At 59.7% G+C, this 57,671-nt stretch carries 50 protein-coding genes and 1 tRNA gene (1 of these 51 running past the window's edge); 38 read left to right on the plus strand and 13 right to left on the minus strand.

Annotated elements, in window-relative coordinates; genetic code table 11:
* Window positions 1-99 precede the first annotated feature (99 nt).
* Window positions 100-185: transfer RNA gene (locus HMPREF2562_RS00010), tRNA-Leu, on the minus strand.
* 226 nt (window positions 186-411) lie between these two features.
* Here HMPREF2562_RS00010 and HMPREF2562_RS00015 point away from each other — a divergent pair.
* Window positions 412-984: a YbhB/YbcL family Raf kinase inhibitor-like protein gene (locus HMPREF2562_RS00015; protein ID WP_049170574.1), complete on the plus strand. Its 573-nt coding sequence runs from the start codon at window positions 412-414 to the stop codon at window positions 982-984.
* 138 nt (window positions 985-1,122) lie between these two features.
* Here the strand turns inward: HMPREF2562_RS00015 and HMPREF2562_RS00020 are convergent, their stop codons facing one another.
* The 3 genes from HMPREF2562_RS00020 to HMPREF2562_RS00030 all read right to left on the minus strand — a co-directional run bounded on the left by HMPREF2562_RS00020 (window position 1,123) and on the right by HMPREF2562_RS00030 (window position 4,431).
* The gene (locus HMPREF2562_RS00020) at window positions 1,123-2,223 is read right to left on the minus strand and encodes a quinone-dependent dihydroorotate dehydrogenase (RefSeq protein ID WP_016422783.1); all 1,101 of its coding nucleotides are present in this window, start codon (window positions 2,221-2,223) and stop codon (window positions 1,123-1,125) included.
* Window positions 2,224-3,387, minus strand: a complete 1,164-nt coding sequence (locus HMPREF2562_RS00025; protein ID WP_210384444.1) for a hypothetical protein — start codon at window positions 3,385-3,387, stop codon at window positions 2,224-2,226.
* 108 nt (window positions 3,388-3,495) lie between these two features.
* Window positions 3,496-4,431 (minus strand): aldo/keto reductase, encoded by a 936-nt coding sequence (locus tag HMPREF2562_RS00030; RefSeq protein WP_070437473.1) that lies wholly within the window; start codon window positions 4,429-4,431, stop codon window positions 3,496-3,498.
* A 132-nt stretch (window positions 4,432-4,563) separates the two neighbouring features.
* Between HMPREF2562_RS00030 and HMPREF2562_RS00035 the strand changes: the two genes are divergently transcribed.
* Genes HMPREF2562_RS00035 through metH form a run of 4 tightly spaced genes read left to right on the plus strand, consistent with a single transcriptional unit; the run spans window position 4,564 to window position 10,938 of the window.
* On the plus strand, window positions 4,564-5,445 hold the full coding sequence (locus HMPREF2562_RS00035) for an undecaprenyl-diphosphate phosphatase (protein WP_040361409.1): 882 nt from the start codon (window positions 4,564-4,566) through the stop codon (window positions 5,443-5,445).
* A gap of 18 nt (window positions 5,446-5,463) precedes the next feature.
* On the plus strand, window positions 5,464-6,819 hold the full coding sequence (gene mshC, locus HMPREF2562_RS00040) for a cysteine--1-D-myo-inosityl 2-amino-2-deoxy-alpha-D-glucopyranoside ligase (protein WP_070549289.1): 1,356 nt from the start codon (window positions 5,464-5,466) through the stop codon (window positions 6,817-6,819).
* 2 nt (window positions 6,820-6,821) lie between these two features.
* Entirely contained in the window at window positions 6,822-7,229 is a 408-nt protein-coding gene (locus tag HMPREF2562_RS00045) for a hypothetical protein (protein WP_016422788.1), read from the plus strand.
* Between the two features lie 49 nt (window positions 7,230-7,278).
* The gene (gene metH, locus HMPREF2562_RS00050; RefSeq protein ID WP_049170562.1) at window positions 7,279-10,938 is read left to right on the plus strand and encodes a methionine synthase; all 3,660 of its coding nucleotides are present in this window, start codon (window positions 7,279-7,281) and stop codon (window positions 10,936-10,938) included.
* Window positions 10,939-10,945: 7 nt separating this feature from the next.
* On the opposite strand, the gene HMPREF2562_RS00055 is transcribed toward metH, so the two are convergent.
* Window positions 10,946-11,851, minus strand: a complete 906-nt coding sequence (locus tag HMPREF2562_RS00055; protein ID WP_016422790.1) for a thioesterase family protein — start codon at window positions 11,849-11,851, stop codon at window positions 10,946-10,948.
* 155 nt (window positions 11,852-12,006) lie between these two features.
* Here HMPREF2562_RS00055 and HMPREF2562_RS00060 point away from each other — a divergent pair, with 155 nt between their 5' ends.
* The 5 genes from HMPREF2562_RS00060 to HMPREF2562_RS00080 all read left to right on the plus strand — a co-directional run bounded on the left by HMPREF2562_RS00060 (window position 12,007) and on the right by HMPREF2562_RS00080 (window position 16,896).
* A complete protein-coding gene (locus tag HMPREF2562_RS00060; protein WP_080971467.1) occupies window positions 12,007-12,690 on the plus strand; it encodes an HAD family hydrolase in 684 nt (227 codons plus the stop codon).
* Window positions 12,691-12,712: 22 nt separating this feature from the next.
* Window positions 12,713-12,976 carry a phosphoribosyl-ATP diphosphatase gene (locus HMPREF2562_RS00065; protein ID WP_005510825.1) on the plus strand — a complete coding sequence of 88 codons (264 nt, stop codon included), beginning with the start codon at window positions 12,713-12,715 and terminating at the stop codon, window positions 12,974-12,976.
* Between the two features lie 14 nt (window positions 12,977-12,990).
* Window positions 12,991-13,836, plus strand: coding sequence for an ATP phosphoribosyltransferase (gene hisG / locus HMPREF2562_RS00070; protein WP_016422792.1), 846 nt, complete (start codon window positions 12,991-12,993; stop codon window positions 13,834-13,836).
* Window positions 13,837-14,094: 258 nt separating this feature from the next.
* On the plus strand, window positions 14,095-15,543 hold the full coding sequence (gene aspA / locus HMPREF2562_RS00075) for an aspartate ammonia-lyase (RefSeq protein WP_016422793.1): 1,449 nt from the start codon (window positions 14,095-14,097) through the stop codon (window positions 15,541-15,543).
* A 39-nt stretch (window positions 15,544-15,582) separates the two neighbouring features.
* Entirely contained in the window at window positions 15,583-16,896 is a 1,314-nt protein-coding gene (locus HMPREF2562_RS00080) for an anaerobic C4-dicarboxylate transporter (protein ID WP_016422794.1), read from the plus strand.
* A 178-nt stretch (window positions 16,897-17,074) separates the two neighbouring features.
* Here HMPREF2562_RS00080 and HMPREF2562_RS00085 read toward each other — a convergent pair whose 3' ends face one another.
* Complete coding sequence (locus HMPREF2562_RS00085) at window positions 17,075-17,962, minus strand: RecB family exonuclease (RefSeq protein ID WP_049170646.1); 888 nt, start codon at window positions 17,960-17,962, stop codon at window positions 17,075-17,077.
* 125 nt (window positions 17,963-18,087) lie between these two features.
* Between HMPREF2562_RS00085 and HMPREF2562_RS00090 the strand changes: the two genes are divergently transcribed.
* The 15 genes from HMPREF2562_RS00090 to HMPREF2562_RS00160 all read left to right on the plus strand — a co-directional run bounded on the left by HMPREF2562_RS00090 (window position 18,088) and on the right by HMPREF2562_RS00160 (window position 35,291).
* Entirely contained in the window at window positions 18,088-18,930 is an 843-nt protein-coding gene (locus tag HMPREF2562_RS00090; protein WP_049170556.1) for a tRNA (adenine-N1)-methyltransferase, read from the plus strand.
* A gap of 109 nt (window positions 18,931-19,039) precedes the next feature.
* Window positions 19,040-20,617, plus strand: a complete 1,578-nt coding sequence (gene arc, locus HMPREF2562_RS00095; RefSeq protein ID WP_126108030.1) for a proteasome ATPase — start codon at window positions 19,040-19,042, stop codon at window positions 20,615-20,617.
* Entirely contained in the window at window positions 20,610-22,187 is a 1,578-nt protein-coding gene (gene dop / locus HMPREF2562_RS00100) for a depupylase/deamidase Dop (protein ID WP_049170549.1), read from the plus strand. Before arc ends, dop begins: the two co-directional genes overlap by 8 nt.
* Window positions 22,188-22,248: 61 nt before the next feature.
* The gene (locus tag HMPREF2562_RS00105; RefSeq protein WP_005510795.1) at window positions 22,249-22,443 is read left to right on the plus strand and encodes a ubiquitin-like protein Pup; all 195 of its coding nucleotides are present in this window, start codon (window positions 22,249-22,251) and stop codon (window positions 22,441-22,443) included.
* A gap of 69 nt (window positions 22,444-22,512) precedes the next feature.
* Entirely contained in the window at window positions 22,513-23,973 is a 1,461-nt protein-coding gene (gene pafA, locus HMPREF2562_RS00110; protein ID WP_049189969.1) for a Pup--protein ligase, read from the plus strand.
* A 43-nt stretch (window positions 23,974-24,016) separates the two neighbouring features.
* Window positions 24,017-25,045 (plus strand): helix-turn-helix transcriptional regulator, encoded by a 1,029-nt coding sequence (locus HMPREF2562_RS00115; protein ID WP_070549290.1) that lies wholly within the window; start codon window positions 24,017-24,019, stop codon window positions 25,043-25,045.
* Entirely contained in the window at window positions 25,045-26,076 is a 1,032-nt protein-coding gene (locus HMPREF2562_RS00120; protein ID WP_070549292.1) for a helix-turn-helix transcriptional regulator, read from the plus strand. The genes HMPREF2562_RS00115 and HMPREF2562_RS00120 overlap by 1 nt, the downstream gene beginning before the upstream one ends.
* Window positions 26,077-26,150: 74 nt before the next feature.
* Window positions 26,151-26,462, plus strand: a complete 312-nt coding sequence (tatA, locus tag HMPREF2562_RS00125) for a Sec-independent protein translocase subunit TatA (protein WP_049181044.1) — start codon at window positions 26,151-26,153, stop codon at window positions 26,460-26,462.
* An 18-nt stretch (window positions 26,463-26,480) separates the two neighbouring features.
* Window positions 26,481-27,707 carry a twin-arginine translocase subunit TatC gene (tatC, locus tag HMPREF2562_RS00130; RefSeq protein WP_070429703.1) on the plus strand — a complete coding sequence of 409 codons (1,227 nt, stop codon included), beginning with the start codon at window positions 26,481-26,483 and terminating at the stop codon, window positions 27,705-27,707.
* Window positions 27,708-27,731: 24 nt separating this feature from the next.
* The gene (locus HMPREF2562_RS00135; RefSeq protein ID WP_070549294.1) at window positions 27,732-30,518 is read left to right on the plus strand and encodes a DEAD/DEAH box helicase; all 2,787 of its coding nucleotides are present in this window, start codon (window positions 27,732-27,734) and stop codon (window positions 30,516-30,518) included.
* An 89-nt stretch (window positions 30,519-30,607) separates the two neighbouring features.
* The gene (locus tag HMPREF2562_RS00140) at window positions 30,608-31,723 is read left to right on the plus strand and encodes a M24 family metallopeptidase (RefSeq protein WP_053093005.1); all 1,116 of its coding nucleotides are present in this window, start codon (window positions 30,608-30,610) and stop codon (window positions 31,721-31,723) included.
* Window positions 31,724-31,755: 32 nt separating this feature from the next.
* Window positions 31,756-32,520: an SDR family NAD(P)-dependent oxidoreductase gene (locus HMPREF2562_RS00145; protein WP_049193518.1), complete on the plus strand. Its 765-nt coding sequence runs from the start codon at window positions 31,756-31,758 to the stop codon at window positions 32,518-32,520.
* Window positions 32,517-33,743 (plus strand): bifunctional cobalt-precorrin-7 (C(5))-methyltransferase/cobalt-precorrin-6B (C(15))-methyltransferase, encoded by a 1,227-nt coding sequence (locus tag HMPREF2562_RS00150; RefSeq protein ID WP_070549296.1) that lies wholly within the window; start codon window positions 32,517-32,519, stop codon window positions 33,741-33,743. Before HMPREF2562_RS00145 ends, HMPREF2562_RS00150 begins: the two co-directional genes overlap by 4 nt.
* Window positions 33,744-33,789: 46 nt before the next feature.
* On the plus strand, window positions 33,790-34,563 hold the full coding sequence (gene cobM, locus HMPREF2562_RS00155; protein WP_070549298.1) for a precorrin-4 C(11)-methyltransferase: 774 nt from the start codon (window positions 33,790-33,792) through the stop codon (window positions 34,561-34,563).
* A complete protein-coding gene (locus HMPREF2562_RS00160) occupies window positions 34,551-35,291 on the plus strand; it encodes a cobalt-precorrin-6A reductase (protein WP_016422808.1) in 741 nt (246 codons plus the stop codon). Before cobM ends, HMPREF2562_RS00160 begins: the two co-directional genes overlap by 13 nt.
* Window positions 35,292-35,294: 3 nt before the next feature.
* Here the strand turns inward: HMPREF2562_RS00160 and cobJ are convergent, their stop codons facing one another.
* The 3 genes from cobJ to cobG are packed head-to-tail and all read right to left on the minus strand — an operon-like array spanning window position 35,295 to window position 38,746.
* Entirely contained in the window at window positions 35,295-36,905 is a 1,611-nt protein-coding gene (cobJ, locus tag HMPREF2562_RS00165; RefSeq protein ID WP_070549300.1) for a precorrin-3B C(17)-methyltransferase, read from the minus strand.
* A gap of 3 nt (window positions 36,906-36,908) precedes the next feature.
* A complete protein-coding gene (locus tag HMPREF2562_RS00170) occupies window positions 36,909-37,559 on the minus strand; it encodes a precorrin-8X methylmutase (protein WP_070549302.1) in 651 nt (216 codons plus the stop codon).
* Between the two features lie 11 nt (window positions 37,560-37,570).
* Complete coding sequence (gene cobG, locus HMPREF2562_RS00175; protein WP_070549304.1) at window positions 37,571-38,746, minus strand: precorrin-3B synthase; 1,176 nt, start codon at window positions 38,744-38,746, stop codon at window positions 37,571-37,573.
* 251 nt (window positions 38,747-38,997) lie between these two features.
* On the opposite strand from cobG, the gene HMPREF2562_RS00180 reads away from it, so the two are divergent.
* The 5 genes from HMPREF2562_RS00180 to HMPREF2562_RS00200 all read left to right on the plus strand — a co-directional run bounded on the left by HMPREF2562_RS00180 (window position 38,998) and on the right by HMPREF2562_RS00200 (window position 47,633).
* Window positions 38,998-40,560 (plus strand): lipase family protein, encoded by a 1,563-nt coding sequence (locus tag HMPREF2562_RS00180; protein ID WP_070549306.1) that lies wholly within the window; start codon window positions 38,998-39,000, stop codon window positions 40,558-40,560.
* Window positions 40,561-40,733: 173 nt separating this feature from the next.
* Window positions 40,734-44,384, plus strand: a complete 3,651-nt coding sequence (gene cobN / locus HMPREF2562_RS00185) for a cobaltochelatase subunit CobN (RefSeq protein ID WP_049170639.1) — start codon at window positions 40,734-40,736, stop codon at window positions 44,382-44,384.
* Window positions 44,385-44,460: 76 nt separating this feature from the next.
* Window positions 44,461-45,081 (plus strand): FxsA family protein, encoded by a 621-nt coding sequence (locus HMPREF2562_RS00190; protein WP_048734054.1) that lies wholly within the window; start codon window positions 44,461-44,463, stop codon window positions 45,079-45,081.
* 38 nt (window positions 45,082-45,119) lie between these two features.
* The gene (lnt, locus tag HMPREF2562_RS00195) at window positions 45,120-46,808 is read left to right on the plus strand and encodes an apolipoprotein N-acyltransferase (protein WP_070549308.1); all 1,689 of its coding nucleotides are present in this window, start codon (window positions 45,120-45,122) and stop codon (window positions 46,806-46,808) included.
* A gap of 12 nt (window positions 46,809-46,820) precedes the next feature.
* Window positions 46,821-47,633 carry a polyprenol monophosphomannose synthase gene (locus HMPREF2562_RS00200; RefSeq protein ID WP_016422816.1) on the plus strand — a complete coding sequence of 271 codons (813 nt, stop codon included), beginning with the start codon at window positions 46,821-46,823 and terminating at the stop codon, window positions 47,631-47,633.
* A gap of 284 nt (window positions 47,634-47,917) precedes the next feature.
* Here the strand turns inward: HMPREF2562_RS00200 and HMPREF2562_RS00205 are convergent, their stop codons facing one another.
* On the minus strand, window positions 47,918-48,307 hold the full coding sequence (locus HMPREF2562_RS00205) for an RNA polymerase-binding protein RbpA (RefSeq protein WP_005511311.1): 390 nt from the start codon (window positions 48,305-48,307) through the stop codon (window positions 47,918-47,920).
* An 81-nt stretch (window positions 48,308-48,388) separates the two neighbouring features.
* On the opposite strand from HMPREF2562_RS00205, the gene HMPREF2562_RS00210 reads away from it, so the two are divergent.
* From HMPREF2562_RS00210 to HMPREF2562_RS00230, 6 genes are all read left to right on the plus strand, one after another.
* Complete coding sequence (locus HMPREF2562_RS00210; RefSeq protein ID WP_224783748.1) at window positions 48,389-48,781, plus strand: hypothetical protein; 393 nt, start codon at window positions 48,389-48,391, stop codon at window positions 48,779-48,781.
* Window positions 48,782-48,798: 17 nt separating this feature from the next.
* On the plus strand, window positions 48,799-49,509 hold the full coding sequence (locus HMPREF2562_RS00215) for a YceI family protein (protein ID WP_070429697.1): 711 nt from the start codon (window positions 48,799-48,801) through the stop codon (window positions 49,507-49,509).
* 190 nt (window positions 49,510-49,699) lie between these two features.
* Window positions 49,700-49,918 carry a hypothetical protein gene (locus tag HMPREF2562_RS00220; RefSeq protein WP_049193535.1) on the plus strand — a complete coding sequence of 73 codons (219 nt, stop codon included), beginning with the start codon at window positions 49,700-49,702 and terminating at the stop codon, window positions 49,916-49,918.
* Between the two features lie 223 nt (window positions 49,919-50,141).
* On the plus strand, window positions 50,142-50,342 hold the full coding sequence (locus tag HMPREF2562_RS10840) for a hypothetical protein (protein WP_141744754.1): 201 nt from the start codon (window positions 50,142-50,144) through the stop codon (window positions 50,340-50,342).
* Window positions 50,339-51,775, plus strand: a complete 1,437-nt coding sequence (locus tag HMPREF2562_RS00225; RefSeq protein WP_070549309.1) for a hemolysin family protein — start codon at window positions 50,339-50,341, stop codon at window positions 51,773-51,775. The genes HMPREF2562_RS10840 and HMPREF2562_RS00225 overlap by 4 nt, the downstream gene beginning before the upstream one ends.
* A gap of 3 nt (window positions 51,776-51,778) precedes the next feature.
* The gene (locus HMPREF2562_RS00230; protein WP_070549311.1) at window positions 51,779-52,816 is read left to right on the plus strand and encodes a hemolysin family protein; all 1,038 of its coding nucleotides are present in this window, start codon (window positions 51,779-51,781) and stop codon (window positions 52,814-52,816) included.
* Between the two features lie 64 nt (window positions 52,817-52,880).
* Here HMPREF2562_RS00230 and tpx read toward each other — a convergent pair whose 3' ends face one another.
* The gene (tpx, locus tag HMPREF2562_RS00235; protein WP_049193539.1) at window positions 52,881-53,378 is read right to left on the minus strand and encodes a thiol peroxidase; all 498 of its coding nucleotides are present in this window, start codon (window positions 53,376-53,378) and stop codon (window positions 52,881-52,883) included.
* 174 nt (window positions 53,379-53,552) lie between these two features.
* On the opposite strand from tpx, the gene HMPREF2562_RS00240 reads away from it, so the two are divergent.
* A complete protein-coding gene (locus tag HMPREF2562_RS00240; protein WP_005511316.1) occupies window positions 53,553-53,837 on the plus strand; it encodes an Lrp/AsnC family transcriptional regulator in 285 nt (94 codons plus the stop codon).
* Window positions 53,838-53,875: 38 nt separating this feature from the next.
* Here the strand turns inward: HMPREF2562_RS00240 and HMPREF2562_RS00245 are convergent, their stop codons facing one another.
* Both HMPREF2562_RS00245 and HMPREF2562_RS00250 read right to left on the minus strand, forming a co-directional pair.
* Entirely contained in the window at window positions 53,876-55,585 is a 1,710-nt protein-coding gene (locus HMPREF2562_RS00245) for an FAD-binding dehydrogenase (protein ID WP_070546159.1), read from the minus strand.
* 117 nt (window positions 55,586-55,702) lie between these two features.
* Entirely contained in the window at window positions 55,703-57,157 is a 1,455-nt protein-coding gene (locus HMPREF2562_RS00250; protein WP_049170499.1) for a class I SAM-dependent methyltransferase, read from the minus strand.
* Between the two features lie 187 nt (window positions 57,158-57,344).
* On the opposite strand from HMPREF2562_RS00250, the gene HMPREF2562_RS00255 reads away from it, so the two are divergent.
* A protein-coding gene (locus HMPREF2562_RS00255; protein WP_070549312.1) for an NAD(P)/FAD-dependent oxidoreductase crosses the window boundary here: on the plus strand, window positions 57,345-57,671 show its 5' end (the start). The gene runs 1,095 nt beyond the window's last position; the window shows 327 of its 1,422 coding nt (coding positions 1-327); it begins with the start codon at window positions 57,345-57,347; the stop codon falls past the right edge of the window.

A 57,671-nucleotide genomic window follows, 5' to 3' on the forward strand; every position in this document is an offset into this window, starting at 1 on the left:
GGAAAAGACACACTTTTCTTTACTTAACCCCACTTTTCTTTACTTAACCCCAAAAATCCCGAGAGCTGCACTAATTGCAGTTTCTCGGGATTTATCTTGTGTCCGGAGGGGGACTTGAACCCCCACGCCCGTTAATAGGGCACTAGCACCTCAAGCTAGCGCGTCTGCCATTCCGCCACCCGGACCGGGTAGGAAGCACTTCCGTGCTGACCTGTGATACTGTATCCCGACTACATAATGAAACACAAATTGGCAGGTCAGAGGGGCATTAGCGCGCCAAACCTGGGTGTAATTACATCAGCGGTGTTAGCCCCGCATCCGCCTTGGATTCGCACTGAGAATCAGGCCCTGCAGATAGGGAGTCTTGTAAAGTCCCTGCAGCGCGCTCATAAAGTAGGCACACTGGTAGTTATGACTACGAATTCCAACGACACCGCAAACGACACTGCAAATGCTCCGGTTTTCCCGGGACCAGATCCGTACGCACCGCTGAAGGATTTGCCAACCTTCGAGCTGTCCTCGCCAGATATCAAGGACGGCGAGAAGATTGCGGATGAATTCCGCGCTCCGTCGAATGTTTCCCCACAACTGGATTGGGCAAATCTGCCGGAGGGCACTAAGTCCATTGCCGTGACCTGCTTCGATCCGGATGCTCCGACCGCTTCGGGCTTCTGGCACTGGGCTGTCTTCAACATTCCAGCGACCGAAAAGGGTCTGCCACAGGGAGCTGGCTCCGAAGACGGCTCTAAGCTGCCAGAAGGCGCTATCCAGCTTGTCGGCGACTCGGGCATGCGTGGTCACTACGGAGCTAACCCACCGGCGCAGCATGCCCCACACCGTTACATGTATGCGGTGCACGCGGTCGACGTGGAGAAGCTTGAAGTTCCGGAAGATGCGACGCCGACCGTGCTTGGCTTCAATCTGTACTTCCACTCGATTGCGCGTGCCATCATCACGCCGTGGTGGGAGAACGTCGGGGAGTAGGGATACGACGCCCACACGGGCAACTCAACCGACCGGGCACGCTACTCATACAGAAAACCCCGGGGCCAGCGCCTTCATGGCCGCTGGCCCCGGGGTCACGTGTTTATTGGGTTAGGAAGCCTCAACGGCTTTCAGCAATTAACCACGCCACGGCAGACCACAGCCGACTGCCTCCGAAATGGAGTAGAATCCCTGAGCTCGAATCTGGCGAGCCAACCCTTGGTGAATGTCACGAATCCAGTCCGGACCGCCATAAATCAACGGTGTGTAGCCCTGCAGTAGGGAAGCGCCGTTGGCAATCCGCTCCCACGCTTGCTCAGCCGTTTCTATGCCGCCGACGCTGATGAGAACTAGTTTGTCTCCGACGCGCTCGTGCAGCAGCTTCAGCACCTCTAGTGACCGAGCTGCCACAGGAGCACCCGAGACTCCACCGGCCCCCATCTCCGCGACCTCATCCGCGGGCGTACGCAGGCCCTCGCGAGAAATGGTGGTGTTGGTAGCCACAATGCCCGCCAGCCCCAGGTCAACCGCCAAGTCAGCAACTGCGATGACATCATCGTCGGAGAGATCAGGAGCAATCTTGACCAGCACCGGCGAGTCGGTCTCCTCAGTCACCGCTGCCAGAATCGGGCGCAGTGACTCCACTGCCTGAAGGTCGCGCAGACCCGGCGTATTCGGTGAGGAGACGTTGACAACAACGTAGTCCGCCAAGCCGCCGAGCTGGCTAGCCGATTCTCGATAGTCATCGACGGCCTCTTCCAGCGGAGTCACCTTGGTCTTACCAATGTTGATACCAATCACGTCGTCACTGCGACGCGCCCGCAAGTTCTCCGCTACAGCAGCGGCGCCGGGGTTGTTGAAACCCATGCGGTTCAAAATGGCGCGATCTTCCTTCAGACGGAACAGACGCGGGCGATCGTTGCCCGGCTGCGGCTTGGCAGTCACGGTTCCCAGTTCCGCGTAGCCAAAACCAATTGGCCCCCAGCAATCCGGAGCAATAGCAGCCTTGTCGAAGCCTGCGGCGAGCCCCAGCGGACGCGGGAAGTCCACGCCGAACACGGTTTGACGCAGCACAGCATCGTCAACAACGAGTAACTTGCTCACCGCCCGCTGTAGACTCTCCGACTTCTGCAGCCCCTTCAGGGTCTTCGAGATGGCCTCGTGAATCTGCTCCGGTGGGACCTGGAACATTGCCTTTAGCGCGAGTTGATAGGACTTGGCGCGAAGTTTCGAAGGCATCTACTTAGTCTCTCCCTCGGAGTCGTCTGCTCCCTTGGTGTCACCTGCACCGGTCGGTAGTTTATCGGCTGGTTCCCGAACCGACATCTCCTCACGAATCTTCTCTGCATCCTGCTTGAAATCAGCAATTGCCTTATCGACGTCCGCGGAGTCAAAAATCTGGGCCCCGTCACCGGTAGCCGAGAAGACGCCAATCTGGCCATCCTCGGTGGCAACAATCGACTGTGGATCTGCAACCGTGTTGATGTCCGCGACCTTGACTGGGGTACCCGAGCTGATGTCGTAGCCAGTCAGCTTGTTCACCTTCGTCGAAGTCACCCAGACAATTCCGCGCGATTCATCGACCGCTACCGCCCACGGAGCCTCCGGGGCCGGAGCTGCCTGGTGGAGGCGAATGACGTCAGTGGCAGTGTAAATAAGAAGCTGGTTGCCCTTGGTGTCTGCGGCAGCAATGACATGATCACCGGAAGCTACCTTGCCGACGCCGATACCCGCACGCAGCGCAGAGCCAGCGCGGGACTCATCGAGCTTGAGCTCATGCACCGAAGTCTCCGGACGGTTCACCTCTAACAGCTTGACGTCCGCGTCATTGTCCGCTCTGGGAATCTCAACGAGCTGCGAACCGTTATTGGCAGCCTTGAAGTCACTGGCCAACTCGCCATCAGCGCCGAACACATCGACGACATTGCTATCCGCATGGGCACCGATGATGCGACCGCCTTCCAGTCCAACTGCGGCGGAGTAGTTGGTGCCACGGCCGACAACGGCCGTTTCCGTAGCCTGGTCAGTAATGACGTGGATGCCATCTTCACACGGCAGCAGAGCGTTAGGGCCGCCCGGCGCGAGCTCACCACACTTCGCGTCCAGCTTCATTGATCGCTCAATTGGGTTATTCAGCGGACCGGCAAAGATCTTGTCCCCGGCCTTCAGGACGACTCGGTCGCCGACAAGCACGGCATCGGTAACGTCCTCATCAATCTTCTTGGCCCTCCCGATAGCAGTATCGGGAGCAGCGGGTGAAGCGGCCGGCACTGGCGTGGCGTTGCCCATTCCGGCATCGATGTCTCCTTCCACATCGGAGGAGCACCCTGCCAGGACCACTGCGCTAGCGGAAAGCCCCGCTAGAAGGGAGGTTATGACACGTCGACGACTGTTTTCACTCACGCTATAGAAACTACCACCCCGGCCTGATTACTTTGTGGACGCCTCCAGCCGTGGGAGGCTCTCGCATTCGTTGTGCCTTATAAGTCTTTATAAGAATGCGGTTACTGATTACAGCGTGACGTCGTCAAGCGCGTTGCAAATCTGCGGTGGCAGCGTGAGTTGTTCGGCGGTGAGGTTTTCGCGTAGCTGAGCGCGGTCTCGAGCGCCAACGAGGATCGAGGTGACGCCCGGCCGATCGCGTGCCCAGGAAATCGCTGCGACGGCAGCACTGACGCCGAGCCCCTTGGCTGCGGTGGTCAGCGCGCCTGCAACCGTGACGCCGCGCGTGTCGAGATAGTCCTGCACCTCTGCGTCGGCGTGTTCGGAAGCAGCGCGGGAGTCCTCGGGAATGATGTGCTGGTATTTGGCGGTCAAAACGCCTTGGGCCAGTGGGGCGCCACCGATAAAGCCGAGCCCCAAATGCTCACAGGCGGGCAGTAGTTCAGCCTCAGGGCTTCGCTGGAGCAGCGAGTACTCATGCTGTGCGAACACCGGAGCGATTCGATCCGCGGCGGCATGCGTCACCGCCGCCTGCCAACCGCTGTATCCACGCACTCCGGCGTAACGTACTTTCCCCGTGCGCACAGCCCATTCCAGGGTATCGGCGACCTCTTCCGGTGGGGTCAGCCCATCCCAGTAGCCGGGCGACCACAGATCAATGTGTTCGACGCCGAGGCGTGCGAGCGTATCGTCGAGGTCCTTTTGCAGTGTCTTACGCGAGCAGTCCACGCGCCTGCCGACGGGCCGCTCGGGGTGTATGCCAGATGCGACCGAGAGCACCAATTCGTCGGCGACACCGCGCTTTGCGATGACTGCACCCAGCATGTCGGCAACAGTGTCGCCGCCGTGGAGTGGGGAAGCGTCGACAAGGTTGCCTCCGGCGTCGAGGAAGTCCGTCAGGATGCGTCCGGCTTCGTCTTGCCTGGTACCCGCACCCCAGGTGGCCGTACCCAGCCCCAAGGCGGAGACGCGTAAACCGCTGTTGCCCAGAATTCGTTGTTGCACGATTTTTACTTTAGGACACCCGTGTGCGGTCGCGGGAAAAGTTCCGCGGGAGAGGTCTCGCTATCGCCGCACCGAAACCTCGCTATAGCCACAACACAAACCGGACGAGTAGCCTATACACCCGTGACTATCATGACGACACTAAGCGCCTCAGCAGATACCGCTGCCGATACCGCCGGCACCGGTATGACCTGGGCGCAGACAATCATCCTGTCCGTAGTGCAAGGTCTGACGGAATTTCTCCCGGTGAGTTCCTCGGGGCACCTTCGGATTGTCTCCGAGCTGCTGTGGGGCCAGGACGCCGGTGCATCCTTCACCGCTGTGGTGCAGCTTGGCACCGAATTGGCTGTGTTGGTGTTCTTCGCCAAGGACATCTGGCAGATCCTCACTGGCTGGTTTGCCGGTCTGTTCAATAAGGAAGCCCGCGGTTTCAACTACCGCATGGGTTGGATGGTGATTGTCGGTACGCTGCCGATTGCCATCATCGGTGTGCTGGGGAAGGACCTCATCCGCGATAACCTGCGCAATCTCTGGATTACAGCCGCTGTGTTGGTGCTTTTCTCCTTTGTCTTTATCGCCGCAGAGAAGTTCGGCCGTCGTGAGCGCAACTATGAAGAGCTGACCATGCGAGATGCCATCGTCATGGGTTTCGCGCAGTGCCTGGCGCTCATTCCGGGTGTGTCGCGCTCGGGCGGTACGGTGTCTGCCGGCCTGTTCTTGCACTTGGACCGAGAGGTTGCAACGCGCTTTTCCTTCCTGCTGGCTATCCCCGCTGTTTTCGCTGCTGGAATTTTTTCGCTTCCAGACGCGTTTGACCCTGCGGCGGGACAGGCCGCTAGTGGAGCGCAATTGGCCATCGGTACGCTGATTGCCTTCGTCGTCGGCTATGCGTCTATTGCATGGCTGCTGAAGTTCGTGTCGAACCACTCCTTCGCTTGGTTCGCCGCGTACCGCATCCCGGTCGGTTTGATTGTTATGGTGTTGCTCGGCTTCGGCACGATCAACGCTGTTTAGTGAGGTAGTGAGTATTTAATGCATTCGTGGCCCCAACCACAGGTTCCCAGTCTCGGCGATGCGCGTTTCGATGTGTTCAACCGCGCCAGCAATACAGGTAAGGCGCATTCGCTTGACGACGAAAACTCAACATCGGTACCCCTACGCCTCTACGACACCGCGGATCAGAAGGTCTCCCAGGTGGAAGCGGGACCGGAGGCGACCATGTACGTGTGTGGCATCACACCCTATGACGCCACGCACCTGGGGCACGCAGCAACCTACCTCACCTTTGATCTGATTTACCGTCAGCTGCTGGATAATGGACACTCGGTGCATTACGTGCAGAACATCACCGATGTCGATGACCCGTTGTTCGAACGTGCGGAGCGCGATGGGGTGGACTGGCGCGAGCTGGGCACCTCGCAGATTGATTTGTTTCGCTCGGATATGGAAAACCTGTCGGTGATTCCACCGCGCGACTACATCGGCGCCATTGAGTCCGTGGGCGAGGTCGTGGAAATGGTCGAGAAGCTGCTGGAGAATGGCTCGGCCTACCAGCTCACCGATGACGAGTACCCGGATGTGTACTTCCGCAAGAGTGCCACTGAGAACTTTGGTTACGAGTCCAATTACTCGGCAGAGCAGATGGCGGAGTTCTTTGCGGAGCGCGGTGGCGACCCGGATCGCCCGGGCAAGGAGGACCCACTGGACGCGCTGGTGTGGCGTGCCGCTCGCCCCGGGGAGCCAAGCTGGGAGGCTCCTTTTGGTGCGGGCCGGCCGGGTTGGCACATTGAGTGCTCGGCGATTGCCACCAACCGCCTGGGTAAGAGCTTCGACATTCAGGGCGGTGGCTCGGATCTCGCGTTCCCGCACCACGAGTTCTCGGCGGCTCACGCTGAAGCCGCTACTGGCTGTGCACGGATGGCCAGCCATTATGTTCACGCTGGCATGATTGCCCTGGATGGCGTGAAGATGTCCAAGTCGCTGGGCAACCTGGTGTTTGTCTCCAAGCTGGTGGCCGCCGGCGTCGACCCGAGTGCTATTCGCATTGGCGTCTTCGCCAGCCATTACCGCTCTGATCGCGATTGGTCGGACGAGGTGCTGGAGGCGGCCAAGGCACGTCACGAGGCCTGGCGTGCGGCTTGCGCAGCTACAAAGACTGCCACCGATGAGAAGGCTGTGAGCGCAGCAGCGGCACTGGTTGCCGATGTGCGCGCAAGCCTGGCCAATGACCTGGATACGCCGGCTGCTCTGGCCGCTATCGATGCCTGGGCTGCGGAGTGGTCCTCGGATACCAGCAACAAGGCAGATGCTGGCACAGTAACCGGCGCAGCGGGTGCCGGAGAATTCATTGCCGCCGCGCTGGACGCGCTGCTTGGCGTTAAAATTTGAGCATGAGCAACTCAGATCTGTCTGCTGTCGAAGTAACGCAAGAGAACATCGATAAGCTAGTTGCCGATTTGCGCATGTTTGCCACCGGCAGCTACCTGCAGCCCGAGGAACGCGAGTTCTGGGAGCCACTTTTTGACGAATCGGTAGCCGACCAGGTCGGGGAAGCCCTCCGTGAGGCCGCCGCTGGTATTGATCAGGCGGCGGAACTGGCCGTCGATAAGCGAGAAGAAGCCGCAACGCAGGCGGTAGAGAACTGCCTACAGCGCGTGGCTGCGATTGAGCATGAGCACGGTGGCTCGATTTTTGATGAGGAGCTCGACGAGATTCTCGCGATTATCAATTCCGCAACGAAGGCTGTCGGTTTGGACCTGCCTGCGGTGAAGGCGGAAAGCTACTTTGAGATGGAATAACCAGCCCGATTAACGGCGCGGTTATGAAAGTAGACTAAGGTGTCTATTCATGACTGATCGCCACTCTTCCGAGTTCCTCACCGCACTGCACAGCCGTGTACTCATTGGCGATGGCGCCATGGGTACCCAGCTGCAGTCTTTTGACCTCGACGTTGACGCGGACTTCCTCGGCTACGAGGGCTGTAATGAGATTCTCAATGACACTCGTCCCGACATCATCGAGACGATTCACCGGCGTTATTTCGAGGCCGGCGCCGACCTGGTGGAAACCAATACCTTCGGCTGCAACTTCCCGAACCTCGCGGATTACGACATTGAAGACCGTATTCAGGAGCTAGCGCACAAGGGCACCGCAATCGCCCGCAAGGTCGCTGACGAAATGGGGCCGGGGCGCGAGGGTATGCGACGCTTTGTCCTCGGTTCGCTGGGCCCGGGCACGAAGCTGCCGTCTTTGGGGCACGCTCCGTACGCTCAGCTTCGCGACGCTTACACGGAGGCCGGACTCGGCATGATTTCCGGTGGCGCGGATGCGTTTTTGATTGAGACCTGTCAAGACTTGCTGCAGGTCAAGGCAGCAGTCAATGGCGTCAAGGCCGCCATGCGACAGGCTGAGAAGAAGATTCCGATTGTCGTCCACGTGACTGTCGAGACCACAGGCACCATGCTGATGGGCTCGGAGATTGGTGCAGCCCTGGCAGCGCTGCAGCCGCTGGGTATCGACATGATTGGCCTGAACTGTGCGACCGGCCCGGACGAGATGAGCGAGCACCTACGCTACCTGTCCAACTTCGCCTCCATTCCGGTATCGGTAATGCCGAATGCGGGTCTGCCAGTGCTGGGTAAGAACGGTGCGACCTACCCGCTGACCGCACCAGAGCTAGCCACAGCGCTGCGCGGCTTTGTTGAAGAGTTTGGCCTGGCGATGGTCGGTGGCTGCTGTGGTACCACACCGGAGCATGTTTCCGCTGTTCGCGATGCTATTACCGGTGCAGGCGCCTACGCCGAGCAGGGCCCTGCTGTTCAGGCAGCACGCCCATCGACGGATCCGGATGCAAAGCCAATCGATGAGGTCGCTTCTCTGTACTCGGCAACCCCGCTGACGCAGACAACCGGCATCACCATGATTGGTGAGCGCACCAACGCCAACGGTTCCAAGGCTTTCCGCGAGGCCATGCTGGCCGGCGACTGGGAGAAGTGCCTAAACACCGCCCGCGGTCAGGTCACCGATGGCGCACACATGATCGACCTGTGTGTGGACTACGTGGGGCGCGACGGTCGCGATGACATGGCAACCCTGGCATCGCAGATCGCCACCTCGGTGACGTTGCCGGTCATGCTGGACTCCACGGAACCGGAAGTTTTGAAGACTGGCCTGGAGCACCTCGGTGGTCGCTGCGCGGTCAACTCTGTGAACTTTGAAGACGGCGATGGCCCGGACTCGCGCTACCAGCGCATTATGCGCCAGGTTGTTGAGCACGGTGCTGCCGTGGTCGCTTTGACTATCGACGAAGAAGGTCAGGCGCGTACAAAGGACAAGAAGATTGAGATCGCCGAGCGTCTCATCGCCGACATCACCGGCACGTGGGGACTGCGCGAGCAGGACATTATTGTCGACTGTCTGACTTTCCCGATTTCCACTGGCCAGGAGGAAACTCGCCGCGACGGCATCGAAACCATCGAAGCCATCCGCGAACTTAAGCGTCGCCACCCGAACGTGCACACCACGCTCGGTCTGTCCAACATTTCCTTCGGTCTGAACCCGGCGGCTCGCCAGGTACTCAACTCGGTGTTCCTCAACGAGTGCATCGAGGCCGGTCTGGACTCCGCCATTGCCCACAGCTCCAAGATCTTGCCGATGAACAAGATCGACGACAAGCAGCGCGAAGTCGCTCTCGATATGGTGTACGACCGCCGTCGTGAAGCGGGGCACCCCGACGGGGAGTACGACCCACTGCAGGTATTCATGGAGCTCTTCGAAGGAGTCTCCGCCGCTGACGCGAAGGACGCCCGGGCCGAAAAGCTCGCCGCCATGCCGCTGTTCGACCGCCTGGCGCAGCGCATCATCGACGGTGAGCGCACGGGTATCGAGGCTGACCTCGATGAGGGCATGAAGGAAAAGGAACCGCTGGCGATTGTCAACGAGGACCTGCTGCGTGGCATGCAGACCGTTGGTGACCTGTTCGGTTCTGGCCAGATGCAGCTGCCATTCGTGCTGCAGTCGGCCGAGACGATGAAGGCCGCGGTGGGCTACCTCGAGGGCTTTATGGATGCCGAGGATGCCACGGGCTCCAAGGGCTCGATTGTGCTGGCCACGGTGAAGGGCGATGTCCACGACATCGGCAAGAACCTGGTGGAGATTATTCTCTCCAACAACGGCTACACCGTGCATAACCTGGGCATTAAGCAGCCAATCGCTACGATTCTGTCCGCCGCCAAGGAACTGGATGTCGACGCCATCGGCATGTCCGGCCTGCTGGTGAAGTCCACTGTGGTGATGAAGGACAACCTGCTGGAGATCAACTCCGCCGGCGATGCCACCCGCTTCCCAGTACTGCTCGGCGGCGCCGCGCTGACGCGTAGCTACGTGGAAGACGACCTGTCCGAGCTCTACCACGGCGATGTCTACTACGGCAGGGATGCCTTCGAAGGACTGCGCATCATGGACGAGCTGATGGCAGCTAAGAAGGGCCTCGGCCCAGACGAGAATTCGCCAGAGGCCATTGCTGCCCGCGAGAAGAAGGAAGCTCGCCGCGCCCGCCGTGAGCGCTCCAAGCGCATCGCCGCGCAGCGCGCCGCCAAGGCTGCTGCTGAAGCCCCCGAGGTGCCGGAGCGTTCCGATGTCGCCGCTGATGTCCCCGTTGCGACACCGCCGTTCTGGGGAACCCGCATTGTCAAGGGCCTGCCCCTCGACGACTACCTGACCACCCTCGACGAACGCGCTCTGTTCATGGGGCAGTGGGGACTGCGCGGCACCCGCGGCGACGAGGGGCCGAGTTACGAGGAACTGGTCGAATCCGATGGTCGTCCACGCCTGCGCGCATGGCTGCAGCGCCTGCGCGCCGAGAACATCCTCCAGCATGCGGCTGTCGTCTATGGCTACTTCCCAGCAGTTTCTGAGGGCGATACCGTACACGTACTGCCGCTACCTGCGGAAGGGGAGCAGCCCGACCCCGCGGCAGAGCCAGTGGTGTCCTGGACCTTCCCGCGCCAGCAGCGTGGTCGCTTCCTATGCATTGCTGACTTCATTCGCTCGCGCGAAGATGCCATCGCCGCAGGACAGACCGACGTCATGCCGTTCCAGCTGGTGACCATGGGACAGCCCATCGCTGACTTCGCCAACGATATTTACGCCAAGAACGAATACCGCGACTACCTGGAGGTTCACGGTATCGGCGTGCAGCTCACCGAGGCGCTGGCCGAGTACTGGCACCAGCGCATTCGCTCCGAGCTCGCGTTCTCCGACGGCACAAGTGTTGGCGCGGAAGACTCCGACGATACCCAGGACTTCTTTGACCTGAAGTACCGTGGCGCTCGTTACTCCTTCGGCTATGGTTCCTGCCCGGATCTGACCTTCCGTCAGGGCATGATTGACCTGCTGCAGCCGGAGCGCATCGGCGTGGAGCTCTCTGAGGAGCTCCAGCTGCACCCAGAGCAGTCCACCGATGCGTTCGTGCTCTACCACCCGGAAGCGAAGTACTTTAACGTGTAGCTTCGCGTTATCCCTGCGGTCGCACCAGCAAGGTCTGCATGCTGCGGCCGATGGGGCCGTGCACATCGTAGAGCTCGCCCGCGGTCATGCCGATTCCGTCCGGCCCAATGGAACCGCGGGCGGCGATGCCCACCCAGCCGCCGTCTTCCGACTGCAACTCCGATTCCGCCGACTTCTCCGAGGCGCCGAGCTGGGGGAGTCGGTGCAGGTGAACCACTAAGTCGGTATTCATAAACGCCCACTGGTGCGGGCTCAGCGTGGCCCCGATACCGTTGGCGGTATCAGCTACCTGCATGACTCGCTCCACCGCAGTCGGCTCCTCCCCGAGCACGATTGGGTACTGCGCGCGAACCCAGTGAATTTGCGTCTCGGCCAGCTCTTCCGTCGCGCCGGCGCGGGCTTCAATTGATTCGATGTAGCCGCCACTCCAATCGTCGGTAAGCGGAATGTACTCGGCGCTGCATTCCTCGGGCCCGGGCACCTGCTTGTCGAATGCACGCTCAATATCCCGCGTATCCGCAGTGGCCATCATCCATGCGGACGCCGTGGCAACTGGCCGCCAGGCACCCTTGACGTCGGCAAGCAATTCGGCTTCGACCTTGGCGATTTGCCGCCCCGGGCGCGAGACCCATGAGCGCGCGCGGAGCTCCGTGTACGGTACAGCCGACAACAGATCCACGGCGATGCGAGTAATACGCATCCCCTCGCTTTCCAGACGGCGGCGCTCCAACATGCGCGTCAGCAGCGCCGACGGCGGCGCACCGTGCTGAAACGGCCCCCACGCCCCATAAGTGAAGCTAGTGGGCATGAAGCGCTCGTAGCTGAGCTCGCCTTCGGTGACCGTCCCTAGCGGAATGAAGTATGCCTCGGGTTGGTCGATAGCCTGGGCGAGCGAATCTTCAGTGGTTGTCATAGCGAGTCGATGCCTTTCATTCACGCGGAACACGTTCATGCGGTGGTTTCATGCAGCACCGCAACATACTTTCCTTCCTGAAACTCTAAACCTTCATCCGACGGTTTTGCTGACATAATCGCTAAATGCTTGATTGCCTGGCATAGTCGCATGGTGTGAAAGCAATTTTGTGGGACATGGACGGCAGCCTCATCAACACGGAACCTCTGTGGGAGATTGCCACGTACGACCTCTCGGAATTCGTAGGCCGTCGCCTGACTCCGGAGTTGCGCATGCAGTGCGTCGGCAACACGCTCTGGGACACGCTGTCGATTTGTGCTGATCATGCGGGACGCACGCTTGACGACGAGCTGTTTGCCTCGGGCTCCCAATTCGTCGAAGGTCGCTTCACAGAATTGGTTCTAGAACATGGGGTGGAGTGGCGCCCGGGTGTGCCGGAGATTTTGGACCAGGCCCGAGCTGGTGACATTCCGGTGGTGTTGGTGACCAATACCCGTCGGCACGTGGCGCAACCCTGCATTGATGTCATGGGGGAGCAGCACTTCGCCGCAACAGTGTGTAGCGATGAGGTGGCCAACGGCAAACCGGCACCGGATCCGTACTTGCGTGGCGCAGAGCTAGCCGGATTTGCGCCAGAGGACTGCCTGGCTATCGAAGATTCCTCAACGGGGGTGCGCTCTGCACTCGCTGCGGGATGCACGGTGGTGTGGAATCCAATGCCGGATGTGAGCGTTTCGCAGGCTGATGTGGGGACGTTAGTACCCCCGGCGCGCTTCATTTCGGGCAATTTGGATACCTCGAATTTGGGCTTATTGCGGGCTGCTTTCGCGGGCGAGTAGACGACATGGAACAATAGACCGGGTGAAGAACTTTGATGACCTGTTTGCAGAGCTGAAGGAAAAAGCACAGTCGCGCCCCGAGGGATCGGGCACAGTCAAGGCGCTGGACGCTGGTGTGCATTTCCAGGGCAAGAAAATTGTCGAAGAGGCCGGTGAGGTCTGGCTTGCAGCTGAGCACGAATCTGACGAAGCCCTCGCAGAGGAGATTTCGCAGCTGTTGTACTGGCTGCAGGTGGTCATGGTCGGTCGCGGGCTGAGCCCCGAGGATGTTTACAAGTACCTGTAGGAGAAATCAACACCATGCTGCGTATTGCCGTGCCCAACAAGGGATCGCTGTCCGAGGCGGCAGTCGAAATCCTGAAGGAAGCTGGCTACCCGGGTCGAGGCGACTCCAAGAGCCTGACCATCCACGACGAAGCCAACGACATTGAGTTTTTCTTCCTCCGCCCGAAGGATATTCCTATCTACGTTGGCAACGGCCATCTGGATTTGGGCATCACCGGCCGCGACCTGGCCGCTGACTCGCTGGCTCCGGTCGATGAGGTTCTGAATCTGGGCTTCGGCGCCTCGACCTTCCGCTACGCCGCTCCGGCCGATGAGGAGTGGACCGTAGAAGCTCTGGAGGGCAAGCGCATTGCCACCTCGTACCCGAATCTGGTGCGCGAGGATCTGAAGGCTCGTGGCATTAACGCCACCGTCATTCGCCTTGATGGTGCAGTGGAGATTTCCATCCGCTTGGGAGTTGCCGACGTAATCGCCGATGTTGTCTCCACCGGTCGTACCCTGCGCAAGCAGGGATTGAAGCCATTCGGCGATGTTTTGGTCAGCTCTGAGGCAGTTGTTGTCGGACGCAAGGGCGTAGAGGTCACCGAGGAGCAGCAGGTGTTCCTACGTCGCATGACCGGCATTCTGCATGCCAAGACGTACTTGATGATTGACTACAACATCCGTGCGTCCGCGCTGGAAGAGGCATCCAAGCTCACCCCGGGCCTGTCTGGTCCGACCGTGTCGCCGCTGGCTAACGAGGATTGGGTAGCAGTTCGCGCGCTAGTTCCGAAGGCAGAGGCCAACCCGCTCATGGATGCCCTGGCGAAGATTGGTGCCGAGGCGATCTTGGCTTCGAATATCCGTATCGCGCGTATTTAAGTCACGCGAACCTTACACGCTATCCAGTGGGAGCTTCCTAGCTGAATCCACCCTTTACCTACGCTAGCGTAGGTAGTAATATTGACACTAAGAGTGCGCACGGCGTTAGCCGGACCGAAGCAGTAACTTTATGCCTGTACATGCGGCACATACGCCAGCACTGTAGTTTTGGCGGTGTAACCAATCATCGCCACTAAATGTGGCCCACAAGGCTGCGTCTACTAGGCCTGCTAAAAGGCTAGAAGGGATTGCTTCCACATGTCCGCAACACGTACCGAGGTCGACCTGCTTGGCTCTATGGAGGTTCCGGCAGAGGCTTACTACGGCATCCACACCCTGCGCGCAATCGACAACTACCAAATCTCAGCCAAGACCATCAACGACGTGCCCGAATTCATTCGTGGCATGGTGATGGTTAAGAAGGCCACGGCCATTGCCAACCAGCGCGTCCACACGCTGCCCAGCGATGTTGCAGACATCATTGTCGCCGCATGTGATGAAATCCTGGAAAAGGGACGCTGCATGGATCAGTTTCCAATCGATGTCTTCCAGGGTGGCGCTGGCACCAGTCTCAACATGAACACCAACGAGGTCATCGCTAACCTCGCTCTGGAACTGCTCGGTCTGGAAAAGGGCCGATACGACGTCATTCACCCCAACGATGATGTCAACCAGTGCCAGTCAACCAACGACGCCTACCCAACAGGTTTCCGTCTTGCTATCCACATGTCGCTACTGAGCTTGCAGAAGCACTTCGACTCCCTGGTTGAGGCCCTACACGCCAAGGGTGATGAATTCAACGACATCATCACAATGGGCCGCACGCAGCTGCAGGATGCCGTTCCAATGACCCTGGGACAGGCTTTCCACGCATTTGCCCACAACCTTGAGGAAGAGCAGGAGTCCATCGCAACTGCGTCGGCACGCCTGCTGCAAATCAACCTGGGAGCAACCGCTATCGGTACCGGCGTGAATGCGCCGGCAGGCTACCGCGAGGCCGTGACCCAGGCACTACGTGAGGTCAGTGGCTTTAAGGTGACCTCTGCGAAGGACCTGATCGAAGCCACCAGCGATACCGGCGCCTACGTCAGCGTGCATGCATCCCTGAAGCGTGCGGCCATGAAGATTTCCAAGATGTGCAACGACCTGCGCCTGCTGGCATCGGGTCCACGAGCAGGACTGAATGAAATCAACCTGCCGGAGCGCGCCGCTGGGTCTTCGATTATGCCGGCAAAAGTTAACCCGGTAATCCCGGAGGTCGCGAACCAGGCCTGCTTCAAGGTCTTCGGCAACGACGTGACCCTGACCTGGGCAGCCGAGGCCGGTCAGTTGCAGCTAAACGTGATGGAGCCTGTCATCGGCGCATGCCTCTTCGAGTCGATTGAACTGCTGCGCAGTGCTACCGACACTCTGCGCGACAAGTGCATTACCGGCATCACCGCTAACCCGGAAGTTTGCCGCGGCTATGTGGAAAACTCCATCGGTATCGTGACCTACCTGAATCCGGTCATTGGCCACCACGAGGGCGATATGATTGGCAAGGAAGCCGCTCGCACTGGCCGCTCCGTCCGGGACATTGTCCTCGAACGCGGGCTGATGGACGAGAAGGAGCTCAACCAGGTCCTGAGCACCGAGAACCTCATGCACCCGGAATACCGGGGGAAGCGCTACGTGGCAGGGGAGTCTCGCCTCGACGATTTGTCCTAAGCGGCAACAAGTCTAACGAGTGACTTTTCGGAGATACACATGTTAGTTGCCGTCCAAATCTCTATCGTTCTAGCAGCGATCCTCCTTGGCGCGCGTCTTGGTTCAATTGCTATCGGGTTCGCCGGTGGGCTGGGCGTTTTGGCGCTGGGCATCACCGGGGTTCCGGTCACCAAAGACGACATTCCGTTCGATGTCATCGGCATCATTATGTCGGTAATCGCGGCAATTGCCGCTATGCAGAAGGCCGGAGGCATGGACTATCTCGTCCACATTGCCGAACGGTTGCTGCGCAAGAATCCGCGACACATCACCTACTGGGCCCCGGTTGTCACCTACCTGATGACACTGCTCGCCGGCACCGGCCACACCGCATTTTCCACCCTCCCAGTTATCGCCGAAGTATCCAAGGAGGGAGGCGTTCGCCCGTCCCGCCCGCTGTCCGTGGCGGTCATCGCATCTCAGTTGGCGATTACGGCATCACCCATTTCAGCGGCTGTGGTGCTGATGGCTTCGCTCATGGAACCCCGCGGCGTTGGTTATCTCACACTCCTGGCGATTGTCATTCCTTCGACGTTCCTCGCCATCCTTCCGACCGCCTTTGTCACGAATCACCTAGGCAAAGAGCTTGACGACGATCCGGAGTATCAAAGCCGCTTGGAAAAGGGGTTAGTCTCCAAGCCACGTGGCCAGATGAGCGAATACGTGCCAACCAAGTCGGCCAAGTGGTCCGTGGCGATTTTCCTACTCTCGATTCTCGCGGTGATGGTCTACGCGACCATCAGCACTGAACAGGTCGGCCTCATCGCTGACCCCACGCTCCCACGAAACGAGGCGATCATGTCAATCATGTTGACCGCCGCCACTGTTATCGTGCTGGCCTGCAAGTTGGACGCGGCAACCATTTTGAACACACCGGTGTTCAAATCGGGCATGTCCGCCAGCGTCTGCGTTCTCGGTGTGGCGTGGCTGGGAACCACAATTATCAACCACTACATCGACGACATTAAGGCCGCGTCCGGCAGCCTACTGACCACAATGCCGTGGATGCTGGCAATCGTGCTATTCTTTGCGGCCGCATTGCTGTACTCGCAGGCGGCCACGGCAAAGGCCATCATGCCCGCTGCACTCGCGGTGGGAGTTTCTCCCATCACTGCGATTGCTTCCTTCGCAGCGACTTCCGCGCTATTCGTACTGCCTACTTACCCGACGCTCCTTGCCGCGGTGGAGATGGACGACACTGGCACAACCCGAATTGGCAAATACGTGTTTAACCACTCGTTCATCATCCCAGGCACCTTATGTATTGCCCTGTCCGTCGCGTTCGGTTTCGCCTTCGGCAGCGCACTGCTGTAGTGGGGGGCTACCTAGAACACCGCATAGAGAAACTGACTAAGTTTATGACAAAATCGAAGCGGTTAAGTCCATTCACCTGTCATAAACCTAGTCAGTAACTTGTACTGACACCGTTACCGCCGACGGTGGCACCCCGCGAAAGCTAAGTTCGCCGCGAGAGCCACCCCATCCGCAGCTTTTACTCAGTGCCGCCATCGCCGACAGCACCCGGCCAACCGGGGTACTCCGGTGTGACCCCGCCATAGGCAGGGCACATCTCCTGGAAAGAACACCACCCGCAGAGCTTGGACTTCTTCGGTACAAAGTCACCGTTTTCACCGTCGCGCACGATCGCCGACCACAAGTCGGCAATCTCCGCTTGGAAGGCCTCTAATTCTGTCGCGTTGGGACTCAGCACCAGGTCATCGGCAACCTTCAGGTACATCAACCGCAGCTGTTCCGGGATACGACCGGTGAGCCGCCACCACACCAGCGCGTAAAACCGCATCTGGAAGAGCGCCTCATCCTGGAAGCGAGGAGAGGGCTTCTTGCCCGTCTTGTAGTCGACAATCCGGACCTCACCGGTCGGGGCAATATCGACGCGGTCGATAAAACCACGAAGTGGCACTGACAATGGCACAGTCTGATCCGCATCCGGATCGATAACCAGCTGAACGAACTTTTCCATCTCGGCCGCATCGAAGCCCATGGGGTTTTCCATCATGAAATACCCCTTGAGCAGGCCGCGGCATTCGACCAGGAAGTCGTAGTAATCATCCTCCGGAACTAGCTCAATCAGTTCCTCGTCCTTTGCACGCATGTCCTCCCAGGTCGGCTTCAGCCGTTTCACCGCTGCGGGGTAAGTGCGTTCTTCACGGGGCCAGGCATGCATCTGTTCGAGCACAGCATGCACCAACGTGCCCTTGACCTGCGCGACAGTCGACGGCTCCGGAATCTTGTCAATCGCACGGAACCGGTACTTCAGCGGGCACTGGCGGTAGTCATTAGCTCTCGACGGCGACAGCGCCAACTTAGAGCGGCGGGAAGGTTGAACTGCTGACTTAGAACTTTGGGCATTGTCGGGCATACTAGCCAGGTTAGAGTACCGCCCGGATTTGGCTGCACCCGACATGACCCGACCCAACCAAACCGAACCAGACCCAACCCGACATGACCCGACCCAACCAAACCCCAAAAGGAGCCCACACACCTATGGCATTGAGCGGACCATTCCAAGTCGGCGACCGAGTCCAGCTGACTGACTCGAAGAATCGCCACTTCACCGTCATCCTCGAGGAGGGTGGCAAGTTCTTCACTCACCGCGGCACCATCCTCCACGACGACCTCATCGGCGCCAAGGAAGGCACCACCGTCACCTCCAGCGAAGGCACCGTCTACCTGGCCATGCGTCACTTGCTGGTCGATTACGTCCTGTCCATGCCGCGCGGTGCTGCGGTGATTTACCCGAAGGATGCTGCACAGATCATCGTCGAGGGCGACATCTTCCCAGGTGCGCGCGTGTTGGAGGCCGGCGCTGGCTCCGGCGCGCTCAGCCTCAACCTGCTCCGCGCCATCGGCGCTGACGGGCAGCTTATTTCCTACGAGGTCCGCGAGGATCACATCGAGCACGCGGAACGCAACGTTGTCGACTTCATGGGTCACAAGCCCGACAACTGGGACTTGCGCCTGGGCGATCTCAACGAGGCCTCCGTCGAGTCGCTCGGCGGCCCGGTCGACCGAGTCATTCTGGACATGCTCGCTCCATGGGAATGCCTGGACACCGTTTCGAAGGTGCTTCAGCCTGGCGGCGTGCTCATGGTCTATGTCGCCACTGTTCCGCAGCTAATGAAAGTCATGGAGGGCATCCGCGCGCAGAAGTGCTTCACCGAACCACGCGCCTGGGAATCCCTGGTCCGCGACTGGAATGTTCAGGATCTCTCCGTCCGCCCGGCGCACCGTATGCAGGCGCATACCGCATTCCTGGTGTGGGCACGCAGGCTTGCCGACGGCACGGTGCCTCCGCGCCCACAGCGACGAAATCAAAAGAAGCTCTAGACCCGCCGCTTCGCGCTGGGAGGTGTAGCCGTCGTAAAGCGTGATGCGACACACGGTCTAAATCGACCAAGCAACAACGGCATCTGGCCCTATGGGTAATCTGGGATACATGACAACGCCGTCTGACAAAATCCGTGATCTTGAGCAGAAGAACTACAACCTCGGCATTCGTAATAATCGCCTGGTTGAGCTGTTGCGGGACTCCCGTAACAAGCTAGAGCTACTGCGCCAAGACATGGAGGACATGCTGGAGCCGCCTAGCACGTACGGTATTTTCCTTAAGCCGGGGCCGGAGAAAGGCACCGCAGAGGTTTTTACCGGAAATCGACGGATGCGCCTGCGGGTGCAGCCGGAGATTAATGAGCGGGCGCTTCGGCCGGGTGCGCAGGTGCGTCTGAATGAGGGCTCGATAATCGTGGAGGACTGCGGTTATCCGGAAAGCGGCGACATCGCCAATGTTCGTGAGGTGCTGCCGGATCGGGAGCGCATTTTGGCCTCGGATACTCACGGTGAGGAATTCGTGGTGTCTCTGGCGGGGGATTTGTCGCCGAAGCCGGGGGACTCGGTGATGATTGACCGCAAGTCGGGCTATGCGTTTGAGGTCATTCCGAAGTCCGAGGTGGAAAACCTGGTGCTGGAAGAGGTACCGGATGTCACCTACACGGATATCGGTGGTTTGGACAGTCAGATTGAGCAGATTCACGATGCCGTGGAGATGCCGTTCCTGCAGCCAGAACTGTTTGAACAGTACAACCTGCGTCCGCCGAAGGGTGTGCTGCTCTACGGCCCTCCCGGCAATGGTAAGACGCTGATTGCCAAGGCTGTGGCTAATTCGTTGGCACGCAAGATTGCGCTATCCCGAGGCAAGAGCGAGGCGGAGGCGCAGCGGGCGCAATCGTACTTCTTGAATGTCAAGGGCCCGGAGCTGCTGAACAAGTTCGTGGGTGAGACCGAGCGTCAGATTCGCCTGATTTTTGACCGCGCTCGCGACATTGCCGAGGATGGCAAGCCGGTAATTGTCTTCTTCGATGAGATGGACTCGATTTTCCGCACTCGTGGTTCGGGCATCTCCTCGGATATGGAAAACACAGTGGTCCCGCAGCTGCTCAGTGAACTTGACGGTGTGGAGGGGCTGGAAAACGTCATCGTGATTGGTGCCACCAACCGCGAGGAGATGATTGACCCGGCAATTCTGCGCCCAGGACGCTTGGATGTGAAAATCCGCATTGAGCGCCCGAATGAGGCTGCGGCGAAGGATATCTTCCGCAAGTACTTGACTCCAGAGCTGCCGTATAAAGCAGCCGAGGTGGAAGCGCGCGGTGGGGTGGAGCAGAATGTCGCACACCTCATTGACCAGGTTGTTGAGCGGATGTACGCCAAGACGGAAGAAAACGAGTACGTGCGGATTCGCTATGCCGATGGCACCAGCGAAGTTATGTACTACCGCGATTTCAACTCCGGCGCGATGATTTCCAACATCGTCGACCGTGCGAAGAAGTCCGCCATCAAGTCGGTTATCGCTGGCGGCGAGGCTGGTATTAGCTTGGATCACCTGCTGTCTGCAGTGGCGGAGGAGTTCGCGCAGAACGAGGACCTGCCAAACACCTCGAACCCGGATGAGTGGGCTCGCATCTCCGGTCGTCCAGCGGCGCGCGTTGCCTCGGTCGAGGTGATTCGCCATGGCTAAATCCGCCGCCAGTTCTGCACAGTCGAACCGCTTCTTCGGCACGGAGATTGAGTACGGCATTTCCAGCCCGGACAACCCGGATGTCAGCCCAATTCTCACCTCCACGCAGGCCGTGCTCGCTTTCGCGCATGAGCAGGAGGAGGGCCTGTCGGGGCGCATCCGCTGGGATTACGCACCAGAGTCGCCACTGCGCGACAGCCGTGGTTTCGACCTGCGCCGTTACCACCAGCCACCGATTGTTGACCCGAATGCCGTCGGCGCTGCAAACCTGCTGGTGCAAAATGGTGCCCGTTTCTACGTCGATCACGCGCACCCGGAGTACTCCTCACCGGAGACGGCAACCGCCCGCGAGGCGGTTATCGCTGACCGCGCAGGTGACAAGATTATGCTGCGCGCAGCTCAGCTTGCCGCCGAAGCCACCGATGCTGAGGGCAATCCAGGTCCGATGCTGAAGCTCTACCGCAACAATGTCGATGGCAAGGGCGCCTCGTATGGTGCCCACGAGAACTACCTTTTCTCCCGAGAAACCGAGTTCGATGACATCGTCGCCGGTCTGACGCCGTTTTTCGTCACCCGCCAGGTGTTCACGGGCGCTGGTCGCGTGGGTCTGGGGCAGACGGGGCAGGAGTCGGGTTTCCAGATTTCGCAGCGCGCGGACTACATCGAGACTGAGGTCTCGCTGGAGACCACTTTGAACCGCGGCATCATCAACACCCGCGATGAACCACACGCAGACTCCGATCGCTTCCGCCGCCTGCACGTCATCATCGGTGATGCCAACATGAGCGAGGTCGCCACCTTCCTCAAGCTGGGCACCACAGGTTTGGTCATCGACGCCATCGAGGACGGCGTGCGTTTCGACGACCTGCAGCTCCGCAACCCCGTCGAGGCCGTCCATAAGGTCTCCCGAGACTTGACTTGCACCGAGAAGCTGCAGCTGGCAGACCATGTCACGTGGATGTCCGCAGTGGAAATGCAGTACGAGTACCTGCGTCGCGTGGAGAGCTACGACCAGCAGGGCGACGTCGTCAAGCTCTGGCGTGAAGTGCTCGACGTGCTTTCCGACGACCCCCGCAAGGCAGCCCATCTGCTGGATTGGGTGGCGAAATACAACCTCATGGAGGGCCTGCGTACCCGCCTGGGCGCGGGCTGGGACCACCCGAAGTTGGCGTTGATTGATATTCAGTACTCGGATATTGACCCTGCTCGTGGGCTGTACCATGCGCTGGTGCGCCGCGGTTCGATGCGCACACTCGTGACCGAGGAAGAAGTCGACCGAGCGGTTGAATACGCACCGGAGTCTACGCGTGCGTATGTACGCGGTGGCATTCTGCGCCGCTTTGGCAAGGATGTCGTCGCGGGCAGTTGGACCAGCTTGGTGGTGGACACCGCGGGGGTGTATCGGAGCACTCGTGACGTGGAGTCGCCTGGAATTACGCTGGCCTACATTACGCTGGATGAAGTTGACCGTTTCACTGCCGCAGAATGCGGTGACGTGTTGGAGTCTGCGGAGACAGTGGCCAAGGTGGTTGAGCATCTGCGTACTCTCGGGGCTATCCGCGAACAATAGGCACACATAGTGCAGTAATAGAGCAGTAATACTCAAAAGTTCATTTTTAAGGAGCAATATCATGGCTGGTAACACTCAGGTTTTCGGCGGCGGTTCCGGCGGAGGCGACGAGGAAGAGTTCGGCGAGGTCGCTGGCGGCGGTCAGGCTCAGGAGCACGTTGCAGCTGCTGACGACCTGCTGGATGAAATTGATGGTCTGCTGGAGAACAACGCCGAGGAGTTCGTGCGTTCGTATGTCCAGAAGGGTGGCCAGTAAAAAGTGACTGACCAGCAGGTAGGGCAGCAGGAGCCGGAAGCAACGCCGACACCGGTACCGGCACAGGCGTTGACCCGACGCATCACCGGTATTGAGACCGAGTTCGGCATCACTCTGACGCTGGATGGCTCGCGCCGTCTGGGACCGGATGAGATTGCCCGCTACATGTTCCGCCCGGTGATCGCTAAGTACGGGGCAACCAACATTTTCACCCCCAATGCTGGTCGTATGTACCTCGATGTCGGAAGCCACCCGGAGTACGCTACCGCTGAGTGCGATTCGGTCTCGCAGCTGGTAGCGTACGACCGCTCGGGCGAGGTCATCTTGAATGAACTCGCTGAAAAGGCTGAAGCAGAGCTTGCCGACGAGGGCATCGGTGGCAAGGTCTACCTGCTGAAGAACAACGTTGATACCGTCGGTAACTCCTACGGTTGTCACGAAAACTACCTGGTTGGACGTGAACTGGGACTGAAGTCCCTGTCCAAGCTGCTGCTACCTTTCTTGGTTACGCGACAGCTCATCTGTGGCGCGGGGAAGATTTTCCTGCCGTACCCAACCTCGCCGTATCACAACGATCCGATTCAGTACTGCTTCTCGCAGCGCGCGGATCATGTGTGGGAGGGCGTCTCCAGTGCAACGACGCGCTCCCGGCCGATTATTAACACTCGCGATGAGCCACACGCGGACTCCAACCGATTCCGCCGCTTGCACGTCATCGTGGGCGACTCCAACATGAGTGAGACGACGACTGCGCTCAAAATTGGCTCCACTCAGCTGGTACTGGAGATGATTGAAGCCGGCGTGAAGTTGCCGGACTTCGAAGTCGCCAACGAAATCAAGTCCATCCGTGCGGTGAGCCGCGATATGACCGGCAAGGCCGAGATTCCACTGCGAAGTGGCGAAACTGCCACCGCACTGCAGATTCAACGCGAGTTCCTGGACGCTGCGACGGAGTGGCTGAAGGTCCGCGAAGAAAACATGGTCAACGAGGACAAGGGCATTGCCGGTGCCGGCACGTCCAACGAAGAAATGAGCCGCATTGTCGAGCTGTGGGGTCGCGCGCTCGATGCCGTGGAAACCGGTGACTGGTCTCTCATTGAGCACGACATTGACTGGGCCATTAAGTACTCGCTCATGAAGCGCTACCTGGACCGCGGTCTAACGCTGGAGGACCCCAAGCTTCATCAAATCGACTTGGCCTACCACGACATCCGTCCCGGCCGAGGCATCTTCCGCGCGCTGGAAGCCCGTGGTATTGCCTCGCGGTGGATTACCGATGAGCAGGTCGCTGAGGCGGTCCGCATCGCACCGCCAACTACTCGTGCGAAGCTGCGCGGTGATTTCCTCGTTGCAGCCGAAGACTCCAGTTTGAAGACCGTAGTGGACTGGACACACCTGAAAATCTCCGGCGACGATCCCATCTCCACTATGCTCGGCGACCCCTTTGCCACGGAAAACGATGAGGTCAATGAGATGATCGAGATTCTGACGGCCGCGAAGAAGACCTCGGATACGGATTCGAATAACTAGTTCCGTCCCCGGAAACTGCCCCAGGAAAAGGAGCCCCACAGTCGTGTCTGTCTCACCGGTATCGGAAAACCCCGGATCCGCTGCGATCAGTGAGAACCAACGTCAGGTTCAGCTGCTGTTGGCGCTTTCCGACGACACCGGGTGGGTCAGCGAGTCGTGGATCTCCAAACATGTCGAGGGTTACTCCCGTGTTTCCGAGGATTCCCGGGCTCGTTATTTACGTGCGGACACCGCGGCACTCCTGGCAGCCGGGGTCCCGGTGGAGGTTTCGTCGTCAAGCGCGGGCGATAAGGTCAAACGTCTGCGCCTGAACAGACTACGGTGGCCCCAGCACGACCCCGAGTTCACTGAAGCGGAGGCTTCGGTGGTTTTCCAGGCGGCGAATGCGGCGTTTGGTTCGGAGGAGCTGAGCTCGACGGCTGTGGCGGCGTGGCGGAAGCTCGCATCGTTTGCGCAGCGCAGCGCCATTGCGAAGCCGGATGAGTCGGTGGTGGTGGCCGATGCGGTGGATATGAGTCGAGTGGATTTCAGCACACTGCTGACCGCGATGACCTCGCCGCGCCGGACAGTGGAGATGTGGTACTCCCGCCAGTACGGCGTGGATGATGAACTGCGCATGCTGGAGCCGTGGGGTCTGATTAACCTGCGCGGGCGCTTTTATGTGTTGGGCTTTGATCCGCAGCGTGAGGCCGCGCGTATGTTCCGGCTCAGCCGTATCCGCGATGTGTCGGATACAGGGACGTCGGCGACCCAGCCAATGCCCGATGGTGACTTGCAACAGATTGCGGAAAACATGTTGCACCGCGGTGGCAAGACCTATCAGGCGGTTGTTCGTATCGCTCCGAATACCTGCGCTGATGTGGTGATGAAAGCGACCGCGTTGGGGGATGGGCGCTACGAGCTGCCAGCGGCACCTGTGAGTGAGATTGTGTCCACAGGTTTGAGTTACGCACCGGATTTGATTGTGGAATCACCTGAAGAGGCACGGTCGGAGATTATTGCTCGGTTGGAGCAGGTACTCGCTCGCCATGGCGGTTCGAATGGTGCGAAGAACGCTTTGGAGGGCAACTAATGACAGTGCATGCAGCCCGGGAACTGGACGCAGGTGTCAGTGTCGACGAGTTGTTGGCGGTCGTACCGTACTTTTCGCAGCACCGTTCAATGACAGAGGCCGCTACCGAACTGGCCATACCTTTTGCCCGAATTCGGGCAATCGTGGAACAGATTGCAGATATTGACCAGCCGGGACTCCTCGGAGTGCGGGCTTTTGAAGTTGATTACCGCAACAGCTTTGATGTCCGTATTCGCCCTCAGGCAACGGTGCTCAGCCAGCCACGCGCGCTCACAGCCGAAGAAACCGCGACCTTGCTGCTCATCCTGGAAACCATCGAGGACTCCGCAGCCACCACTTCCTCCGAAGCCGCGCAGACGGCCGCGACAAAACTACGCAGTGCTCTGGGAACAAACGTCCCCATCATTGACTCGACCGCTGCGGAAAATGGCAAGGCCTTTTCCTTTTCTGAGCAGATTTATTCCGCGCTGCATCAGCGCAAGGTGTTGAAGGTGCGCTACCGGAATGCCTCAGGGCAGATTACAGTCCGTGAGCTTGACTGTGTCAACGTTTATACAGTTGAATCCACGACGTACCTCCGCGCTGTGGACCGTGCGCAGGAAGACCGTCGCCAGAAGAGCTTCCGCGTCGACCGCCTGGAGGCCGCCGAGGTCCTCGACACTCCCGCCGGTTTCCACCGCCCCGAGCCTGTCGATATCCGTGATCCCCACGCCTTTGGTACGGAAACGGGAACGTCCGAATGGGCAAGTGTGCTTATCGACGCCGACGCCACCTGGATCGCAGACTATGAACCGGTCTTCTTTACCGAAGATGAGGGAGAAGAAGAGGATACCGAACTGGTCTCTGACCAAGGCTTAGGGCAGTCGGAATCTGTCGCTGACGTGCCGATGTCCGACTTGGCCGCAACAGTCTCCTTTGTGCTCCGCCGTTCACCGAGCGTAACGGTCGCTGAGCCCTTAAAATTGAAAAACGCCGTTGTTGCGCGAGCCCGCGAAGCTTTGGCAGAGTATGGTCGAAACGACAAGGCTTAAATCAAAGCTTTAATCGCGCACGATGTGGCAACTTGCCACTTGTATTTGTATTCATTTGAAAGGTCTCTAAGCGGATGCCGAACCTAGGTCCCTGGGAAATCATCATTATCCTGGTCGTTCTTGTCTTGCTCTTTGGTGCAAAGAAGTTGCCGGATGCCGCACGTTCGCTCGGCCGCTCCATGCGTATCTTCAAGTCCGAAGTCAAGGAAATGCGCAACGATGACGAGCAGCAGGAGCAGGCTGCAATTCAGCAGGCTCCGCAGGCCCAGCCACAGCAGCCGTACCAGCCGCAGCAGCAGTACCAGCAGCCGGCACCGCAGGCTCAGCCGCAGCAGCAGTACCAGCCGCAGCCTGGCCAGAACAACCCTGGCCAGCCGCAGCAGTAGTAGAAGGCCGGTTGAAGCGTGACTTCAGCTACATCCACATCACGTCCTCGGAAGCGCCAGCGTAAGCGCAATCCCGAGGGCGTGATGACTATTGTCGAGCACATTCAAGAGCTCCGACGTCGCCTCGTTCTCGCCCTCGCTGGTATTGCCGTTGGCACTGTTGTGGGCTTTATCTGGTATCAGACCGCCTTTACCATTGGCCAGTTCCGCATACCGTTTACCTCGGTCAATGTTGGCCCTGTGCACTTTAAGTCCCTGGGTGAGTTGCTCAAGGATCCGTACTGTCAGCTTCCACCCGAGATGCGTCTCGGCGGCGGCGAAGGTGCGGAGTGTCGTCTGCTGGCGACCAGCCCGTTTGAAATGTTCATGCTGCGTCTGAAGGTCGGTGCGCTGGCCGGTCTGGTGATGTCGTCGCCATGGTGGCTCTACCAGATTTGGGCCTACATCACTCCCGGTTTGGTTCGGAAGGAACGCCGCACCACGCGCAGAGTTGTGACTGCCGCCGCGCTGCTGTTTGTCATGGGTTCCGTCCTGGCCTACTACGTTGTCGCCATCGGTCTGGAGTTCTTGCTCCAGATTGGTGAAGAGACGCAAATTTCTGCACTCACCGGTTCGCAATACTTCGGTTTCCTCTTGGCGCTCATCGTCTGCTTTGGCGTGAGCTTTGAGGTTCCGCTTTTCCTGGTCATGTTGAACATGGCCGGTGTCGTTACCTACGAGAGCATCAAGGACAAGCGCAGCATCATCATTATGTCGCTGTTCATCTTTGCGGCCTTCATGACTCCGGGGCAGGAACCAATATCCATGGTCGCAATGGCAACGGCACTGACGTTGCTGGTGGAAATCGCAATCCAGATTTGTCGTCTCCATGACCGTCGTAAAGCAAATGAGCGACCTGATTGGTTGGACGTCGATGACGAGCAAGGCTCCGGACCGATTACGGCTTCCGGTCCGATTGGCTCCGCCGGCGGTATCGGTGACGTGGGCGGCATCGACGCCCCGACTTCAGTAAGTGTGCCGACGTCGATTCAGCCGGGCGGCATGCCGACGGCATCAGCGGCCCCGACGACCTCCCCGGTCTCTGGCCCGACGCCAGTGAACGCTCCGACGCCGACGCGGGCATCCCAGATGCGTCCTACTCGCAATTCGCGTCCGCCACGGCCACACGGCATGATTCCGGAGACTCCGATGCCGACGCAGGACTTGCGAAATCGTCCGACGAGCGACTTTGATGATGTTCTCTAGCGCGGTTTATGACACTCTAGAGGCATGACTCTTCTCGGCGATTTCGTCAGCCAACAGGATTTCGATCTTGACGACTTTCAGCTCCGCGCCTGCCAATCAATTGAGGCAGGGCGGGGCGTTGTCGTCTGTGCACCCACCGGTGCGGGCAAGACCATTGTTGGCGAATTCGCTATTTATGCAGCTCTTGAGCGCGGTGGCAAGTGCTTTTACACCACACCTATCAAGGCGTTGAGCAACCAGAAGTACCACGACCTAGTCGAGGACTACGGCGAAGACCGCGTGGGCCTGCTCACTGGAGACACTTCGATTAACGGCGACGCAGACATCGTGGTGATGACCACCGAGGTGCTGCGCAATATGATTTACGCGAACTCACCGACGCTGAAGAAACTCACGCATGTGGTGATGGACGAGATTCACTACCTCGCAGACCGCGAGCGCGGCGCTGTCTGGGAAGAGGTTATTTTGAACCTCGACCAGTCCGTGGCCGTCATCGGTTTGTCCGCGACGGTGTCCAACTCCGAGGAGTTCGGCCGCTGGCTGTCCACGGTGCGCGGGCACACGGACGTCATTGTCACGGATCTGCGCCCGGTTCCGCTGCATCAGCACATGCTGGTGGGAAACCGGCTCTATCCGCTTTTCGAGGCGAAGTCGGACAAGGTCAATCAGGACCTGTTGGAGGCGTGCCGTCGTGCCGAGTTCGGCTACGGCGACGCTGGGGCCAGGGAGCGCTACCAGTACAAAAAGCACAAGGGCGGTGGACGCTCGTATAGCTGGGGCGATAAGGGGCAGCGCAAGTTCCGCCCGCCGAAGCGCGGCGATGTTATCCGCATGCTCGGCTCCATGAACATGCTGCCCGCGATCGTTTTCATCTTCTCCCGCGCGGGCTGCGAAGGCGCGCTGGCGCAGGTCGGTGCTACGCGCGCAGAGCTCACTGACCGGGATGAGCAGGAGCGCATCGCCAAGATTATCGATGACGGTGTTGCACACATTCCGAAGGAAGATCTGCAGGTTCTCGGTTTCCTGCGCTGGCGCCGCATTCTCATCCGTGGTTTTGCGGCGCACCATGCGGGCATGCTGCCTGCGTTCCGGCACATTGTGGAAGAGCTCTTTAACGAAGGCCTGGTCAAGGTTGTCTTCGCCACCGAGACGCTTGCGCTGGGCATCAACATGCCTGCCCGCACGGTCGTGCTGGAGAAGCTGGTCAAGTTCAACGGCGAAGCACATGTGGATCTCACGCCGGGTCAGTACACGCAGATGACCGGTCGCGCTGGCCGCCGCGGTATTGACACTGTCGGCAATGCAGTGGTGCAGTGGGCCCCGGCAATGGATCCGAAGGCTGTCGCAGGGCTGGCATCTACGCGCACATACCCGCTGATTTCCACCTTCGCGCCGAGCTACAACATGAGCGTCAACCTCCTGCAGACGCTCGGTTACGACGGCTCGAAGCGCGTCATGGAGCGCTCATTCGCACAGTTCCAGGCGGATGGCGACATCGTCGGAGTCGCCGCCGAACTGTCCAAGGCAAAGCAAGAAGCCGCGGCCCTGCGTGCGGAACTGCTCGGCAGGGGAGCCGACGCGCACGCTGAAGGGGCGGAGGCTGAGGGGTCGTCGTCAAGCGAGGAAGGCAGTTCGCGTGACGACGAGCGCCTGACCCAGATGCTTGAATATCTGGATCTGCGCGCGAAGCTGACCCAGGAGGAGAAGAACGCCAAGCGCCGCAATATTGAAGACCGCCACACGGAAACAGTGACCGCGCTGCGCAGACTCCGTCGAGGCGAGGTTATTCCTCTGCCGAAGGGTAAGAAGGTGCAGCTGGCGGTCGTGTACCGAGAGGACCATTCGAAGTCGAATCCACGTCCCGGTGTCATCAGTGTCGGCGGGTTCGTGGGGCGTGTAGAGCCGCATATCTTCCCAGCGGCGCCGCAGACGGTCGGCGCGATTAAGCTGCCTCGGGATGCGGACCGGCATCCGCGACGTGCGCTCGGAATTGTGCGCGCAGAGATTGGCCGCAAGGGGCTAAAGGGACCAAAGCGGCTGAAGCGTCGCACTGGTGGCAACTCGCCGGCGGTGAGGAAGCTGCGACAGGAGCTGCGCGAGCATCCGCTACATGGCGATCCTGCGGTGGAGACGATGGCTCGTCACGCCGATACGCTACGGCAGGCCGAGGCGCATGTGGCCAAGCTGCAAAAGCGCGTCGATTCCGCCTCGGATACGTTAGCGCGCACATTCGACCGCATGCTGCAGTTGCTAACACAGATGGACTACGTCGAATGGCCGGAGGGCGCGGAGCCGACGATTACCGAGGAAGGCCTGCGGCTGGCGCAGATTCACAACGGCTCGGATCTGCTGGTGGCCACGTGTCTGCGCCGCGGTATTTGGGATGATCTGGACCCCGCGGAACTGGCCGGTGCGGTGTCGAGTTTGGTCTTTGAAAACCGCAAGGCCAGCCAAGGCAGTGACGAGGTGCCGACCGAGCCGCTGGCCAAGGCGCTGGGGAATACTTATCGCATTTGGGAGGAACTGTCGGAGGATGAGCGCCGTTACCGGCTGCCGCTGACGGACTTGCCGGATATGGCTTTTGCTACGGCGATTCATCAGTGGACTGCGGGCGCACCGTTGGGGTACTGCCTGCAGGCAGCGGCCGAAAGCGGCGCGGAGCTGACCCCGGGCGACTTTGTCCGCTGGTGCCGTCAGGTCATTGATCTGTTGCAGCAGATTAAGAAGACCGGCTACTCCACGGAGATTCGCGACAATTCCGCCGAAGCTATTCAGGCGATTCGCAGGGGCGTAGTGGCGCTGAACAATTAGTTGCCGGTTACGTTGGTCAGCCGAAGCCTCGCCGCCCCGAGGCCACTCAACCGGCGACGGGCACAGGCCGACGGGTACAGTTGGCAACTATGAGCAACGGTATCTTTAGCTTTGACATCTATCAGCAGCGTCTGGATCGCACTGCGGAGCTTCTCCGCAGCCGCAATGCAGACGCTGCAGTCTTTGGAACCGGCGCTGACCTGCAGTATCTCATTGGTTCTGCGGTCACTTCGCATGAACGCCTGACGGCGCTGGTGGTCACTGCATCCGGCACCACCACACTGGTACTGCCCGCCGTGGAGCGCGGGGATCTGCCGCTGTGTGCAATCGGTGATCTCAACGCCGATGTGGTGTTGTGGGAAGACGGAGAGAATCCGCACCGCATTGTCGCCGACTTGGTGGGCCACGTGGGCACCCTCGCAGTGGGAGCCTCTTTGACCGCTGACCACTTGATTCCTATCCAGGATCTCACCGGAGCCAAGACTGTGTTGGCCGGAGACCTTCTGAAGGAACTGTTCATGCGCAAGGACGCCGCTGAGATTGATCAGTTGCGCGAGGCCGGCGCCGCTATTGACCGCGTTCACGCTCGAGTGCCGGGCATGCTGCGCGCAGGTCGCACTGAGAGCGAGGTCGCCGACGAGATCTCGGCTGCCATCCTGGAGGAGGGGCACGTCGCCATTGACTTCGTCATTGTCGGCTCCGCTGAAAATGGCGCGAATCCGCACCACGATTTCTCCGACCGCGTCATCGAGGAAGGTGACGTGGTGGTCGTCGATATCGGAGGCACCTTGCCGCTTGGCTACCACTCCGATTGCACGCGCACCTATGTCGTCGGCAAGCCGGGGGAGAAGGAAGCTGCAGCGTGGGCGGCTCTGCGCAAGGCGCAGGAAGCTGCCGTGGCGGCGGTGCGCCCCGGTGTGACGGCTGCAGAGATCGATGCGATTGCGCGTAATAGCCTCACCGCTGCGGGCTACGGCGAGTACTTCATTCACCGCACTGGTCATGGCATTGGCCTGTCCACGCATGAAGAGCCGTTCATTATGGCTGGCAATGAGCTCAAGCTCGAGCCTGGCATGGCGTTTTCGGTGGAGCCGGGTGTGTACCTGCCGGGTGAGTTCGGTATGCGGCTGGAAGACATCATCGTTGTCACCGAAGACGGCGGAGAATCGGTCAATAATGGTCCGCACGATTTAATTACCGTCTAATCGAGGTTTAGAGGAAAGGTATTTTCTAGCGCATGGGACACGTACTCGTTCTTGGTGCCACCAGCGAGATCGGCGGGGAAGTTGCCGCGCGACTGGCCAACCACAACACCTTCACGCTCGCTGCGCGCCGCACTGAGGCGCTCGACGGCATTGCCGGTCGGCTCATCGACTCCGGTGCCGTCGCGGTGCACCGCATCCACTTTGATGCCGATGACATCGCGGCACACCGCCAGTTCGTCGAGCACGCCTGGCAGCACGGTCCCATCGACACGGTGATTGTCGCGTTCGGTATCCTCGGTGATCAACGGAAGTGTGAGGAGTCCGGCGAGGCTGCTGCGGCAGTCATTCATACCGACTTCACAGCACAGGCATCGATTCTCACTGAGATTGTCGCGCGCATGGAGTCCGACATCGCCTCCGGCACGCTGCCTGTGCGCGATAAGGTCGCGGGCCGCATCATGGCCTTTTCCTCTATCGCAGGTGCCCGCGTGCGCCGCGCCAACTACGTCTACGGTTCGGCGAAGGCCGGTCTCGATGGTTTCCTCCAGGGCATGCAGGACCGCCTGCGCGGGAGCCATATTCAGCTGACGATTGTCCGGCCGGGCTTCGTCATCGGCCGCATGACCGAAGGCATGAAGCCAGCGCCGATGTCCTCGCGCCCCGCCGAGGTCGCGGAGGCCGCCGTCACTGCTTTCGACGGTCGGAAGCCCCACGTCTGGGTGCCGCGTAAATTGGCATTGCTCGCACGCGCCACACATCTGACTCCGCGCTGGATTTGGCGGAAGATGCCCCGATGAGCCCAAAGCTTCGCGTCGTCGGCATCGGCTGCGACGGGTACCCTGGCCTATCCGCCCGCGCTGTCGAGGCGTTGTCGTCGGCTCGCCGCATCATTGGCTCTCCCCGTCAGCTCCATTTGCTTGCCGACGTCAACCTGGACGCCGACCTCTCACCTTGGCCAGGTGGCTTCTGGAAGGATTGGCGGGCCACCCTGGCAGATATTGACCCCGCAGTCGATGTCATCCTCGCCAGTGGCGATCCCATGTTCCACGGTGTCGGCGTGTCCCTGGTCCGGGAGCTCGGCCGTGGCGCCGTGGAGGTTATTCCAGCGCCATCGTCAGCCTCATTGGCCTGCGCTTACCTCGGCTGGCCCTTGCATGACACTCCGGTGATTTCGCTGGTGACAGGCGAGCCGGGGCTACCTGGTGCCGCGCGTGTCGTACCGGTAGCGGATTCACTACGGCCCTTCCTGGTGCTGTGCCGAAACGCGGACTCAGTGAAAGAGGTCGCTACGGTTTTAGCCGACCGCCCAGACACCAAGCTCACCGCGCTGACCAATCTCGGCGGCACGGAAGCTACAGGGCTGCCGGAGTCCGTTGCCGCAGGCACGGTGGCGAACCCACCAGTTCCAGCTGGCAACCTCACGGTGCTGGCGGTGGAGCCGTCGGGAAGCGCGCGCGGCTGGCTGCGCGACGGTGACTTTGATTCAGATGGCCAGCTGACGAAGGCGCCGATTCGCCAAATGACGGTCGCTGCGTTGGATCCGCGGCCGGGAGCGCTGCTGTGGGATGTCGGCGGTGGCACGGGGTCGATTGGCATTGAGTGGGCTCGGCACGGCGGACGTGCGGAAATTTTCGAGCGCGATGCTGTTCGTGCAGAGCGAATTGCTAAGAATGTGGCGGCTCTGTCTGGCAATGTGACCGTCCACCGCGGAGCGGCACCAGCGGTGTTGGCGGACTCGAATCTTCGCCCAGATGCCATTTTCATCGGCGGAGGTCTCACTGCTGACGGAATGATTGAAACCTGTTGGCAACGCCTTGCCCCGGGAGGCACCATCGTCGCAAACACCGTGACGCTGGAGTCGGAGGCTCTGCTGTGGCAGGCGCGTCGCGACTATGGCGGGGATGTCACCCGGCTTTCCGTGGAGCGCGCAGGTGCAGTCGGCAGTTTCACTGCGTGGCGCCCTACGTTGCCGGTGGTGCAGTGGGTGGCGGAGAAGCCAGTAGAGCCTGCGCTACCATAGACGTAATTTCTCTGTCTAGAAAATATTGAGGACTCTGTAACTCACAATGACTGTGTATTTCATCGGTGCAGGCCCGGGGGCAGCGGATTTGCTGACGCTGCGCGCGGACCGGCTTATTCGTTCCTGCCCAGTGTGCCTTTACGCGGGATCGATTGTCCCGCCTGAGGTGCTGGAACACTGCCCCGAAGGCGCAGAGATCATCAACACCGCGCGAATGCCGCTGGATACCATCATCGAAACCATTCAGGCAGCGCATGCGGCGGGCAAGGATGTCGCACGCCTGCAGTCCGGCGACCCGTCGGTGTGGTCGGCGCTGGCAGAGCAGGTTCGTCGTCTCAGCGAGCTCGGCATTGACTACGAAATCGTTCCGGGTGTGCCGGCATTTTCCGCGGCGGCGGCCGCTCTGGGCCACGAGCTCACGGTGCCAACCGTTGGTCAGTCAGTGGTGCTGACTCGTATCTCCGGGCGCGCTTCCAAGATGCCGGAGGGCGAAACCTTGGAGAACTTCGGTCGCACGGGCGCGACCCTGTGCATTCACTTGGCCGCCCACGATATTGACCGTGTGGTTGAGGAGCTCACCCCGCATTATGGTGAGCACGGCCCGGTGGCAGTGGTAGCTTTCGCATCCCGTCCGGAACAGGTTATTCTCCGCGGTACGCTGGCTGATATTGCGCAGCAGGTCAAGGATGCAGGTGTGACTCGTACGGCTGTCATCATTGTCGGCAAGGTGCTCACCGCCGAGGCGTTCCCGGATAGCTACCTCTACAGCGATGATCGCCCACGCGATGAATACGGACGGACCATCCCATGCGTGCACTAATACTGGGTGGAACTGCTGAAGCCCGCGCCCTGGCCAAGCGCCTAGTGGGCGAGGGCTGGTTTGTCACCTCTTCACTGGCCGGTCGCGTTTCTAACCCGAAGCTGCCCGTCGGCAATGTCCGCATTGGCGGTTTTGGCGGTCCCGCAGGACTGACTCGGTGGCTCATCTCCGATGCCACTGAAGTCATCATCGATGCCACGCATCCGTATGCAGAACAGATCAGCGAATCTGCTGCTGAAGCTGCCCGAGCCACCGGTATTCCGCTTGTTGCGCTGCATCGCCCTGCGTGGGAGAAGCAGCCTGGCGACAACTGGATTGAGGTGTCCTCCATGCAGGAGGCCGCGGACGTTGTTGCCGACCGTTTCTACAGCCCGTTTCTCACTATTGGCCGTCAGCAGCTTGCTCCATTTGCCGGTGATTCCAACGGCCGTTACCTCATTCGCTGTGTGGAACAGCCCGCGCCGCCGCTGCCGAAGAATCGGAAGATTATTCTCAGCCGTGGGCCTTACGATGTCGCAGCGGAGCGCAAGCTCATGCGGGATTACGCCGTGGACTGCGTGGTAACCAAAAACTCCGGTGGTGCTGCTACTTACGCCAAGATTGAGGCAGCCCGCGACCTGAAGAAGCCGGTCGTTATCGTGCAGCGCCCGCAGCTGCCCGGCGCGGATATCGCCACCGTCGCCACAACGGTGGATGAGGCGTACAACGCCGTCATCCGCCGGGCATAGCGGCTAACGCAGCAACTCGCCAGTTCCGCTGGTGCCGCCCTCACCGTAGTGGCGTGCGGTGTAGACCCGAGTGGTCTTGCCGGCACGATACGCCTTTGTCGACGACGAACCAATAATCACCATGGTCCGCATATCGACGACATCCGGGTCGAACTCCGCCAGCGTGGTCACGGTGACGTGTTCCTGCTCCGAGCCGACTGCCCGCGCCACAATCACAGGCGTTGTCGGCTCGCGGTATTCCAAAGCCAAGGCACGCAGCTCTCGAATCTGCCATCTCCGCGACTTGGAGGCCGGGTTGTAGACAGCAAACGCCATGTCCGCACCGGCTACAGCACGCACTCGCTTAACGACGACCTCCCAGGGCTTCAACCTGTCGGAGAGACTGAGCATCGCAAAGTCATGGCCAAGGGGAGCACCCACTCGACTTGCGACAGCCTGAGCAGCAGTCATGCCCGGCACGACTCGAACTGGAATGTTTCGCCACATATCGTCGTCAGCGACTTCCAGCACTGCGGCCGCCATGGCGAAGACCCCCGGGTCACCGGAACTGACCACCGCAACTCGACCTCCACGCTTGGCTATATCCAGCGCCATAGTGGCTCTCTCTGCCTCTACGCGGTTGTCGGAGAGGTGGCGGCGTTGCCCGGCGCGCTCAGGAACCCGGTTGATGTAGGTGGAGTAGCCAACCAGATCCGTGGCCCGGGCCAGTTCCTCAGTGACTTCTGGGGTGGTCCAGCGCTCCGCACCCGGGCCCAGGCCGACAACGATAACTTCACCGACCGCTGGGGTAGCCGACTCAGTCGCCGTATCGGTGGCTACACCGGTCGCCACATCATTAGCTGGCTCTGATGCTCCAGATACGCTCCGTTCAGTGCCGTAGACAGCGGAAGGCACGACGGCTACTGCAAAGTACGGAACTTTCTCCGGGTCTGCATCGACCAGCGGGTAGCTGGTGTGCTCATTCATCGTTGCTCGCTCGACAACGTAGGCGCGCTCGAGCATGCCTGCGGACTGCAACGCTGTGCGCACCTTCTCAACGTTTTTCCCCAGCTTCATAATGACTACACAGTCTGAGGCGTCAAGAACCGCAGCGATGCGCTCGGAATCAGCGGTGGCGGGAACAACGCTGACGATTTCGGTAGCCTCGCCGAGCGGCTGACCAATCTCTGCTGCCGCCGCAGTAATGCTGGCCACTCCAGGGACAATCTCAGTGGGAAAGTCCTCGCTGAGGGCGTGATGCAGATGCTGGTACGAGCTATAGAGCATCGGGTCACCGAGCGAAAGAACTGCAACACTTCGTCCCTCGGCCAAGTGCTTGTGCAGGCGAGCAGTGGCCTCTGCATAGAAACCGGCGAGCTGCTCGCGGTAGTCGACTGGGCGCCCGGTGGTCACCGGGTATTGCAATTGCTCTTCCACGGCAGCGTCGTCACGCGCGTCAATCAGTTCGGCGGCGATTGAGCGCGCCGTGGAACGTCCGTGAGTTCCTGCATGGTAGGCGATGACATCGGCTGTGCGGATGATGTCGGCACCGCGGAGTGTAATGAGACCTGCGTCGCCGGGACCGAGTCCGACGCCGTAGAGATGACCAGGCTGAGCACTGTAGGAGCCGGACATGGTTTAGATGATCTCCTTTGCGGTGGCAATGGCATTGAGGGCAGCACAGGTGATAGCCGAGCCACCGCGACGGCCGGTGACGGTGATGTACTTCAGCTCTGGGTTTTCGGCACCGGAGTCGATAGTGACCTGCTTTGATTCCGCGGCACCGACGAAGCCCACTGGCATGGCCAAAATGGCAGCGGGCATGGGGAAGGAGCCCTCATTAATGCGGTTGAGCAGGTGGAAGAGGGCGGTGGGAGCGTTGCCGATGGCGACAACCGCGCCCTCTAGGCGTGGCTTCCACAGCTCCACGGCGGCAGCAGTGCGCGTGGTGCCGAGTTCTTGAGCCAGCTTGGGGACGCGCTCATCACGCAGCAGGCAGATGACCTCGTTGTCAGCAGGTAAGCGCTTGCGGGTAATACCCGAGGCGATCATGTTGACATCGGTGAAGATAGGAGCGCCTTCCTCGAGAGCCTGGCGAGCTGCGCGCACAGCTCCCGTGGAAAAGACGATGTCCTTGGTCAGGTCGGTCTGACCTGCTGCGTGAATCATTCTGACAGCGACGGTTTCCTCATCGGCATCGAAGCGGGAAAGATCGCTTTCTTCGCGAATGATGGCAAACGAGTTACGGTAAATATCCGCACCGTCGGTGTTGTACTCAAAGCGCTTCATAGGCTTAAAGCCTAGTCCACAGCAGTGACTTCGTATTCTCCGTCCCCGGTGGCGAGATAGTCGAAGTAACCGCCCTTGGGCTTGCCGCAGCGACGCTCACAACCGGAGAAGTGCACGCGCCCCTCGGGCAGTCGGCCATCGGCAATTGCGTGAGAAGCATCGCCGCGGGTGTCAGCCAGAGACTTTTTGCAGCCGGGGCGTCCGGTGCAGGCGCTGACGCGCAGCCAGGTGGACTTCCGGTCGAAGATCAGGCCATTGGGCGCCAATACCTTGACGACCTGTTCGGCAACTTCCTCTTCCAAATCGTGCAGAATCAGCGAGTACCACGGAGTGACGTGCACAGGAACTTGCGTATGCGAAATCGCACGGGCCAGACGCGCCGGGAGGACGCCAAAGCGCAGGCCAGCGGCCAGGCTAACCAGGCCATCCGGCTGGTCAATCCAACCGATCTGGCGGGACAGCCCGGCGGTGGCATCAAAGCTCTCAGCCGGGGTCGGCTCCTGGCGACGGACTCGGGCGCCCAATTCCTCGATTATCGCATCGGCAATGCGCTCGGCCGCATTGGCTTCCGCGATGCGCCAGGCTGAACCACGGCTGTCATTCCACACCTTCGCTGTGGTGATGAGAGCCTCCACGACGTCGTCACGCGAGACGACAATCCCCGAGGTCGCGCCGCCAATGATGAGTTCAAACGTGTTCTCATCATGGGCGACAACGCCGAAGTCGGGGCGCTCACCGAGCACGTCACCGCGGCCGTCGTCGAAAGCCATGAGTGTGCGACCTGGCAGTGTTGCCAGCGACGGCTCCGCGATGAGAGCCTTGTCGAACTCTTGAACCAGGTCACGCACATCAGCTTTACCGCCGACGCGACCGGACAGCGGCGACTGAAGAACGTTGCGTACGCGGTCGTGGCTGGTGGAGGGAACCAGCTTCTCTTCTTCCGCGGCATCGGCGAATGCGCCGGTGTTGGTGATGCCACGGATCTGAACATTGCCGCGGGAAGTGAAGTGAATATCACCGTCGCCGAAATTCTCGGCCAAATCGGCGAGTACGGCGAAGCCCGGCGCGGGAAGAAAGCCTCCGGGGAAGCGCAGACGACCAATTGCGCCATCAGCTGCGATATGAACCTTGCGGCTGCCGGGGCAACCGTCCTGACGAGTGCGGGTTCCTTGATCAGATGCAGTCATACTCTCAAGAATACGCAAACACACACAGAGCTGAGCCCCCGAAAACAGGGGCACATTATCCGACTCCTTTCCAGCCCAACGAAACCCTTCTGAAGTGGAGTTTTGATACCCCTCCGCGAAAAACATACAAATTCTTCACTAAAATCCACCGATTTACCTTTTTAAAACTTTATTGTTTTCATAACCTAACTTCCTCTGAATTAAGGGAAGTTTTCATTGGGTTTTCAATCTGGGGTTATTCAGGAGATTTCATGCCACATCACGACGCTGAGGCACTCACGCACGAGGCACACGACACCGTCGGCACCGGCCGTGCCTCGACACAGACACGCTCTGCTTCACGACGAAACCGTCGCACCATCCGAACGGGAATCGGGGTAGCGCTAGCAGGTCTTATGACCATCGGCCTGGCTACACCTGCAAACGCACAGCCACTAAACATCCCAGGCCTATCGGATAGTGGGCTGGCGGATAAGGTGTCGTCGTCAAGCGCAAACCGCGAACTGCCTGGTTTCGGCCATGTACCGAACCCGAATATGGAAAGGCTACTCGGCATCGAGAAGGACGATGAGGAGTCTGACAGCGAGGACGCAGGTAGGCAGCTGACCCCGGAACAGGCACGCGTGGCCGCAGCCTCGCCGCTGAATTCTCTGCCGCTGACCCCGTCGCGCACGGCAAATGCCGGCACGCTGGTCAGCAGCGAGGATGCCGAGATGATGGTGAACGACAAGCTGTGGAATGTGGATGCCAAGCGTATTCACTACAACTCCACGGATTCCCTCGGCAATCCCAGTGTGGACACAGCCCTTGTGGTGACTCCGAAGACGGAGTGGAAGGGCAGCGGTCCGCGTCCGGTCGTGGCAATCGCTCCGGGCACGCAGGGTGGCGCGGAAAAATGCGACCCATCAATCTCCTCACAGACCGGCCTGAAGATTGAGTTCGATCCGTTGGACATTATTGCTCCATACGAGACGATTCCGATGGTCGCGAACTTGAAGCGAGGCGCGACTGTGGTGATGATCGACCACCACCGCAATGCCCAGGGTAACCAGGACTACGTCGACAACATCGCCTCAGCACAGTCGCTGTTTGATGCCGTGTCTGCCTCACACGAGCTCGGCGTGGACAAAAATGCGCCCGTGGGAATTTATGGCTACTCCCAGGGTGGCTCCGCAGCCGCTGCAGCTGCTGAGCGTGCAAGTGTCTACGCTCCGGAGCTCAACGTTGCCGCATCTGCCGCCGGTGGCCCGCCGTCCGATCTTGCAAACGTCCTCGACCAGATTGATGGCACTACGCTGACCGCCGCGATTGCACTCGCAATCAATTCTGTCCTGGATAAGGATCCGGAGCTGCGCCGAGTCCTCAAGGAAGAAATCAGCCCCGAAGGCAAAGAACTGCTGGACAACGTGGGCAACTACTGCGCGGGTGGCTTGGGTTTCCATCACTCGTTTGAAACCACTGACCAGTACACGACTAGCGGTGAGTCACTCAGCGAGATGATTAAGCGCTACGAGCCGGTACAGAAGGAACTCGCACGCCAGCGCGTCGGCAACTTCGTCCCAAATGCGCCGGTGTACCTCTACTCGGGTGAGCATGATGACATCATCCCCATCAACCAGGTTCGCAAGCTGCGCGATTCCTGGCTGAATCTCGGCTTCACCGACCTGGAGTACGTCGAAAACACGACTTCACCGGTGCTACCGAAGACGGGCATTAACCATATCGTTCCGATGCTCGCGGAACTGACTAATGCCACCGACTTCCTCTGGTCCCACTTCCCAGATCAGCCGGCGGAGCAGTCGCTGGAACTCTAGCAATAGCCCCTGCAGTAGAGTGATGGAGAAATCCACTGCCATGCCGCTGACGAGAAGCTCGGTGAAAATCCGCACGGTCGCGCCACTGTCACAGTCAGACCTCGTCATCGGTTAGAAGGCAGACTCCCGCCGACCGGGGACGCGTTGCTCCCCAGGAAGTGAATGACTACACCGTGATTCTGCTGCTGTCGACCTCGGATACCGACCTTCTGTCCGCCCGCGCGGCCGCTCAGGCCAACCCGGAGGTGTCCTACCGTTGGGCAAACCCGGCGCGTCTGCTCGACGATGATTTGCCCACGCTTGCCGACGGCGCCGATGTCGTCATCATCCGACTTCTCGGTGGCCGCCGCGCCTGGGAATCCGGCATCGACTACTTTGTGAACTCCGGTATTCCCACCGTCCTCGTCTCCGGTGAGCAGGCACCCGATGCCGAACTCACCGAGTATTCGACAGTTCCCGCAAACGTTGCCACGCAAACGCACATTTACCTGGCGGAAGGCGGCGCAAAGAACCTCGCACAGCTGCACAATTTCCTGTCGGACACACTGCTTCTGACCGGTCTTGGCTTTGAAGAGCCCACTCGCATGCCGGCCTGGGGTTTCCTGGAGCGCGACTCCAAGGTGGCCACGGAAGATTCCCGCGGCACCGTCGGCATTATTTACTACCGCGCCCAGCACCTGGCGGGAAATACGCACTACATTGAGGCGCTTGCTGACGCGGTCGAGGCTCGCGGCTACGTCGCCAAGCCTATCTTCGCCGCGTCCCTGCGCACCGCCAGCGATGAACTGCTGGCAGAGCTAGCTTCCTGCGACGCGCTCATCACCACGGTGCTCGCCGCTGGCGGCAACCGCCCGGCACTCGCGCAGGCCGGCCAGGACGATGACGGCTGGGATGTCGCCGCACTCGCAGACCTGAACATTCCCATCATCCAGGGTTTGGCCCTGACTTCGTCCAAGGCGGCATGGGAGGACAACGACGAAGGTCTGTCGCCGCTGGACGTCGCAACACAGGTCGCCGTCCCCGAATTCGACGGCCGCATCATCTCGGTCGCGTTCTCGTTTAAGGAAATCGACTCCGACGAGCTCATTTCCTACGTCCCGGATCTCGAGCGTTGCGACCGCCTGGCCGGCATCGCCACCCGTTACGCCGCGCTCCGCCACATCAACAACGCTGACAAGCGCGTCGCCGTCATGCTCTCTGCGTACCCGACCAAGCACGCCCGCATCGGCAACGCTGTCGGTCTGGACACACCAGCATCCACGTTGAAGGTGCTGCACGCGCTTGCCGACGCCGGATACAACCTCGGCGACACCACCAAAATCCCCGGATATGCCACCGCCGAGGATGGTGCCGATGAACCAGATGCGTTCATGCACGCCATCATCGAGGCCGGCGGCCAGGACCCGGACTGGCTGACCGAAGAGGTTATGGAGGCAGCCGAGCTTCGCCTGCCCGCTGCCACCTACGAGAAGTTCTTCGCTACCTTGCCGGAAGAACTTCGCTCCGACATGCAGGACAAGTGGGGTGCCGCGCCGGGCACCCTGTACGTCCACCCGGATACCCAGGACATCTACATTGCGGGCCTGACCTTCGGCAATGTCGTGGTCATGGTGCAGCCACCGCGCGGTTTCGGTGACAACCCGGTGGGTATCTACCACGACCCGGATCTGCCGCCGACGCACCATTACCTGGCCTGCTACCGCTTCCTGTCGCTGCCGCAGGCGGAGGGCGGTTTCGGCGCCGATGCCGTGGTTCACATGGGCAAGCACGGCAACCTGGAGTGGCTGCCGGGCAAGACCGTCGGCCTTTCCGCTTCCTGCGGCCCGGATGCTGCCATCGGCGAGCTGCCAATGATCTACCCCTTCCTGGTCAACGACCCGGGCGAAGGCACACAGGCCAAGCGCCGTGCTCACGCCACGCTTGTCGACCACCTCATTCCGCCAATGGCCCGCGCCGAATCCTACGGTGACATCACCCGTCTGGAACAGCTTCTCGACGAGCACCAGAACATCTCCGCCATGGATCCGGCCAAGCTGCCGGCCATCCGCCAGGAGATTTGGACGCTGCTGACCGCCGCGAAGATGGACCGCGACCTCGGCTGGGACGAGCGCCCGGACGAGGAGGTCTTCGATGACATGCTCATGCATGTCGACGGCTGGCTCTGCGAGATTAAGGACGTCGCCATCCGCGGTGGCCTCCACGTGCTCAGCCAGGCACCGGAAGACGAATCTCTAATCGGCACTGTGACCACCATGTTGCGCGCCCGCCAGCTGTGGGGCGGCAAGCAGACCCTGCCGGGCCTGCGCGAAGCTCTCGGCCTGGCCGAGGACGGCACCGATGAACGCCACGCTGTGGACTCTATCGATGCACTGGCTACGGCGCTGGTAACCGCCGTGGTGAAGAATCCCGACCAACCGGTGACACAGATCGCGGCTGATGTGCTCGGCTCCGAGGAATTTGCCGATATCGCGGCACCAAACGGCCTCGACCAGGTCGTCGAGCTGCTGCAGTTCACCCGCGACGAAATTCTCCCGCGCCTGGCTGCTACCAGCGAGGAGATCCCACGCATTCTTTCTGCTCTCGATGGCGAATTCGTCCCGGCTGGCCCCTCCGGCTCACCGTTGCGTGGCCTGGTCAACGTGCTGCCGACTGCCCGCAACTTCTACTCGGTTGACCCCAAGGCGGTGCCGTCGCGCCTGGCTTGGGAAACCGGTGTTAACCTCGCCGATGGCCTGATTGAGCGCTACCGCGCCGACCACGGTGAGTACCCCAAGTCGGTTGGTCTGTCGGTGTGGGGCACTTCCGCCATGCGTACCTCGGGCGATGACATCGCCGAGGTGCTCGCGTTGATTGGTGTGCATCCGGTGTGGGATGACGCATCTCGCCGTATTGTCGGCCTTGAGCCGATTCCGCTGGAGGAGCTGGGCCGCCCGCGCATTGACGTGACCGTCCGTATTTCCGGCTTCTTCCGTGATGCGTTTCCGCATGTTATCGACCTTTTGGATGATGCGTTTCAGCTCGTCGTCAAGCTTGATGAATCCGATGAGGACAACTACGTGCGCGCCCATGCGAAGGCCGACCAGCAGGAGCGCCCGCGTCGCATCTTCGGTTCCAAGCCGGGCACCTATGGAGCTGGCCTGCTGCAGCTGATCGATTCCGGTTCCTGGCGCGATGACGCGGACCTGGCAAAGGTCTACACGACCTGGGGTGGCTACGCCTATGGCCGCGGTGTCGATGGGGAAGAGGCAGCTGACGACATGAAGACGGCCTACCGCCGTATTCAGGTTGCCGCGAAGAATGCCGATACCCGCGAGCACGATATCGCCGACTCCGATGACTACTTCCAGTTCCACGGCGGCATGATCGCCACGGTCCGCGCACTGACGGGTTCCGCTCCGGAGGCCTATGTGGGCGATTCCACCCGCCCGGACGCCGTGCGCACCCGCACCCTGCACGAGGAGACGCGACGCGTCTTCCGTGCCCGCGTGGTCAACCCACGCTGGATGCAGGCAATGCGTAACCACGGCTACAAGGGCGCCTTCGAAATGGCCGCAACCGTCGACTACCTCTTCGGTTACGACGCGACGGCGCAGGTCATGGATGACTGGATGTACGAAACGCTTACCGACGAGTACGTTGCGAACCCGGAAAACCGCGAGTTCTTTGAACAGTCGAATCCGTGGGCTCTGCACGATATTTCCGAGCGCCTGATGGAGGCCGCCGAGCGCGGTATGTGGGAAAACCCCGACCAGGAACGCATGGATTTGCTGCGCCAGACCTACCTGGATACAGAGGGCGACTTAGAGGAGCGAGCTGACCGGTAGGCGAGCGCCAGTCGTCGTCTAACCGGCCGATAGCCGTAACCACTTGCTCATCTAGTGGCGGTTACACTGGGGAACTATGAGCAAGTGGTTCACAATTATTTACCTCATCGCCGAGATTGCGGCCTTTATCGCACTTGGTGAATGGATTGGCTATGGCTGGACCGTCCTGCTGGTTCTGGGTCTATTCATTCTGGGATTGGTTTTCGCCGCCATCGAGTTCAAGCGCATCTACCAGAAGTTGCTGCTGGATACTTCTCGTACTCTTACTGAGTACGGACAGAAGCATCCGGAGGAGGCAATCAAGCGCTCGGCAAAGGGCGCGGGACACTTTGTGGCTGACTCGGCAATCCTGTTGGTTGGCTCTTGGCTGATTGCCCTGCCGGGCGTCGTCTCCACGGTTGTTGGTTTCCTCATGGTGCTACCGCCGACTCGCTGGCTGATTCGTAAGAGCGGATCGGTGGCGCTGCTCAACGGACTCCGCAACTTCAGTGACCGCAGCATGATGGTGGTCTCTCAGTACGGCATGAACCCGGGTGCTCCAGGAACTGGCGCTGGTGCTGGCGGTTTTTCGGGTTTCCCTGGATTCTCTGGTGGTTTCCCGGGTGCGGATGGCAAGGCCTTCCCACAGGATAAAATCGTCCCACCGGCACCGGACAACGCCTGGGATGATGACCAGGACGACAGCGACAAGCGCTAACTCAAAAACTCGCAAACGTAGAGAGTTCTCTTATACAAGTGCACACTAACCGCCAAGCGCGCTCCAGCGAGCACGGGAACGTCGCTCAGAAAGACGCTTCGAAAGACATTCTGGAGAATCCGAATCGCTGGCAGGCGCGCTTTCGCGCGCTTACCCCACTAAAGCAGCGCCTCGTTCTCGCCTTCATTGCAATCCTCGCTGGTGGATTGCAGTTCTTAAGCTATGCGCCCATGAGCTGGTGGTGGACGGCCTGGATCGGCCTCGCCCTGCTCATTTTTGCCTTCTTCTGCGCAGCCGATTGGAAATCCAGCGTAGTGGTGGGCTTCAGCTGGGCAACAGCGACGGCTCTTTTCTCACTGCCGTGGATCGGCTCCTTCGTCGGCATTGGCCCCTACGTGGCGCTCTCAATTGTGCTGGGACTGCTCGCAATTCCGGCGGCGCTTGCGATGTGGCTGATTGCCCAATCCAGTTTCCCCCTCGCGCTGAAGCTCCCTGGCATGGCCGCTGCGCTCGTGGCAGGGGAGGCGCTGCTAGCCCGCTGGCCTTTCGGAGGCTTCCCCTGGCTCCGCGTTGCCTGGGGGCAGGTCGACGGCCCGCTGGCCCCAGCAGTGGCAATCGGCAGCACTGCATTGGTCACTTTCCTCGCTGCTTGCGTTGGTGCGGGACTGGTCGCGCTCACGCTACGTTCCTATGCAACCTCCGCTGCGCTTTTGGTGGGAGCGTTATTCGTCGGCTGGGTTCTTCCTGCGTGGACCCAACCGCTGCCTGAGCCTACGGCCGCTGACAACACCCGTGTCGCGGTTATCCAGGGCAATGTTCCGCGCCTCGGTTTAGAGTTCAATGCCCAGCGCCGCGCAGTCCTGCAAAACCACGCCGATGCCACCAATGAGCTGGCCCGACGTGTCCACCAAGGTAAGGAAGAGCAGCCGGACATCGTCATCTGGCCCGAAAACTCCTCCGATGTCAGCCCGTTTACGGATGGGGAAGCGGCACGCATTATCGAAAACGCCGCGATGAATATTGGCGCTCCCATCGTGGTCGGCACCTTTACCTACACCAATGGGGTGCAAAACACCATGGTGGTCTGGGATCCGCAGACCGGCCCCGGCGACCAGCACGAGAAAATCTATCTCCAGCCCTTCGGCGAGACCATGCCATTCCGCGAACTGCTACGTCACTTTTCCGACATGGTCGCTCACGCCGGAGACATGACTCCGGGCAACGGCGATGCCGTGGTTACAACGCCAGGCACCGATGGTTTAAAGAAGGTCAATCTAGGCGTGGCCACCTGTTACGAAGTGGTCTTCGATGGCGCCTTCCGCAACGCGGTCAACCACGGCGCAACCATGCTGGCCACGCCCACAAATAACGCCACCTTCGGTTTCACCGACATGACCTACCAACAGCTGGCCATGAGCCGCATGCGAGCCATGGAGTTCCAACGCTCCACGGCCGTCGCCGCAACCAGCGGTGTGAGCGCAATTGTGGATGCGCACGGAGACGTCGTAAAGCAGAGCAAAATCTTCGAGCAGAAGGTACTCACTGAAACTCTGCCTCAGTACGCCCACCTGACTTTTGCAGCCCGCTTCGGGACGTGGATTGAAGGTCTACTGACCGCATTCGGTATTCTTTGTGTGGTTGGTGCCGTCCTGCGTCGCCGTGGCGGAGATGCCAGGGCAGGCGCAGATGAAGTTGATGGCCGGGATACTGAGCAGAACATGCACTAAGGAGAATCACGAGTGACTGCCCTAAATGAGTCGACGCTGGTTGTCATTCCCACTTTCAACGAGCGGGAAAACCTGCCGGGCGTGATTGCACGCCTGCGCGCAGCGGAGCCTCGCGTCGACATTTTGGTTGTCGATGACTCTTCACCAGACGGCACCGGTGAGCTCGCCGATGAAATCGCTGCCGCTGACAAGTCGGACAACGGCGAAGAGCACATCTACGTCCTGCACCGCGAGGGCAAGGGCGGTCTCTGGGGTGCGTACCGCGCGGGCTTCGCTTGGGGTCTCGAGCGCGACTACGAGGTTCTCTGCGAGATGGATGCCGACGGCTCCCACGCACCAGAGCAGTTCCATCTGCTGCTGGAGAAGCTCGAGGACGGTGCCGATGTCGTCATCGGTTCCCGCTACATTCCGGGCGGCAAGACCGTCAACTGGCCAATGAGCCGTCAGGTTCTCTCCCGCGGCGGCAACCTCTACATCTCGCTGGCGCTCGGCGCGGGCATCTCGGATATCACCGCTGGCTACCGTGCTTATCGACGGGAAGTTCTCGAAACCCTTGACCTCGAGAACATTGGCAAGGCTGCGTACCTGTTCCAGACCGAGCTCGCTTTTGAGGCTGTACAGGCGGGCTTCTTGGTGGAGGAGGTTCCGATCACCTTTACTGAGCGCGAGTACGGCGAGTCCAAGATGGATGGCAGCTTTGTGAAGCAGTCTCTGCTGCAGGTCACCAAGTGGGGATTCAAGCACCGCTCGCAGCAGGTAAAAAACCTGGGGTCGGAGATTGGTCGCCTGGCTGGTCACGAGTTTAAGCAGCGATTCCGCAAGTAGGGCTAGGGCAGCCCCAAAGATTGCGGCCTACCTGTGTGGAGACGGGCTGCCTGTATGAATGGGGGCTGCAAATGTGAAACTGACTTAGTTTATGACAGTTTCAGGCCATTTTTCAGGCCATTTTTGTCATAAACGCAGTCAGTAACTCGGCTCGGCCCGCCGCAGCCAGGCACCAACGAAAAATGGGTCCGAATAAGGAGCAAAACCTTATCCGGACCCGAATTTCAGTGTTTGATTGACGGCTACAAAGCTCTAAAGCTCACTAGCGCAAGCCAGCTCAAACCTTAAGCGTTCTTCTCTGCTTCTTCGGCTTCCTTCTGAGCCTTCAGCAGGCGAGCGGCGTTACGACGACGCTTGCGCAGCAAGTCAACGCGCTCATCCAGCAGCACGTCGAGCTCCTCGATGGAGCGACGCTCACGGAGCATGTCCCAGTGAGTCCTCGGCGGCTTCACCGGCTTGGCTTCAGTGCCTTCGCCTTCAACCAGCTCACCAATTTGGCCATTCTTGCACAGCCATTCACCTGGAATTTCCGCGTCATCCGCGAATGGGACCTCGAAGATCTCACCGGATTCAGTGCGGTAGCGGACCATCATTCGCGGCGCGAGGTCATGATCGCGATCGGTCTCATACGAAACGGCGCCCATGCGACTGCCACGAAGAACTCGATCTGCCATGTGGAACGTGCCCCCTTTGGTAGAAATACTAGACCACACATTATAACGCCTTAATCTGTATTCATGCCATAATTGACTTCTGTGTCAGATCAAAAGCCGAGCACAACTACCGCCAATTGCCAGTGGTGTGGCCGCGAAATGGAGGTCGCTATCCGCGGTCGCCGTCGCAAGTTCTGCAGCCAAGCCTGCCGGCAGCGTGCGTACGAAAAACGCACTGGCGTAGCAAAAGGCGCTTCCAGGCCGATTGCCGAGCGAATCAATTCGGATCTCACGCTAAAGACCGCCACCGATGCCACGAGCAGGCCGGCGGGCGATGACGTCGTAAAGCGAATAGGGGACGGGCTCTTCGAAGTACGTTGTCTCGCCGAAGACTTGCGCACCGCGCTTGACGACGGCATGGAGACTGCCGTCCTGCAGGAGATTACGCAGGAATTGATTATGAAAACGCGCGAGGTGGAACGGTTTATCCCATAGCGGATTAAAAGGATAGGATGAGCACTATGAATTCTGGTGTCCGTAAGTCAATTATTACTTTGATAGCCGTTGCAGTTGTTGCGCTCGCAATTGTTATTGTGGGGCCAGTTTTGTATCGCGTTTTCACGCATGAAGGGGTGCGTACAGAGGATTTCGAGGCCACGGAGCTGCCTGCAGCAACAACTGATGCGAATGGCACCTGGAAGATTATCGGTGGCGATAACTCACAGAACACCTCCGTTGGTTTTACTTTTAACGAGGTACTGCCGGGCAGCAGGCGGACGACGTCCGGTTCCACTCACGATGTCACCGGTGAGCTGAAGGTTGCTGACAACAATCTTGAGGACGCATCCGTTGTTGTTGATATGGCAACTCTGACTAGCGATATTGAACGTCGTGACATCAATGTCCGCAACAATATTTTCAGCGTTGAGCAGTACCCAGAAGCTAAGTTTGAGCTTGCAGAACCACTCGATATTTCGAGCATTCCAGATAACGGCCAGTGGGCGAATATCGAGATTCCGGGACGCCTGACCATCCGCGGTGTCACCAATGATGTCACCGTACCAATGAAGGCCGCTCGTACCGAAAACTTGGTTTTGTTGTCGGGCTCTTTGCCAATCAACCGCCTGGATTACAACGTGCGCCTGCCACAGTTTGTAGCTGCATCCATCGAGGAGAACGGCGAACTCAATCTGCGCATTGTCGCAGAGAAGCAGGACGCGTAGGACGCGTAGGTTTCGCGGCTGGCAGACACAGCCATCTAAAGAGAATCGCAGTAGCGCTAATCCAAAGAGGCTTATAGCCAGCGAAAATACACCTCGATTCGTCACTGTGACGCAATAAAGCCATTTAGTCACACACCACAGAAGTCCTGCCAAAAACAATTTTGGTAGGCCAGTTGGGAGTCACAACGATATGAACACCTACGAAGCAATGCTGCTCGCACGAAAGGTGCGAATGGTACTACTGATTATCTTCATTGCATTCGTGGCCTACAAGGGCGCGTGGTGGCTCGTGGCTGTCGGCATACTCCTGATTGGCATGACGCTGTGGCAGAACAAGCGGCTGCGGGAAGAGATTGCCGTCCGCAACGCGGATGAGCTTGCAGCGAACGCCAAGGACAATGAGCAATAATCCCGACGGCATAGATCAAGCGCCAAGATAGAACACGGCAGCAGAAAAGCGGCGGCGGAAAAAGCGGCAGCCCTGGAAATTCAGAAAACCCCAGGGCCAACCACTTTCATTATTTGTCCGATAATATACATTATGACATTTTGCCCTTAGGATCCCGTCCTCCCCATTACCGCCGATGCGCCATTACCGTCAGGTCTAAGGAATTTTTAGTAAGATTTCTCGCATGCCTGAACTCTCAGACACATCCAGCAGCTCAGACAGACCCAATGCGTCCGACACATCAGATAGCTCTGGCTCGTCCGACGACCCAGAGCCTCGCGCCAACGTTGACGGGCTCTCTGTAGCCGCAGTAAGCGCAATCACCGCAGCAACCGCCGCAGCATCCCCAGCGAACGCAGCGAACACTTCAGGTGATGCCGCGTGATTGTATCCGCACTCATCGTCTTAGCGGTCTTTCTATTCCTCGTTTTCGCCAACGCAATTTTCGTTGCTGTCGAGTTTTCCTACCTCACGGTTAACAGGAACGATGTCAAGAAGGCCGCAAACGCCGGCTCAAAGTCCGCATACTTAGTAGACCGTGCTCTATCACGCACCTCTACTAACCTCTCCGGCGCACAGCTGGGAATTACGGTCACCAGCCTCGTCGCTGGTTTCCTGACCGGTCCTTCCCTCGGCGTCCTCCTCGAAGCCGCATTTGGTGGCACTAGCATCTCTCCCGCCACCGTCACTGCAATCAGCACTACGGGCGCTTTCATTATCGCGACCTTCACTCAAATGGTCTTTGGCGAACTCGTCCCCAAAAACTGGGCCATCGCCGAGCCCACTAAAGTCGCAAACCTCGTGGTCAGGCCACAGAATGCCTTCATGTTCGCATTCGGCTGGCTGGTCTGGCTACTCAACAGCGCGGCTAATTGGGTGCTCAAACGGCTCGGCTTCTCCCCTGAGGAAGAGGTCGCCAGTGCCAGGACCGCGGAGGAACTCCGTGCCGTCGTCACGCGCTCTAGCGATGAAGGAAAGATTAACCCGCAGACCGCCGAGTTGGTGGCACGATCGATTGAGTTCGGCGAGCGCACGGCGGCTGATGTGATGACGCCACGCACGCAGATTATCTTTATCGAAAATCAGAGCGTCGCAGAGATGCTGACGGTCGTCGCAGATTCTGGACATGCACGCTTCCCCGTCGTCGGCAACAGCGTCGACGACATTCGCGGCGTGGTGCATTACACCGACCTGCTCAGCGTGCCACACGCACAACGCTTGACGACGTCGGCTGCGAGCCTGGCCAAAGATGTACTCGTGGTAAACGACTCGACCACACTTGATCCGCTGATGCGTCAACTGCGTGAGGATGCATACCAGTTCGCAGTGGTTGTCGATGAGTACGGCGGCACGGACGGCATTGTGACGTTGGAGGATCTCGTCGAGGAAATCGTCGGTGAAATTGACGATGAACAAGACGATCGTTCGTTGCTCTACAGCCGGATTAGCCCCAATACGGTGATTGTTTCCGGTCTCATGCGCCCTGATGAGTTGGGAGAGATCCTAAACCTGGTCCTGCCGGAGGGCGAAGAATCCGACACTATTGGTGGATTTATCACCGAACGCTTGGATCGCATGCCTCGCTTCGGCGACACGATTACGGTCGAAGCCACCGACCACGAAAACCTCGATGAGGAGAACTTGCCTACCACCGCTGAAGTTGCTTTTCGAGTCGAGCGCATGGCGCGTCACCGCGTTGGCCGTATTCGTGTCCAGGTGGACCTCGCCGGCAACAAGGTCACGCGCACGGATGAAGGCGCTGACCAGGACGGCACCAGTCACAACCACGTCGAGCACAACAGCGAAAAGGAGGGCTAGAACATGCCACTACTTACTCTTATTTTGCTGTTGGCCCTCAATGCCTGGTTTGTCGCCGCTGAATTTGCGATGGTCTCGGCTCGCCGCGATCAAATTGAACCGGATGCCGTCAGCGGCTCTACCAGCGCAAAGTACGCGCTGCGCGGTATCGAAAACGTGTCGGTCTCCCTGGCGGCAACACAGCTGGGCATTACCGCCTGTTCCCTGCTCATCGGTGCCGTCGGCGAGCCTGCGATTGCGCACTTCTTCGAGCCCTACATGACAGCGCTGGGACTCCCCGCGGGCACCGCCCACGTGGTTGCGCTGGCGTTGGCGCTGCTGATTGTCACTTTCTTACACATGGTTGTCGGCGAAATGGTGCCGAAGAACATCGCTATTGCGGCCCCCAGCCCGACGGCGAAGTTCGTGGCTATTCCGCTGTATGTGATTGTGCGGGTGCTCAATCCGGTTATCTGGGCGATGAATACGACCGCGAACATCGTGGTTCGCAAGATTCTTCGCGCCACTCCGAAGGACGAGGTCGATTCCTCCTTCACCGCTAGTCAGGTGCAGGATTTCGTCGCCGAGTCCGGGCGTCAGGGCCTTCTCGACAATGACGAGCTCGCGCTCCTCCACAAAGCTCTCGGCTTCGAGCATCTCACCGCCGCGGATGTCACTATGCAACTCGACACCCTCGTTACCATTGGCCCCGACGCCACCGTCGCCGACATCGAAGAGCTCAGCGCACGCACGCGCTTTTCCCGCTTCCCCATCACCGATGCCGATGGCAGCTTCATCGGCTACCTTCATGTCAAGGATTTGCTCTCGCTTGACGACGGTCACCGCGACCGACCCTTCCCGCGGAATCTGATTCGCACCTTCGCAAGCGTCAGCCCGGATGCCAAGCTCCAGACGGTCATGCGGCTGATGCAGCGCGAGCAGGCTCACTTTGCCTTGGTGACGGAGGAAAATAGTACTTCGGAGAACTCTGTCAACGGAATCGTTGCGCTGGAGGACGTACTAGAAGAGCTCGTCGGCGAAGTCCGCCAGGCAACAGCCTAGCGCGTGCGCCGACGAGCCCCGTCGATTCCAGCTGGTTACTTGCTGCTGAAAGCTTGTTAGCTAATTACTTCAGTGCAGCCAGTGCGGAGTCGTAGTCCGGCTCCGTGGTGATCTCATCGACCAGCTGGTTGTAAATGACCTTGCCCTCTTCGTCAGTGACGACTACGGCACGAGCAAGCAGGCCAGCGAGCGGGCCATCCTGCTGGACAACACCGAAGGCTTCGCCGAAGCCGTGGCGGAAGTCCGAGGCAACCTCAACGTTGTCCAGGCCTTCTGCAGCGCAGAAGCGGCCGAGAGCGAACGGCAGGTCACGCGAAACATTAACCACGACGGTGTTGTCCAGCCCAGCAGCGTCCTCGTTGAAGTGACGCACCGAAGCTGCACAAACACCGGTGTCTACCGACGGGAAGATGTTGTAGACGACCTTCTTACCAGCGAAGGTCTCATTGGTGACCTCGGCGAGGTCACCACCGGTGAGGGTAAACTCCGGAGCCTTGTTGCCCACCTGGGGCAGGTCTCCGGAAAGCTGGACTGGGTTGGACTGAAATGCGGTTTGTGTCATAGCGCCCTTTTTACCGCCTTTCGTCCGGATCCTCCAGGCTGTTTCCTGGAAATCAGTAGAATCGTGACAGAAATGAAATTCCGGGCCGCAGTATCTTGAGCAATCTTTCGTACCTTGCGGTCCGGGCCACGCTATTCAGCGGGCCCCACGTTTAAACTCCGAGGAAAGGCAGCCATGAGTTTGATTACCGCAATTGTGTCCATCGATGTCGAAGCTGACAAGATTCCGGAGGCCGCCGAGACCATCGTCGAGATCGACGGCGTGACTGAGGTCTACTCCGTTACTGGTGACTGGGACTTGGTCGTCGTGGTGCGCGCAACTAATCACGATGATTTGGCGGAAATCATTCCAAATCTCATCAGCAAGGTCGACGGTGTTATTCGCACTCAGACTCAGCTGGCTTTCCGCACCTACTCTCAGCACGACCTGGAAAGTGCATTCTCCATCGGGCTGGAGTAGCCGCGGATTCTTCCACCGAGCCGTGCGGTATGCGGGAGCTACTTAACCACTTCCGCCATCGCGCGGCCTGCCTGGCGGCCACTGAAAATACAGCCGCCCAGGAATGTACCTTCCAGCGCGTTGTTGCCGTGAACGCCACCGCCACCGAAGCCAGAGGCCTCGCCTGCAGCGTAGAGCCCCTCAAAAGGTGTTCCGTCCGGGTGCAAGCACTGGCCGTCGAGGGTGGTCTCGATGCCACCGAGCGTCTTGCGGGTCAGCATGCGCAGACGAATAGCAATCAGTGGGCCGTTCTTCGGATCCAAAATCGGTGATGGCGGCACGGAGCGGATGATCTTGTCCCCGAGGAAGTTCCGGGCCACGTTGACGTAATTGACCTGGTAGTCCTTGGAGAAGGGATTACCGGTCTGCATATCGCGCTGACGAATCTGCTCCTCGAGCTTCTCCAGGTCAATCTTCGGCGCTGCGGCTCCGGACTCCCCGCCCGAGCTCGCCTCCACAATCTCGTTCATCCCCTCGACCAGCTTTGGCAGATTGTCGGCAACCACCCAGTCTTCGCCGTTGTCCATGAACGCCTGAATAGGTGCGGCAACACCAGAGGTCACCTTGCCAATCAGCTTCTTGATCTCCTTGTCGGTCAGATCCGGATTCTGTTCTGAGCCAGAGAAAATAAACTCCTTGCCCACGATGTTCTTATTCAGCACAAACCAGGAATACGAGTGTCCGGTGGCCAGAATGTGCTTCATCGTGCCGACAGTATCGGCGCCCGGAATATATGGCGCTGGCAGGCGGCTTCCTTCTGCGTCAAACCACATGGCCGACGGCCCCGGGATGATACGGATACCGTGATTCGGCCACACGGGATTCCAGTTCTTCATGCCCTCGGTGTAATGCCACATGCGGTCACGGTTGACGAGGTTTGCGCCGGCCTGCTCTGCAATCTCGATACCACGGCCGTCAACATGCTCTGGCACACCGCAGACCATGTCCTTCGGCATCTCGCCCAGGCGCTCGGTCGGCCAGCACTTACGCACGGCTTCCAGGTTGCCGCCAACACCGCCCGTCGCAATGCACACGGCCGACCCGCGGATCTCAAAGTCCTCCCCTGTTTCCTCGCGTGACGACGCCACTCCTCGCTCTAAAGATTCACAGGGAACCAGAATCTTGCCACGCACGCCGACGGCGCGGCCATCTTCGACAATCAACTCGTCAACGCGGTGGCGATGGCAGTATTCCACCAGCCCCTTCTTCGCAGCTTCAGCGACCGGCTCTGCGAATACGCGGACGATTTCGGGGCCTGTGCCCCAGGTGAGGTGGAATCGGGGTACCGAGTTGCCGTGACCGTCGGCACGCCCTTCACCGCGCTCAGCCCACCCGACGACAGGCAGGAACTTCACGCCGAGATTGCGGAGGTAGTCACGCTTCTCCCCTGCCGCGAAGTTCAGGTAGGCCTTGGCCCACTTGCGTCCCCAGTTGTCTTCCTCGCGGTCGAACTGCGCGGAGTTGAACCAGTCAGCTTCAGCGAGCTCGCGGTTGTCCTTGACTCCCAGGCGGCGCTGCTCTGGCGAGTCGACGAGAAAGATTCCTCCCAGCGACCAGAAAGCCTGTCCGCCGAGGTTGTTGGCATTCTCCTGATCGACAAGGATGACCTTCTTGCCGGCCTGCGTGGCCTCATACGTCGCGACCAATCCGGCAAGTCCGGCGCCGACGACAACAATGTCTGCAGTACGTGTGGTGCTCTGTGCGTTCATAGTTTCGTTTTTAGACCCTAAACATCACCTTTGAGGTGGTTTTGCCTAAAAACGTGATTTATTTTTACAGGCATTATTTATCTGGCGAATTTCCAACGCGCCCGGAGCCGCCCACTGCTAGTGAGGCCTGCGTGGCGCATGCACGAGCTCGACCTGTACGAGCGTGACTTTCTCTGCGCGCACGAGCGCTTCAAACAGCGACAGATAGTAATTCCACATCCTCCGGAACACTCTGTCGTAGCCGATACCAGCGGCTTCGCGCGCATGCGCCGCAAAGAAATCTCGCTGGAGCTGCAAGGTCGTCGCGAAGTGCGCCGGAATGTACTCTTCCGCCGCGATGCGCAGGCCGGTTTCCCGGTCCACCATCTTGCGCAGCTCTTCCATGGTGAAAAGCTGCAGCTGCGGCCACACATAAGCGCGTACGAGGTCCAAGCTGCGCTCGGCGAGCGCATCGAATTTGTCCGTCGCTACCACCATTTGGACGACGATGGTGCCGCGGTCGACAAGCAGACGCTCGGCGCTCTTCAGCCAGCGCAGCGCACCTGCACGACCGAAGGTCTCCAGACGCCCGACGTTGATAACCGCCTCGAAGTCGGACTCGAATTCGCGTGGCGACGGAATGTTGCGATCCATCTGGATCACATCGACCGCGCCGCGCAATCCGGCTTTTTCCACCCGTTCCAGCACCGTTTCGGTGTGGTCATCAGAGACGGTAATAACCTCCGCGCCCGCTCCTCTTTCTGCAGCCCGAAGGGAAATTTCTCCGCCTGCCGACGGCCATTCGGCGACACGGTCTCCGGCCCGGACTCGAGCAAGATCGAGGATGTGCTCAATATTGCGCACCTGGGCATGCAGAAAATCGGCACGCGCGACGGATTTCGGGGCATCGACATAAGTCACGTCAACTGACCAGTGCGAGGGAACCCCACCCTTGCCAGCACCACGGGCATAGTTTTGAATCTGTTCCCGCGACGAGGTTCGCACTCCGGAGGCGAACAGGCCGGAACCGCCCATCAGCAATTCGCCGGAATAGAGCTCGAGCAATGAGGTCGGCAACTCTCCCGCCATATCTGGCCCATCGAGACGCGGACGTGAACGCGCGACTTTCATCAGACCACGTGCCAGCGGCCCCAACGAAGCAATATCAAGCTCGGCGCTGAGCAGTCGGCTGAGAAGCTCTGGCAAATCATCACTGGACCATTCGCCCGCGAGATAGGCCTCCCCCAATCCGAGCCATTCTGAATCAGCTAGTCGAGAATAGAAAACAGGATCAATGACGCTGAAAACGACTGGACGAAACGATTCAGAACTAGTGGGAGATTCACTGCCGCCGCTAGAGCTGGCACCACCGACTCCGTCGATAGCCAAATCGGCGTCACCCGTCGACCGAGTAATGAAAGACTCCCCGACAAACTCACCGGATTCAACCAGTTCAATGCCGTTATCCTGGCAGAGTCGCTCAAAAGAGCGTTCCATCATTTCGGCACGTTTCGCTAGAAAACGCCCCTCTGGAATACGCGCAACCCGAGGCCATCGCTCTGCGTCAATTGCCTGCCGGCTTGCCGAATTCACCCTGCCCGAACCTCCTAACAATCGCGCCGCATAAAGGTACGAATAACGAACTGAGTTTGCTCTCGCAGCCTACCGCGCAGGGACCCAGAATAGGCGGTGGCGCACCGAGAGGATTACTATTGTGGCTTGCCGGCTAAAAGCCGAATCTAAAACTTCGAGAACTTTCAAGTCTGTGAGGAGAAAATACATGACCGAGACTCCGTACCGCCCGCACTCCGGACGCCCGCACGTGGTCGTCATCGGTTCGGGTTTCGGTGGCTTGTTCGCGGCGAAGAAGTTGCAGGGCGCCGAGGTCGACGTCACTCTCATCGACCGCACTAACCACCACCTGTTCCAGCCACTGCTCTACCAGGTAGCAACGGGCATCCTGTCCTCGGGCGAAATCGCTCCGTCCACTCGTACGATCTTCGACGGTGTTCAGAACGTTCGTGTTGTCAAGGGCGATGTCACCGACATCGACGTCGAAAAGCAGGTTGTGACTTCGGAACTGGGTCACCAGACTTCCAAGTGGGAA

The organism is Corynebacterium sp. HMSC077G07, assembly GCF_001809225.1.
GTDB lineage: Bacteria > Actinomycetota > Actinomycetes > Mycobacteriales > Mycobacteriaceae > Corynebacterium > Corynebacterium jeikeium_D.

Coding starts and splice junctions, on each gene's coding strand:
- HMPREF2562_RS00015 (WP_049170574.1), top strand. CDS start 412: ATGACTACGAATTCCAACGACACCGCAAACGACACTGCAAATGCTCCG.
- HMPREF2562_RS00020 (WP_016422783.1), bottom strand. CDS start 2,223: ATGCCTTCGAAACTTCGCGCCAAGTCCTATCAACTCGCGCTAAAGGCA.
- HMPREF2562_RS00035 (WP_040361409.1), top strand. CDS start 4,564: ATGACGACACTAAGCGCCTCAGCAGATACCGCTGCCGATACCGCCGGC.
- mshC (WP_070549289.1), top strand. CDS start 5,464: ATGCATTCGTGGCCCCAACCACAGGTTCCCAGTCTCGGCGATGCGCGT.
- HMPREF2562_RS00045 (WP_016422788.1), top strand. CDS start 6,822: ATGAGCAACTCAGATCTGTCTGCTGTCGAAGTAACGCAAGAGAACATC.
- metH (WP_049170562.1), top strand. CDS start 7,279: ATGACTGATCGCCACTCTTCCGAGTTCCTCACCGCACTGCACAGCCGT.
- HMPREF2562_RS00055 (WP_016422790.1), bottom strand. CDS start 11,851: ATGACAACCACTGAAGATTCGCTCGCCCAGGCTATCGACCAACCCGAG.
- hisG (WP_016422792.1), top strand. CDS start 12,991: ATGCTGCGTATTGCCGTGCCCAACAAGGGATCGCTGTCCGAGGCGGCA.
- aspA (WP_016422793.1), top strand. CDS start 14,095: ATGTCCGCAACACGTACCGAGGTCGACCTGCTTGGCTCTATGGAGGTT.
- HMPREF2562_RS00080 (WP_016422794.1), top strand. CDS start 15,583: ATGTTAGTTGCCGTCCAAATCTCTATCGTTCTAGCAGCGATCCTCCTT.
- HMPREF2562_RS00085 (WP_049170646.1), bottom strand. CDS start 17,962: ATGCCCGACAATGCCCAAAGTTCTAAGTCAGCAGTTCAACCTTCCCGC.
- HMPREF2562_RS00090 (WP_049170556.1), top strand. CDS start 18,088: ATGGCATTGAGCGGACCATTCCAAGTCGGCGACCGAGTCCAGCTGACT.
- arc (WP_126108030.1), top strand. CDS start 19,040: ATGACAACGCCGTCTGACAAAATCCGTGATCTTGAGCAGAAGAACTAC.
- dop (WP_049170549.1), top strand. CDS start 20,610: ATGGCTAAATCCGCCGCCAGTTCTGCACAGTCGAACCGCTTCTTCGGC.
- HMPREF2562_RS00105 (WP_005510795.1), top strand. CDS start 22,249: ATGGCTGGTAACACTCAGGTTTTCGGCGGCGGTTCCGGCGGAGGCGAC.
- HMPREF2562_RS00120 (WP_070549292.1), top strand. CDS start 25,045: ATGACAGTGCATGCAGCCCGGGAACTGGACGCAGGTGTCAGTGTCGAC.
- tatA (WP_049181044.1), top strand. CDS start 26,151: ATGCCGAACCTAGGTCCCTGGGAAATCATCATTATCCTGGTCGTTCTT.
- HMPREF2562_RS00135 (WP_070549294.1), top strand. CDS start 27,732: ATGACTCTTCTCGGCGATTTCGTCAGCCAACAGGATTTCGATCTTGAC.
- HMPREF2562_RS00140 (WP_053093005.1), top strand. CDS start 30,608: ATGAGCAACGGTATCTTTAGCTTTGACATCTATCAGCAGCGTCTGGAT.
- HMPREF2562_RS00145 (WP_049193518.1), top strand. CDS start 31,756: ATGGGACACGTACTCGTTCTTGGTGCCACCAGCGAGATCGGCGGGGAA.
- HMPREF2562_RS00150 (WP_070549296.1), top strand. CDS start 32,517: ATGAGCCCAAAGCTTCGCGTCGTCGGCATCGGCTGCGACGGGTACCCT.
- cobM (WP_070549298.1), top strand. CDS start 33,790: ATGACTGTGTATTTCATCGGTGCAGGCCCGGGGGCAGCGGATTTGCTG.
- HMPREF2562_RS00160 (WP_016422808.1), top strand. CDS start 34,551: ATGCGTGCACTAATACTGGGTGGAACTGCTGAAGCCCGCGCCCTGGCC.
- cobJ (WP_070549300.1), bottom strand. CDS start 36,905: ATGTCCGGCTCCTACAGTGCTCAGCCTGGTCATCTCTACGGCGTCGGA.
- HMPREF2562_RS00170 (WP_070549302.1), bottom strand. CDS start 37,559: ATGAAGCGCTTTGAGTACAACACCGACGGTGCGGATATTTACCGTAAC.
- cobG (WP_070549304.1), bottom strand. CDS start 38,746: ATGACTGCATCTGATCAAGGAACCCGCACTCGTCAGGACGGTTGCCCC.
- HMPREF2562_RS00180 (WP_070549306.1), top strand. CDS start 38,998: ATGCCACATCACGACGCTGAGGCACTCACGCACGAGGCACACGACACC.
- HMPREF2562_RS00190 (WP_048734054.1), top strand. CDS start 44,461: ATGAGCAAGTGGTTCACAATTATTTACCTCATCGCCGAGATTGCGGCC.
- HMPREF2562_RS00205 (WP_005511311.1), bottom strand. CDS start 48,307: ATGGCAGATCGAGTTCTTCGTGGCAGTCGCATGGGCGCCGTTTCGTAT.
- HMPREF2562_RS00215 (WP_070429697.1), top strand. CDS start 48,799: ATGAGCACTATGAATTCTGGTGTCCGTAAGTCAATTATTACTTTGATA.
- HMPREF2562_RS00220 (WP_049193535.1), top strand. CDS start 49,700: ATGAACACCTACGAAGCAATGCTGCTCGCACGAAAGGTGCGAATGGTA.
- HMPREF2562_RS10840 (WP_141744754.1), top strand. CDS start 50,142: ATGCCTGAACTCTCAGACACATCCAGCAGCTCAGACAGACCCAATGCG.
- HMPREF2562_RS00230 (WP_070549311.1), top strand. CDS start 51,779: ATGCCACTACTTACTCTTATTTTGCTGTTGGCCCTCAATGCCTGGTTT.
- tpx (WP_049193539.1), bottom strand. CDS start 53,378: ATGACACAAACCGCATTTCAGTCCAACCCAGTCCAGCTTTCCGGAGAC.
- HMPREF2562_RS00240 (WP_005511316.1), top strand. CDS start 53,553: ATGAGTTTGATTACCGCAATTGTGTCCATCGATGTCGAAGCTGACAAG.
- HMPREF2562_RS00245 (WP_070546159.1), bottom strand. CDS start 55,585: ATGAACGCACAGAGCACCACACGTACTGCAGACATTGTTGTCGTCGGC.